The sequence below is a fragment of the Kitasatospora sp. NPDC085879 genome, assembly GCF_040686255.1.
In the GTDB taxonomy this organism is placed as follows: domain Bacteria; phylum Actinomycetota; class Actinomycetes; order Streptomycetales; family Streptomycetaceae; genus Kitasatospora.
Window position 1 is genome coordinate 57116 of sequence record NZ_JBFBJZ010000034.1, and the last position, 41433, is coordinate 98548.

Annotated in this window: 38 protein-coding genes and 2 pseudogenes; 18 read left to right on the top strand and 22 right to left on the bottom strand. The window is 74.0% G+C overall.

Going from position 1 to position 41433, the window contains the following annotated elements; all coding sequences use genetic code 11:
- Nucleotides 1-197 precede the first annotated feature (197 nt).
- From AB0P35_RS24790 to AB0P35_RS24810, 5 genes are all read right to left on the bottom strand, one after another.
- A complete protein-coding gene (locus AB0P35_RS24790; RefSeq protein WP_363514329.1) occupies nt 198-671 on the bottom strand; it encodes a DNA starvation/stationary phase protection protein in 474 nt (157 codons plus the stop codon).
- Nucleotides 672-740: 69 nt separating this feature from the next.
- Nucleotides 741-1403 carry a ThuA domain-containing protein gene (locus tag AB0P35_RS24795; RefSeq protein WP_363514332.1) on the bottom strand — a complete coding sequence of 221 codons (663 nt, stop codon included), beginning with the start codon at nt 1401-1403 and terminating at the stop codon, nt 741-743.
- Between the two features lie 172 nt (nt 1404-1575).
- A complete protein-coding gene (locus AB0P35_RS24800; protein WP_363514335.1) occupies nt 1576-1974 on the bottom strand; it encodes a hypothetical protein in 399 nt (132 codons plus the stop codon).
- Between the two features lie 45 nt (nt 1975-2019).
- Nucleotides 2020-2568 (bottom strand): carbohydrate-binding protein, encoded by a 549-nt coding sequence (locus AB0P35_RS24805; protein WP_363514338.1) that lies wholly within the window; start codon nt 2566-2568, stop codon nt 2020-2022.
- Nucleotides 2565-2924, bottom strand: coding sequence for a fibronectin type III-like domain-contianing protein (locus AB0P35_RS24810; RefSeq protein WP_363514341.1), 360 nt, complete (start codon nt 2922-2924; stop codon nt 2565-2567). Before AB0P35_RS24810 ends, AB0P35_RS24805 begins: the two co-directional genes overlap by 4 nt.
- 824 nt (nt 2925-3748) lie before the next feature.
- On the opposite strand from AB0P35_RS24810, the gene AB0P35_RS24815 reads away from it, so the two are divergent.
- The 3 genes from AB0P35_RS24815 to AB0P35_RS24825 all read left to right on the top strand — a co-directional run bounded on the left by AB0P35_RS24815 (nt 3749) and on the right by AB0P35_RS24825 (nt 9809).
- Nucleotides 3749-5695: a beta-galactosidase gene (locus tag AB0P35_RS24815; protein WP_363514344.1), complete on the top strand. Its 1947-nt coding sequence runs from the start codon at nt 3749-3751 to the stop codon at nt 5693-5695.
- A 14-nt stretch (nt 5696-5709) separates the two neighbouring features.
- Complete coding sequence (locus tag AB0P35_RS24820) at nt 5710-8064, top strand: glycoside hydrolase N-terminal domain-containing protein (protein WP_363514347.1); 2355 nt, start codon at nt 5710-5712, stop codon at nt 8062-8064.
- A 131-nt stretch (nt 8065-8195) separates the two neighbouring features.
- Complete coding sequence (locus AB0P35_RS24825) at nt 8196-9809, top strand: metallophosphoesterase family protein (RefSeq protein ID WP_363514350.1); 1614 nt, start codon at nt 8196-8198, stop codon at nt 9807-9809.
- A gap of 56 nt (nt 9810-9865) precedes the next feature.
- Here the strand turns inward: AB0P35_RS24825 and AB0P35_RS24830 are convergent, their stop codons facing one another.
- Together AB0P35_RS24830 and AB0P35_RS24835 are read right to left on the bottom strand one after the other, a co-directional pair.
- Nucleotides 9866-10348, bottom strand: a complete 483-nt coding sequence (locus AB0P35_RS24830) for a peroxiredoxin (protein WP_363514353.1) — start codon at nt 10346-10348, stop codon at nt 9866-9868.
- A gap of 111 nt (nt 10349-10459) precedes the next feature.
- Nucleotides 10460-11671, bottom strand: a complete 1212-nt coding sequence (locus AB0P35_RS24835; RefSeq protein ID WP_363514356.1) for a pyridoxal phosphate-dependent aminotransferase — start codon at nt 11669-11671, stop codon at nt 10460-10462.
- Nucleotides 11672-11756: 85 nt separating this feature from the next.
- On the opposite strand from AB0P35_RS24835, the pseudogene AB0P35_RS24840 reads away from it, so the two are divergent.
- Nucleotides 11757-12110, top strand: a pseudogene (locus tag AB0P35_RS24840) (helix-turn-helix domain-containing protein); the annotation flags it as partial.
- Nucleotides 12111-12261: 151 nt separating this feature from the next.
- Nucleotides 12262-12855 carry a dihydrofolate reductase gene (locus tag AB0P35_RS24845; RefSeq protein ID WP_363514359.1) on the top strand — a complete coding sequence of 198 codons (594 nt, stop codon included), beginning with the start codon at nt 12262-12264 and terminating at the stop codon, nt 12853-12855.
- A gap of 54 nt (nt 12856-12909) precedes the next feature.
- Here the strand turns inward: AB0P35_RS24845 and AB0P35_RS24850 are convergent, their stop codons facing one another.
- Nucleotides 12910-13425 (bottom strand): DinB family protein, encoded by a 516-nt coding sequence (locus AB0P35_RS24850; protein WP_363514362.1) that lies wholly within the window; start codon nt 13423-13425, stop codon nt 12910-12912.
- A gap of 90 nt (nt 13426-13515) precedes the next feature.
- On the opposite strand from AB0P35_RS24850, the gene AB0P35_RS24855 reads away from it, so the two are divergent.
- From AB0P35_RS24855 to AB0P35_RS24895, 9 genes are all read left to right on the top strand, one after another.
- Entirely contained in the window at nt 13516-13995 is a 480-nt protein-coding gene (locus tag AB0P35_RS24855) for a DUF3291 domain-containing protein (RefSeq protein WP_363514365.1), read from the top strand.
- A 415-nt stretch (nt 13996-14410) separates the two neighbouring features.
- Nucleotides 14411-16420: an RICIN domain-containing protein gene (locus tag AB0P35_RS24860; RefSeq protein ID WP_363514437.1), complete on the top strand. Its 2010-nt coding sequence runs from the start codon at nt 14411-14413 to the stop codon at nt 16418-16420.
- Between the two features lie 83 nt (nt 16421-16503).
- Nucleotides 16504-17157, top strand: a complete 654-nt coding sequence (locus AB0P35_RS24865; protein WP_363514368.1) for a hypothetical protein — start codon at nt 16504-16506, stop codon at nt 17155-17157.
- A 256-nt stretch (nt 17158-17413) separates the two neighbouring features.
- Nucleotides 17414-18250, top strand: a complete 837-nt coding sequence (locus AB0P35_RS24870; RefSeq protein WP_257019446.1) for a papain-like cysteine protease family protein — start codon at nt 17414-17416, stop codon at nt 18248-18250.
- Between the two features lie 14 nt (nt 18251-18264).
- Entirely contained in the window at nt 18265-19173 is a 909-nt protein-coding gene (locus AB0P35_RS24875) for a hypothetical protein (RefSeq protein ID WP_363514371.1), read from the top strand.
- A 174-nt stretch (nt 19174-19347) separates the two neighbouring features.
- On the top strand, nt 19348-19764 hold the full coding sequence (locus AB0P35_RS24880) for an avidin/streptavidin family protein (protein ID WP_363514374.1): 417 nt from the start codon (nt 19348-19350) through the stop codon (nt 19762-19764).
- A gap of 82 nt (nt 19765-19846) precedes the next feature.
- Complete coding sequence (locus tag AB0P35_RS24885; protein WP_363514377.1) at nt 19847-20638, top strand: SGNH/GDSL hydrolase family protein; 792 nt, start codon at nt 19847-19849, stop codon at nt 20636-20638.
- Nucleotides 20639-20722: 84 nt separating this feature from the next.
- A complete protein-coding gene (locus AB0P35_RS24890; RefSeq protein ID WP_363514380.1) occupies nt 20723-21268 on the top strand; it encodes a gamma carbonic anhydrase family protein in 546 nt (181 codons plus the stop codon).
- A 102-nt stretch (nt 21269-21370) separates the two neighbouring features.
- Nucleotides 21371-21640, top strand: a complete 270-nt coding sequence (locus AB0P35_RS24895) for a GlsB/YeaQ/YmgE family stress response membrane protein (protein ID WP_363514383.1) — start codon at nt 21371-21373, stop codon at nt 21638-21640.
- 64 nt (nt 21641-21704) lie between these two features.
- Here AB0P35_RS24895 and AB0P35_RS24900 read toward each other — a convergent pair whose 3' ends face one another.
- The 3 genes from AB0P35_RS24900 to AB0P35_RS24910 form a co-directional block, all read right to left on the bottom strand.
- Nucleotides 21705-22526: an alpha/beta hydrolase gene (locus AB0P35_RS24900; protein WP_363514386.1), complete on the bottom strand. Its 822-nt coding sequence runs from the start codon at nt 22524-22526 to the stop codon at nt 21705-21707.
- A 302-nt stretch (nt 22527-22828) separates the two neighbouring features.
- Nucleotides 22829-23557 carry a DUF4230 domain-containing protein gene (locus tag AB0P35_RS24905; protein WP_363514389.1) on the bottom strand — a complete coding sequence of 243 codons (729 nt, stop codon included), beginning with the start codon at nt 23555-23557 and terminating at the stop codon, nt 22829-22831.
- A 77-nt stretch (nt 23558-23634) separates the two neighbouring features.
- Nucleotides 23635-24009 carry a cupin domain-containing protein gene (locus AB0P35_RS24910; RefSeq protein WP_363514392.1) on the bottom strand — a complete coding sequence of 125 codons (375 nt, stop codon included), beginning with the start codon at nt 24007-24009 and terminating at the stop codon, nt 23635-23637.
- A gap of 118 nt (nt 24010-24127) precedes the next feature.
- Between AB0P35_RS24910 and AB0P35_RS24915 the strand changes: the two genes are divergently transcribed.
- Nucleotides 24128-24574, top strand: a complete 447-nt coding sequence (locus AB0P35_RS24915) for a MarR family transcriptional regulator (RefSeq protein ID WP_363514395.1) — start codon at nt 24128-24130, stop codon at nt 24572-24574.
- A 53-nt stretch (nt 24575-24627) separates the two neighbouring features.
- Here AB0P35_RS24915 and AB0P35_RS24920 read toward each other — a convergent pair whose 3' ends face one another.
- Nucleotides 24628-25347, bottom strand: a complete 720-nt coding sequence (locus AB0P35_RS24920; RefSeq protein WP_363514398.1) for a maleylpyruvate isomerase family mycothiol-dependent enzyme — start codon at nt 25345-25347, stop codon at nt 24628-24630.
- A 79-nt stretch (nt 25348-25426) separates the two neighbouring features.
- The gene (locus AB0P35_RS24925; RefSeq protein ID WP_363514401.1) at nt 25427-26761 is read right to left on the bottom strand and encodes a glycosyltransferase 87 family protein; all 1335 of its coding nucleotides are present in this window, start codon (nt 26759-26761) and stop codon (nt 25427-25429) included.
- Between the two features lie 193 nt (nt 26762-26954).
- On the opposite strand from AB0P35_RS24925, the gene AB0P35_RS24930 reads away from it, so the two are divergent.
- Nucleotides 26955-29288 carry a Tex family protein gene (locus AB0P35_RS24930; protein WP_363514440.1) on the top strand — a complete coding sequence of 778 codons (2334 nt, stop codon included), beginning with the start codon at nt 26955-26957 and terminating at the stop codon, nt 29286-29288.
- A gap of 87 nt (nt 29289-29375) precedes the next feature.
- On the opposite strand, the gene AB0P35_RS24935 is transcribed toward AB0P35_RS24930, so the two are convergent.
- The 5 genes from AB0P35_RS24935 to AB0P35_RS24955 form a co-directional block, all read right to left on the bottom strand.
- Nucleotides 29376-29945: an NUDIX hydrolase gene (locus tag AB0P35_RS24935; RefSeq protein WP_363514404.1), complete on the bottom strand. Its 570-nt coding sequence runs from the start codon at nt 29943-29945 to the stop codon at nt 29376-29378.
- A gap of 153 nt (nt 29946-30098) precedes the next feature.
- On the bottom strand, nt 30099-30593 hold the full coding sequence (locus AB0P35_RS24940) for a peptidylprolyl isomerase (protein ID WP_095876691.1): 495 nt from the start codon (nt 30591-30593) through the stop codon (nt 30099-30101).
- A gap of 126 nt (nt 30594-30719) precedes the next feature.
- Nucleotides 30720-32120: an SDR family oxidoreductase gene (locus tag AB0P35_RS24945; RefSeq protein WP_363514442.1), complete on the bottom strand. Its 1401-nt coding sequence runs from the start codon at nt 32118-32120 to the stop codon at nt 30720-30722.
- 179 nt (nt 32121-32299) lie between these two features.
- Complete coding sequence (locus tag AB0P35_RS24950; RefSeq protein ID WP_363514408.1) at nt 32300-33178, bottom strand: hypothetical protein; 879 nt, start codon at nt 33176-33178, stop codon at nt 32300-32302.
- Between the two features lie 146 nt (nt 33179-33324).
- On the bottom strand, nt 33325-34848 hold the full coding sequence (locus AB0P35_RS24955; RefSeq protein WP_363514411.1) for a carbohydrate binding domain-containing protein: 1524 nt from the start codon (nt 34846-34848) through the stop codon (nt 33325-33327).
- Between the two features lie 274 nt (nt 34849-35122).
- Here AB0P35_RS24955 and AB0P35_RS24960 point away from each other — a divergent pair, with 274 nt between their 5' ends.
- Nucleotides 35123-36079: an aldo/keto reductase gene (locus AB0P35_RS24960; protein WP_363514414.1), complete on the top strand. Its 957-nt coding sequence runs from the start codon at nt 35123-35125 to the stop codon at nt 36077-36079.
- Nucleotides 36080-36156: 77 nt separating this feature from the next.
- Here AB0P35_RS24960 and AB0P35_RS24965 read toward each other — a convergent pair whose 3' ends face one another.
- The 4 genes and pseudogenes from AB0P35_RS24965 to AB0P35_RS24980 all read right to left on the bottom strand — a co-directional run bounded on the left by AB0P35_RS24965 (nt 36157) and on the right by AB0P35_RS24980 (nt 39300).
- Nucleotides 36157-36756, bottom strand: coding sequence for a GNAT family N-acetyltransferase (locus AB0P35_RS24965; protein ID WP_363514417.1), 600 nt, complete (start codon nt 36754-36756; stop codon nt 36157-36159).
- A 102-nt stretch (nt 36757-36858) separates the two neighbouring features.
- A pseudogene (locus AB0P35_RS24970) lies at nt 36859-37035 on the bottom strand (nitroreductase family protein); the annotation flags it as partial.
- Between the two features lie 79 nt (nt 37036-37114).
- Nucleotides 37115-38752 carry an ABC-F family ATP-binding cassette domain-containing protein gene (locus AB0P35_RS24975; protein ID WP_363514420.1) on the bottom strand — a complete coding sequence of 546 codons (1638 nt, stop codon included), beginning with the start codon at nt 38750-38752 and terminating at the stop codon, nt 37115-37117.
- A gap of 50 nt (nt 38753-38802) precedes the next feature.
- Entirely contained in the window at nt 38803-39300 is a 498-nt protein-coding gene (locus tag AB0P35_RS24980; RefSeq protein ID WP_363514423.1) for a DUF4232 domain-containing protein, read from the bottom strand.
- Nucleotides 39301-39710: 410 nt separating this feature from the next.
- Here AB0P35_RS24980 and AB0P35_RS24985 point away from each other — a divergent pair, with 410 nt between their 5' ends.
- The gene (locus tag AB0P35_RS24985) at nt 39711-41333 is read left to right on the top strand and encodes an ATP-binding cassette domain-containing protein (protein WP_363514426.1); all 1623 of its coding nucleotides are present in this window, start codon (nt 39711-39713) and stop codon (nt 41331-41333) included.
- The last annotated feature ends 100 nt before the right edge of the window (nt 41334-41433 follow it).

Here is a 41433-nt window from a genome sequence, read left to right on the forward strand (position 1 = left end):
CGGCCGGTCGCACGACGGGGATCACGGTCGGCGGGGCGGGCGACCCGGCCGCGGACGTGCCGGCGACCACCCAGGCCGGGCAGCGGATCCTGATCGGGACCTACCGCGACGTCCACCGCTGCGACCTGGCGGCCGTGGTGACGACCGGCTCGTTCACCAAGGCTGCCGCGGCGTGCCGGTCCGCAGGCGGTCGGGGTTCAGCCGGTGTGTTCGGCCTGGGCCATCCAGGAGTACTTCTCCAGGTCGGCGGTGAGGCCGATCAGGATGTCCTGGCTGACCGGGTCGGGGTCGCCGGTGGCGTCGATCCGCTGCCGCATGCGGGCGATGACCGCGCCGAGGGCGGCGACCAGGGCGGCCACCGTGTCGTTGTCCCGGATCGGGCCGGACGCGGGGGCGGTGATGCCGCTGCTGTCGGCGACGGTGCGGGAGCGGCCGTCGGGCGGGAAGCCGATCGCGGCGGCCCGCTCGGCCACCGTGTCGGCGTGCACCCGGGCCAGCGCGACCACCTCGTCCAGCTGCAGGTGGACGGAGCGGAAGCGCGGGCCCACCACGTTCCAGTGCAGCTGCTTGGCGACCAGTGAGAGGTCGACCAGGTCGACCAGAGCGCCCTGCAGCGCCTCGCCGACCAGGGTGCGGTCGGCGTCGGGCAGCGGGCTGTTGATTGCGTACATCGGGGCTGCTCCTCGGGGTCGGATCTGCCCGTCAGCCTCTCACAGAAAATACCGCGAATCGGACATGTCTCACTTCTCGCCCAGGGCATGCCGGACGCCGCCGAGCAGGTGCGCGCGGAAGCACGCGTCCCGGTAGGCCTCCGGCGCGTGGCCGAGCGAGGTGTAGAAGGTGGGGGCGCCGTCGTGCTCGCCGGACCAGGCGATCGGGTGGCCGGGGCCCATCAGCCCGCCCTCGTAGCCGTCCTCGTCCACCGTGAGCAGCACCCGCGCGCCCTGCTCGCGCGGGTCGGTGCGGAAGTTGTACCACTCGTCGGTCCACGTCCAGGCCGGCGGCAGGTGGGAGGTGGCGGGGTGGTTGCCGTCGGCGGTGCGGACGGTGGCGGTCTGGATCGGCGGGTGGCTGTGGAAGCGGGCGCCGATCAGGCCCTCGTACCAGGGCCACTCCATCTCGGTGCCGGCGGCGCAGTGCACGCCCATCCAGCCGTTCCCGGCTCCCAGGTGGGCCCGCAGGGCGTCCCGGCCCGGCTCGTCCAGCACGTCTCCGCCGGTGGAGAGGAACACCACGGCGGCGTAGCGGCGCAGCGAGCCCGGGCGGAACTCCGACGGCTCGTCGGTGCTGTCGACCTCGAAGCCGTGGTCGGCGCCGAGCTCCTGCAGGGCGCGCACGCCGTCCACGACGGACTCGTGCGGGAAGAGCAGATTGCGGGTGTGGATGAGAATCCTGGCGGTCATGGGCGTCGATCCTGCCGCAGCGGGCGCGCCCCCGGGAGTGCTTGCGCGCTCCGTGCACCATCCGTGGGCGATCCGTGCGCGGATCGCCGAGTGGCGGCCCGGCGGCCGCGGTTGCGTGCCGCCGGGCCGGTCGTTGGGCCGGTCGTCGAGCGGTCCGGTCCGCTGCGGTCGGTCAGGCGAAGTGCGCCTTGGCCTCCGGGGAGACGTAGGCGCGGATGATGACGACGGCGATGGCGATGCCGGCCAGCGAGGTGACGTTGCCGGAGAAGAGGGTGAAGAGCGAGCCGATGACACCGAGGCCCTCGACGGCGAGGACGGTCGGCCGGGCCCAGCTCAGGCCCTTGGGGGTGCCGACCGCTCCGGCGACCAGGGCCAGCGCGATGAGCGCGGTGAACCAGCCGAGCAGTTGCAGGGTGCCGGCGCCGTCGCCGCCGTGGTCGGCCTCGTCGTTGCCGAGCGCGATCAGCAGCACCCCGGCGAAGAGGTTGAGGAGGATCTGGAGGGCGATGAAGCCGAGGGCCATCTTGAGCTGCTTGGGCAGCCCGCCGCCTGCGGTCTGAGCCTTCGTCATATGTACTTCCCCCTTGGGTGGATCAGTGATCCGCGTCGCTGCGGGTCATCCGGAGGATCGGGGCGGGGCCGGTCGGCTGTCAATGGGGCCGACCGGCCGGGGCCGGGGCGCGGCTCGGTCGAAGGAGATCGCGGCCAGCCGCAGTTCGCCCCGCAGCACGACCCGCAGGTCGTGGACGCCCTCGGCGGGTGCGGTGAGTTCGGCCCGTACGGTCGTCCAGGTGTACCGGTCGCCGGTGGCGGGCACCGGGATCCGGGAGGCCGCGCCTGCGATGTGCAGCGCGACGGCGGCCGGGCCGGCGGAGGTATGCGAGACGGTGATCTCGGCCGTCGCGGCTCCTTCGTCGAAGTCCACGGCGCGGAAGGCGGGTCGGGCCGGGCCGGCGCCCTCGGTCGCGACCGCTTCACCGTCCTCGCGGGTGCGGTCGACCAGCCGGACACCGGAGGCCTCGACGAGTCCCGGGCGGCGATCGGGGCGGTGGTGCCGGGGCGGGGCAGCGGCTCCGGGCCGGTGAGCACGAGGTCGGCGTCGGCAGGCAGGTCGGCGCTGGAGGCGCCGGCGGCCAGGGTGTGCCGGCCGGGGTCGACCGTTCACCGGCCGTGCCCGGGGTCGAAGCGGCCGAGTGCGGTGAGCGGGACGCGGAAGGCGACCCGGCGTTCCTCGCCCGCGGCGAGCCCGACGCGTTCGAAGCCGACCAGCCGGCGCAGTGGGGTGGTGACCGGCGCGTCGTGGCAGCGGGCGTACAGCTGAACGACCTCCGCTCCGGCGCGCGGGCCGGTGTTGGCGACGGTCAGCTCCGCGACGGCGTGCTCCCCGTCGACGGCGGCAGTCAGCGAGCCGTACCGGAACTCGGTGCAGGAGAGGCCGTGGCCGAAGGGGTCCGCCGGCGGGCGGGCAGCCGGGCGTCGCGGTAAGGGGCGTCGGGCATGGATGGTCCTCCGGTGCGGCACGGGGGTGGAGCTGATGCTTCACGAGGTGGTCGATCGAAGCGCTTCGAAGTCGGCAGTGGCGCTGCGGACCGTCAAGACGCCCGACCGTCGGCGGGAGCCCGCCGGCCCCGGTGTTCCCGCTGGTCCAGACCGATTTGGCGGATGCGCAGGCCACTGCCCCGAAGCGCCCGCACGGTCTGTGCCGCCGTCAAGTCCTGAACTGTGAAGCGCGTGCAAACCCTTGTGCGACGGCCCCGGCTGGCCTAGCCTCGGCGCACGTTGAAGCGCTTCGACAGTGCGGCCGGGGCCACACCACCGCACCGCCGGAGCACCGCCCGCAGCACCCCCGCACCTCCCACCCAGCCGCAGCCCGGAACGAGGACGGCCGGGCGCGGCCGAGCCGCCGGCCGCCCGGGCCCGCCCGCCCCGCCACACGACGAAGGGCTCCACCCGCCATGAGCAGCGCTGACAGAGTCGGCTCCGCCCCCGTCCCTGCCGCCGAGGCTTCCTCGGCGCCGCCCTCGCCGCGGCCGCCGCGGTCAGGAGCGGCGGCCTGCTGGCGGCCTGCTCCTCCGGCACCGGCCGCTCCAGCGCCGAGGGAGGTGTCGCCACCGGCAGCGCCCTGCAGAACGCCCTTCCCGCCTTCGTCGCCTCCACCCTCGTCACCCCGGACATCCCGGGCCGCAACGGCTCCACCCTGCGTCCCCGGCTGGAACATCACCGGCCAGATCCCCAACGCCATCGGCGCCAAGGCCGCCGACCCCGCTTCCAGAAGGGCATGCTGATCGGCGCCGTCAAGGGCTGAGCAGCGAGAGGCGGAACGTCGAGCGTCGAGAGGACCCCCCATGCCGTCCCTTGCAGACACCACCCGCGGCCGGATCCTCTTCGGCGGCGACTACAACCCCGAGCAGTGGCCCGAGGAGACCTGGGCCGAGGACGTCCGGCTGATGCGGGAGGCCGGCGTCACCACCGTCACGGTCGGCGTCTTCGCCTGGGCCGCGCTCGAACCGACGCCCGGAGCACGGGAGTTCGAGTGGCTGCGGCGCGTCCTCGACCTGCTGCACCAGGGCGGGATCGAGGTCTGCCTGGCCACCCCCACCGCCTCCCCGCCGCCCTGGCTCGGCGAACTCCACCCCGGGACCCTTCCGGTCACCGCCGAAGGCACCCGCCTGCACTGGGGCTCCCGCAACCAGTGGTGTCCCTCCTCGGCCGACTACCGGCGCCGTGCCCTCGCCCTGGTCGAGGACCTCGCCGCCGCGTTCGGGCACCACCCGGCCGTCCGGATGTGGCACGTCAACAACGAGTACGGGCCGGTCTGCCACTGCGAGGAGACCGCCGAGCGCTTCCGCGACTGGCTGCGCAAGCGGCACGGCGGCCTGGACGCGCTCAACGCCGCCTGGGGCACCGCCTTCTGGAGCCAGCGGCACGGCAGCTGGTCGACCGTCGCCCCGCCGCGCGCCGCCCCCTACCTGCCCAACCCGGCCCAGGCGCTGGACTTCCGGCGGTTCTGCTCCGACGTCCTGCTGGAGTGCTTCACCGCCGAACGCGAGGTGCTGCGCCGGCACAGCCCAGGGCTGCCGGTCACCACCAACTTCATGACGCTCTACCCGCACGTGGACTGCTGGGCCTTCGCCGCCGAGGAGGACGTCGTCTCGCTCGACGCCTACCCCGACCCGGCCGATCCGCGCGCCGCGGTGCGTGCTGCCCTCGGCCAGGACATGATCCGCTCCCAGGCGCGCGGCCCCTGGCTGCAGATGGAGATGGCCGCCTCCGCCGTCAACTGGCGCGCCGTCAACCGGGCCAAGCCCGCCGAACGGCTCCGCCTGGAGGCGCTGCAGGCCGTCGCCCGCGGCGCCGACGGCCTCTGCTTCTTCCAGTGGCGGGCTTCCAGGCAGGGCGCGGAGAAGTTCCACTCCGCCCTGCTGCCGCACGCCGGCGCCGACACTCCGCAGCACCGCGCCGTCCGCGCACCCGGCGCCGAACTCCCGCTGATCGCCGAGGCGGTGGGCACCGACGTCAAGGCCGACATCGCGGTCGTCTTCGACTGGTCGAACTGGTGGGCCCTGGAACAGCGCGGCCGTCCCTCCGACCGGGTCGACCTCGAACCGGTCGCCCTCGCCTGGCACGGCGCCCTCTGGGACGCCCACCTCACCGCCGACTACGTCCACCCCGAGGCCGACCTCACCCGCTACCGGCTGGTCGTCGTCCCCAACCTCTACCTCGCCTCCGACCGGGCCGTCGAGAACCTGACCGCCCACGTACACCGCGGCGGTACGCTGGTCGCCGGCTTCTTCACCGGTGTCGCCGACGACCAGGACACGATCCGTCCCGGCGGCATGGACGAACGGCTGCGCGACCTGCTCGGCGTCCACCCGCTCGAGTGGCGCCCACTCGATGCTCCCGCTGACCTCGACGGCGGCGGCACCGCCGACCTGTGGAGCGAGGAACTGCGCCTCGGCGAGGGCACCGAGGTGCTCGCCTCCTTCGCCGACGGCACCCCCGCCGCCACCCGCCGCGGCCGTGCCCACTACCTCGCCACCCTGCCCGAACCCGCCGTCCTGCGGCGGCTGCTCGCCGACGCCGCCGATGTCGCAGGCGTCCACCCCGAGCTGCCCGGCCTCCCCGACGGCGTGGAGGCCGTCCGGCGCGGCGGACTGCTCTTCGTGCTCAACCACACCGCCGACGCGGTGCACCTGCCCCTGCCCGGCCCTCACCGGGACCTGCTGACCGCCCGCGACAGCGCAGCACCGCACCTCGCCCCCCACGGCGTCGCGGTGCTCCGCCCGCTGTGACCGACAGGACTCCCATGCCCGACGCCCCCACCCACGGCATCCACGACACCGCGCCCGCCGCCCGCTGGGAGGACGCCTACCTCGGCGGCAACGGCCGGCACGGCGTCCTGGTGCACGGCCGCACCGCGGACGAGCACCTGGTGGTCACCCACCACGACCTGGTCCGTCCCGACCCGGCGAGCGGCGTCGAGCCGCCGCTGCTCGCGCCCCTGCTCGGCGCGGTGCAGGACGCCCTGCTGGCCGGCCGGCAACAGGAGGCGGTGGCCGCCTTCGGCGGGGACTGGGAGCCGCGGTTCGTCCAGTCCTTCCATCCCGGCTTCGCCGTGCGGATCCGCCGCCCGGCCGACGGGGCCGCCGACTACCGGCGCACCCTGGACTTCCGTACCGGCGTCGTCGCCGCCGAATGGCGGGAGGAGGACGGCTGGTGGCGCTGCGAGACCTTCGTCTCCCGCGCCGACGACGCGGTGGTGCACCTGCTGACCGCGCCCGGCGGCGGCGCCGTCGACGCCGAGGTCTGCCTGGACACCCGGCTGCCCGGCGTGCCGGACGACCTGCGGGCCGCCGTCCGCTCGGTGTACCGCCCCGCCGAGATCCCCGCCGCCGCACCGGACGCCCCCCGGGACTCGGCGCTGCTGCGGCTGCGCGTCCGCTACCCCGACAGCGAACTCGGCTACCGCGGCGCCACCCGGCTGCTCGCCCCCGGCGGCACCGTCCGCTGCGGCGGACCCCGGGTGCACGTCACCGGCGCCCGCCAGCTGCTGCTGCTCACCCGCACCGCGCGCGGCCCGGTCGCCGAGCCCGACGGCCGGCTCGGCCGGCTCGACACCGGCCTGTACGCGCTGCCGGAGGACTACGAGGTGCTGCTGCAACGCCACCTCGACCGGCACACCGAGGCGTACGACCGGGTCGCGCTCGACCTGCACGCGCCGGCCGCCGACCGCGAGCTGCCCGCCGCCGAGCTGCTGGCCCGCCAGGAGCGGGATCCGGCGACGCTGCAACTCGCCCTGCTGGAGTCGCTGTTCGCGGCGGGCCGGTACCACCTGCTGGCCTCCTCGGGCGAGCGTCCGCCGCGGCTGTGCGGCCTGTGGGCGGGCGACTGGTCGACCGCCTGGGGCGGCGCCTTCACCACCAACGCCAACCTCAACCTGCAGCTCGCCGGAGCCGCCGCCGGCGGCCTGCCGGAGGCGTCGCTGGCGCTGGCCGCCCTCGTCCGCGACCAGCTGCCGGACTGGCGGACCAACGCCCGCCGGCTGTTCGGCACCCGCGGCGCGGTCGCCCCCGCGCACACCGACGGCACCAACGGCCTGCAGTACCACTTCAACCGCAGCTGGGCGCACCACCTGTGGACGGCCGGCGCCGACTGGCTGCTGCACCCGCTGCTGGAGCACGCCGAGACCACCGGCGACACCGCCTTCCTCACCGGCGAGCTGCTGCCCGCCCTGCTGGAGACCGCCGCCTTCTACGAGGACTTCCTGACCCGCACCGGCCCGGACGGCCGGATCGCGATCGTGCCCTCGTACTCGCCGGAGAACCACCCGGTCGACCCGGCCACCGGCGAACCCGCGCCCGCCGCGGCCGCCGTCAACGCCACCATGGACATCGCCGCCGCCCGGCACGCCCTCACCACCGCCGCCGAACTCGCCGACCGGCACCGCGCCGCCCCCGCCGCCCGCACCGCCGTCTGGCGGGCACTCGCCGCCCGACTGCCCGCGTACCGGGTCAACGAGGACGGCGCGCTCGCCGAGTGGGCCTGGCCCGGCCACCGGGACGGCTACGACCACCGGCACGTCAGCCACCTCTACCCGGTGTGGCCGCTCGACGAGATCGCGCCGGACACCACCCCGGAGCTCGCCGCGGCCGCCCGCACCGCGCTGCTGCTGCGCGGCGACGAGAACCACTCCGGCCACGGCCACCTGCACCGGGCACTGGCCGCCGCCCGGCTGGACGACGCCGGGCTGCTCACCTGCCAGCTCGCCCGGCTGCTCGTCCGCGGCTTCTTCTTCCGCTCCCTGATGAGCAGCCACTACCCGGGCCGGGACGTCTTCAACGCGGACGTGGCGCACGCCCTGCCCGGCGTCCTGATCGAGATGCTGGTGCGCTCCCGCCCGGCCCGCGGCGGCCGCCCGGCCCGGCTGACGGTGCTGCCCGCGCTGCCCGCCGCGCTGCCGAGCGGCCGGCTCACCGGGGTGCGCACCCGCTTCGGCGCGGTGGTCGAGGAGCTGTCCTGGTCGCCGGAGCGGGTCACCGTCGCCCTGCGGGCCACGCGTCCCGCCACCGTCGAGCTGCGGATCGCGCCGCTGCACAAGGAGGGCGGCGAGCTGCTGGAGCTGGCCCCGGGCCGGCTGCGCTCCTGCACCGTGGAACTCTGACGTGCCGTCGGCCGCCCGCCCTGCGGTTTTGCGAACTGATGACCGATTCTTGCTCCGCCGCAGACCGGTGCGACGGTGTGCGTTCACCGGACGTCCCTCCGTGGGCCAACCACCGCTGGGAGCCTCCGGGCATGGATATCCCGAACATGGGCGTGCCCGCGGGGCTCGCCGACCGCATGAGCACGGCCGAGCAGCACGAGTACCTGCGCAGCAGGCTGTCCCGGCGCAGGATGCTGCGCTCCTCGGCGGTGACGGTGGGTCTGCTGGCAGTCGGCGGCGCGCTGGGCGGCGGCACCGCCTCGGCGGCCCCGGCCGCCGGCTCCACCACCGACGGCATCGACGGCGCGCTGGTCGCCCCGATGGGCCGTCACCTGGCCTTCGGCCCGCGGCCGGACACCCAGTTCCGGATCTCCTGGCAGGTCCCGGCGCCGGTCAAGCGGCCGTTCCTGCGCTTCGGCCGCCACCCGTGGGACCTCTCGCACAAGGTCGAGGCGGAGGTGCGTGCCCTGCACACCCCGGCGCTCACCCCGACCGGAACCCCGGTCGACCAGTACTACCTGCACGTCGCGCTTGACCACCTGCAGCCCGACACCACCTACTACTACGGTGTCGGCCACCAGGGCTTCGACCCGGCCTCCGGCCAGGCGATCTCCACCCTGTCGACCTTCCGCACCGCGCCGGCCCGGCACGGCCGCGGCGGCCGCCCGTACGAGCCGTTCACCTTCACCGCCTTCGGCGACCAGGGTGTCTCCTCGCACGCCGCCGGGAACGACCACGTGATCCTCGCCCAGAAGCCGGCCTTCCACCTGCACGCCGGCGACATCTGCTACGCCGACCCGGCCGGCTCCGGCCAGGACTCCGACAAGTCGGTGTACTCGGCGGCCACCTGGGACGCCTTCCTGGCGCAGACCGAGACGGTCGCCGCGAAGATCCCGTGGATGGTCTCCTACGGCAACCACGACATGGAGGCCTGGTACTCGCACCACGGCTACGGCGGCGAGGACGCCCGCTTCTTCCTGCCCGGCAACGGCCCGGACCCGCGCACCGCGCCCGGCGTGTACTCCTTCGTCTACGGCAACGTCGGCGTCGTCTCGCTGGACGCCAACGACGTCTCCTACGAGATCCCGGCCAACCTCGGCATCACCGCGGGCCGCCAGACCGCCTGGCTGGAGCGGACACTGCGCTCGCTGCGGGCCGACGACGGCGTCGACTTCATCGTGGTCTTCTTCCACCACTGCGCCTTCTCCACCACCCACCAGCACGCCTCCGAGGGCGGTGTCCGGGAGGCCTGGGTGCCGCTCTTCGAGAAGTTCCGGGTGGACCTGGTCGTCAACGGCCACAACCACGTGTACGAGCGCACCGACGCCATCCTCGGCAACAAGGTGGCGAAGGCGGTGCCGAGCGGCGGCACGGTGGAGCCGGCCCGGGACGGCGTGGTGTACGTGACGGCGGGCGCGGCCGGCCGCAGCCTGTACTCCTTCGACGCGCCGGACAGCTACGAGGGCCACGAGAACCGCCGCGACTCGGTGGACACCTACCACTTCGCCAAGGGCGGGGTGAAGGTGCCCGAGACGGTCGAGTGGTCGCGGGTGCGCTACACCGGCTACTCCTTCGTGCGGGTGGACGTCGCCCCGGCGCACCGCGGCCGGACGGCCACCATGAAGGTGACCGCCCTCGCCGAGGACGGCACCCGGGTCGACCACTACACGATCGCCCGCCGAGCGGGCGAGTGCGCGACGCACTGACACCACGCGCCCGCCGGGCCCGCCCTCCGGTCGGGGAAGCCGGGCCCGGCCGGGCCTTAAACCAGTTCGGCCAGCTCGGCGGCGAGTTCGTCGCTGTGGCGGAAGGTCAGGCCGGCCAGCGCCACGTGCTTCCAGCGGACCGTCAGGTCGCCGTCCAGGATGAACACCGAGCGGCGCAGGCCGAGGCCGGGCACGGCGATGCCGTACGCCTTGGCGACCGTGCGGTCGGTGTCGGCGAGCAGCGGGAAGGCGATCCGGTGCCGGCGGGCGAACTGCTCGTGGCTGTCCAGGCCCTGCGGGGAGACGCCCCAGACGGTGGCGCCGAGACCGGTGAAGCGCTCCAGGTCGGAGGTGTACTCGCAGAGCTGCTTGGTGCAGACGGGGGTGTCGTCGCCCGGGTAGAAGACCAGCACCAGCGGGCCGCCGCCCTTGGTGTCGGAGAGCCGGTACTCCTGGCGGCGGGCGGTGTCCCCGTCGAGCAGCAGGCCGGGGAGGGCGAAGTCGGGGGCCTGGGTTCCGGCCTCGGGCGGCTTGGGCATGGGTGTCCCTTCCGGGCATCGGCAGACAGACCGGTCTGTCTGCTCATGTCCCGATGCTAGCCCGGCCGGCCGGCGGGTGTCATGGCACCCGCCGGCCGGCCGGGCCGCCGGTCACTGCCGGTAGGTGGCCAGGAAGCGCCCGATCCGGTTGATCGCCGTCTCCAGGTCGTCGGCGCGCGGCAGCGTGACGAAGCGGAAGTGGTCCGGGCGCGGCCAGTTGAAGCCGGTGCCCTGGACGAGGTGGATCTTCTCGCGGAGCAGCAGGTCCAGCACGAACCTCTCGTCGTCGACGATCTCGTGCACCTCGGGGTCGAGCCGGGCGAAGGCGTACAGCGCGCCCTTCGGCTTCACGCAGCTGACGCCCGGGATCTCGTTGAGCGCCCGCCAGGCGACGTCCCGCTGCTCGGTCAGCCGGCCGTTCGGCAGGGTGAGGTCGTTGATCGACTGGTGGCCGCCGAGCGCCGCCTGTACCGCGTACTGCGCCGGCACGTTCGGGCACAGTCGCATGCCGGCCAGCATGGTCAGGCCCTCCAGGTAGTCCGCGGCCTGCTGCTTGGGGCCGGAGACGGCGAGCCAGCCGCTGCGGAAGCCGGCCACCCGGTAGGCCTTGGACAGGCCGTTGAAGGTGAGGGTGAGGACGTCGTCGGCGAGCGCCGCCAGGCAGTGGTGCTCGGCGTCGTCGTAGAGGATCTTGTCGTAGATCTCGTCGGCCAGCACCATCAGGCCGTGCCGGCGGGCGAGGTCGAGGATGCCCTCCAGCAGCTCCTTCGAGTAGACGGCGCCGGTCGGGTTGTTGGGGTTGATGACGACGATCGCCCGGGTCCGGTCGGTGATCTTCGCGGCGATGTCGTCCAGGTCCGGGAACCAGTCGGCCTGCTCGTCGCAGAGGTAGTGCACCGCGCGGCCGCCGGCGAACCGCACCACCGCCGTCCACAGCGGGTAGTCCGGCATCGGGACGAGCACCTCGTCGCCGTCGTCCACCAGCGCCTGGACGGCCATCTGGATCAGCTCGGAGGCGCCGTTGCCCAGGTACACGTCGTCGACCGTCATCCCGGCGACACCGCGCTGCTGGTAGTACTGCACCACCGCGCGGCGGGCCGGCAGGATGCCGCGGGAGTCGCTGTAGCCGTGGGCGTTCGGCAGGTTGCGGATGATGTCCTGGAGGATCTCCGGCGGCGCCTCGAAACCGAACGGCGCGGGGTTGCCGGTGTTCAGCCGCAGGATGCTGTGCCCGGCCTCCTCCAGTGCGTTCGCCTGGTCGACCACCGGGCCACGGATCTCGTAGCACACGTCCTTGAGCTTGCTGGACTGCCGAAACTCCACTGCGGCCTCCCGACCTCACCTCTGGTTGCTTTGTTCTACCAAGTAATCACTTGGAAAGTCCAACCTTTTGGCTATGCTGATCCCCATGCCACGCCGAAGCTACGACCAGTACTGCGCCGTCGCCCGCGCCCTGGACGCGGTGGGGGAGCGCTGGAGCCTCCTGATCGTCCGTGAACTCCTCGGCGGGCCCCGCCGCTACACCGACCTGCACGCGGACCTGCCCGGCGTCTCCACCGACATCCTCGCCGCCCGGCTCAAGCAGCTGGAGAGCGAGGGCCTGGTCGAACGCCGCCGCCTGGAGCGCCCCGCCAACGCCTCGGTGTACGAACTCACCGACCGCGGCCACGCGCTGCGCCCGGTCCTCGACGCACTCGCCGTCTGGGGCACCGCCGACCTCGGCGAGCCCCGGCCCACCGACGCCGTCCGCGAGCACTGGTACACCACCGCCGGCTGACGACCCCTGCCGCCCCGGGGCCGCTCCGACCGCTCCGGGGCTGCTCTGACCGCTCCGGGTGAGGGGCCGGTCGCCCCGGTGTGTCCCGCGCCCGCCCCGGCCGCCCGCCCCTACGGTGGGCGGCAGGAGGGCACACATGGCACGGGTGATCACGCAGGCCTCGATGTCCCTGGACGGATTCATCGCGGACCACTCCGACCAGGTCGGGGCACTGTTCGACTGGTACTCCAACGGGGACGTGGAGGTCACCGGTGCCGACAAGGACCGGGTGTTCCGGGTCTCCGCCGCCAGCGCGGAGTACCTGCGCTCCGCCTGGTCGACCGTCCGCGCCACGGTGATCGGCCGGCGGCTGTTCGACATCACCAACGGCTTTGACGGCCGCCCGCCGGTCGGCGAGGCCGTCTTCGTGGTCACCCACCGCCCGCCGGACGACTGGGACTTCCCCGACGCGCCGTTCACCTTCGTCACCGGCGGCCCGGCCGAGGCGGTCGCCCTGGCCAAGGAGTTCGCCGGGGACGGGGACGTCGGCCTCACCCCCGGCGACATCGGTGGCCAGGCCTTCGCGGCGGGCCTGGTGGACGAGGTCCTGGTCGACCTCGTCCCCGTGGTGTTCGGCGCCGGTGTGCACTACTTCGGCCGCTACCACGGCTCCCCGCTGATGCTGGAGGACCCGGAGATCGTCCAGGGCGACCGGGTCACCCACCTGCGGTTCCGGGTCCGCCGCGACTGAGCGCGGGAGTGGGCAGCCCGGTCCGGTCGGCCGCGGGTGCCCCCGGCGGTCCGCTCAGCCGCCGGTGACGCCGTCGGTGTGCTCGCGCAGCAGATCGGCGTGGCCGTTGTGGCGGGCGTACTCGGAGACCAGGTGGAAGAGGACCAGCCGCAGCGAGTACTCCTCGCCGTCGAGCACGAAGGTGTCGTCCAGCGAGGCGCCGGCGACGACCTCGTCGGCGAGCCGGCGCTCCTCCAGCAGCCGCGCGTAGTCCTCCTCCGCGCGGGCCGGGTCCGACTCGTCGAAGTCGGCGTCCTTGTTCGGGCTTTCGGCGTAGAGCCGCGGCACGCCCGCGCCGGCGAAGCGCTCGCGGAACCAGATCCGCTCGACCTTCGCCAGGTGGCGGATCAGCCCGAGCAGGGAGAGGTTCGAGTCCGGCAGCGGGCGCAGTGCGAGCTGTTCGCCCGTCAGGCCCTGGCACTTGAGCAGGAAGGTGTCGCGGTGCCAGCCGAGGTAGCCGGTCAGCATCTCGCGCTCGCCGGCCACGAGGGAGCCGCCGGTGCGGGTGATGTCGGGTGCGGTCCAGATCATGTCGCGATCATGCCGCCCGGCCCAAGCGCCGCGCCAGCCCCGGCGCATACGCCCCGCGGGCCCGCGCACCGCCCGCCTACAGTGACGGACATGACCGCCGATGCCGCATTCGAACTCGCCCAACTCAACATCGCCCGCCTGCTCGCCCCGCTGGACAGCCCGCAACTCGCCGACTTCGTCTCCGCGTTGGACCCGGTGAACGCGGCCGCCGACCGCGCCGACGGCTTCGTCTGGCGACTGGTCGAGGGGGACGGCAACGCCACCGACGCCCGGATCTACGGCGACGACTGGCTGATCGTCAACATGTCCGTCTGGCGTGACCCGGCCGCCCTGCAGGCGTACGTCTACGCGCCGGAGCACCGCGAGGTGCTGCGCCGCCGTCGTGAGTGGTTCGCGCACGTCGCCGAGGCGATGACGGTGCTCTGGTGGGTACCCGCCGGCCACCGCCCGACCGTGGCCGAGGCGGAGCAGCGCCTCGATCTGCTGCGCGCCGAGGGGCCGACCGCCGAGGCTTTCACCCTCCGCGCCACCTTCCCCGCGCCGGACACGGTTGCGGTGTCCGGTGCGTGACGAACCGTCACACTGCGGCCATGAGCGCGGCTGAGGCTTCTCCAAAAATACTCTTCTCGTCATGATGCAGAGTGATATTGCACCTACGCTGTGCAATTTCACTATTCGACGGACTGTCTAACGACAGATCACGAAACATAACGTTTACATAAAGTCGCATACGGAGGCGATCGCCGATCGGTCTGGACCAATCGGCGTCGCCTCCGTCAACTTTGCTGCGCCTGAATCGAGTTGGCGATCGATGCTGCGAAGTTGTGGAGTCGTTGAACCCCGTACGTCTTCGCGCGTAGAACACGTGTGGACATTTCGCTCGGACGTTCTGGCAGGATTCCCGGCACTCAACCCCTCTCAAGGAATGAGGTGTGGTTTGTCCGGTCGTAGAAGAGCGGTCCAGCGACGGAAGAGCACCCGCGTGATGCTGGTCTCCGCCGTCCTGGCCGCAACGGGGGTCTTCGTGGGCAGCGCCGCCATGGGCGGCGCCTTCACCGAGGAGCGGACGACGGCTGCGGCCGGCGTGTCCGCCGACGGGTCCGCGCCGGCGTCCGAACCAGCGCACGACAAGGCCCCGGAACCGGTGGCCTCCATACCGAGCAACGACCCGCCGCGCGGCCTGGTGTACACCGGCCTCAAGGCGGCCGCCAAGGGCGACAAGTGTGTCGGCGTCCTGAAGACCGCCGAGGGCAACTGCACCCACGGGCCGGACGCGCCCCCCAAGGGCGTGGACGTCAAGAAGGACACCGCACCGGCGGTCAAGAGCGAGGAGACCGCCACCGACCCGGGCAGCACCGCCCCGGCCGACCGGGCCGCGCAGGCGCCGACGGCCGGCACGGAGGCGGCCGTCGACGCCGCCACCGGTCAGGGCGCCGTCGCCGCCCCCGCACCGGGTGCGAGCGCCAAGCCCACCCGCACCGCCGCCGCCGGCCCGGCCGACCAGACCGTCCAGTGCGACGGCGACGGAGCCACCGGCAACCGCGTCCAGGTGGTGTACGCCCACGGCCCCGGCAAGGACCGGTACGCGCAGTACGCCGCCTCCTTCCGCAAGTGGGCCGCGGACGCCGACACCATCTACTTCGCGAGCGCCCAGGAGACCGGCGGTGTCCGGCACATCCGCTTCGTGACCGCCGCGGACTGCACGCCGTCCGTGCTCAACGTCGAGCTGTCCGACTCGGCCCTCGCCGAGTTCAGCGCGATGAACTCCGCGCTCGCCCAGAAGGGCTTCAACCGCAAGGACCGCAAGTACATGGTCTTCGCGGACGCGAACGTCTACTGCGGCATCGGCACCTTCGCCGGTGACGAGCGCCCGGGCCAGGACAACCTGTCCAACTTCGGTCCCTCGTACGGCCGCACCGACTCCGGCTGCTGGAGCGGCTCCACCGCCGCGCACGAACTCGGCCACAACCTGGGCGCGGTGAACAACAGCGCGCCCAACACCAGCCGCGGCGCGCACTGCACCGACGAGTGGGACGTCATGTGCTACTCCGACACGCCGTACTACCCGACGATGCGGACGGTCTGCCCCGAGCGCGGCCACGACGAGCGCCTCGACTGCAACCACGACGACTACTACAACACCAGTCCCAAGGCGGGCAGTTACCTCGCCACGCACTGGAACGTCGCCAACAACCAGTTCCTGATGGCCGGCGGCGGCACCGGGCCGAACCCGAACCCGAGCCCCTCGCCGACCTCCTCGCCCACCCCGTCGCCCAAGCCGAGCCCGACCGGGCCGACCGGCAGCACCGGGCCGACGCCCACCGTCGGGAGCCTCGCCTCCGACTCCGCGGTGCTCAACTGGCCCGCGGTCAACGGGGCCGACTGGTACCAGGTCCGGCTGAACGGCGCCTTCCTCACCTGGGTGCAGCAGAACTCGGTGCGCGTCTACAACCTGCGCCCCGACACCGACTACACCGTGGCGGTGGCCTACCGCGACCGCGCCGGCAAGGACTCCGCGCCCGGCCGCACCGTCTCCTTCCACACCCCGAAGGCCGGCACCACCACCACGCCCAGTGCGGCGTACACCATGGTCAACGGCGTCTCCGGCCTGGCCGCCGAGATCTGGGGCGGCAAGTCCGCGGACGGCACCGTGCTGGTCGCCTCCCAGCCCAACGGATACGCCGGCCAGCGCTGGTACTTCGACGACGCAGGCGACGGCTACGCCCGGATCCGCTCCGCGGTCTCCGGCAAGTGCCTGCAGCTCGGCGGCGCCGCGGGCGTCGGCCAGTGGGTGTACCAGCAGCCCTGCAACGGCACCTCCACCGCCCAGCAGTGGCGGCTCGCGACGGCCGGCGGCGGCGTCACCGTCACCGCCCGGGGCAGCTCGCTCGTCCTCGGCATCTCCGGCCGCCCGTACTACGGCGCCTGGCTGATGGAACTCCAGGACCCGAACGGCTCCGGCTACCACGCCTGGACGGTCCAGAAGACGTCCTGACGCTCCGCCGAGCCACCGGGGGCCCGCGCGCCGCCGCGGGCGGGCCCCCGCCGCACCACCCACTGCCCCAGGAGCGAACGCCCATGCGCACCCGCCGTACCGCGGTGGCCTGCGCCGTCCTCACCGGCCTGCTCACGCTCGGCCCGGCCGCGACGGCCCACGCCCACGGCGACACCATCGCCCTCACCGTCACCGGCAGCACCGCCGGACACCCGCAGGCCACCGCCCTGTGGGAGAACGACCGCGACCCGGTCGAGGAGCGGATCGCGGGCACCTTCTCCGCGACCGCCCCCGACGGCCGGACCGTCGGCCCCTGGCGGCTGGTGCCGGTGCCCGGCAAGCCCGGCGCCCTCACCACCGCCGAGGTGCTGCCGCCCGGCCACTGGACAGTCACCGCCGAGACCGCCTTCCCGGGGCTCGGCCGCTACCAGGGCGATCTCGACGTGCCGGTGAGCGACCCGCCGGGGTCGGCCCCGACGGCCGGACCGACCGCGCCGACCGACGGGCCCACCGCCGGTCCGACCGCCGTTCCCACCGGCGGGCGGTCCGCTTCGCCGGGCACCGTCACCGACCCCGTCCCGGCCGGCACCGCCGCCACCGGGAGCCCGGCAGCCGCACCGGCCGGCGCCGACCGCCCGGCCTGGCTGCTCGCGCTCGCGGGCCTCGGCACCGCCGTCCTCGCGCTGGGCGCCGTGGCGGTCGCCGTCCGCATCCTGCGGCGCTCCGCCCGTTCCTGACCCCGCGTCGGACGTCCCGGCCCGTTCCGCGCCGCCTCGACCCCGCGTCGGGCCGGGCGGACGTCCGGGCCCGTCCGCGCCCGGGCACACGGCGGCGACCGCGCAGCCGCGCCGTCGCGCACCCGTGCCCGCCCGTTCCCGCGCCCTGCGCACGCCCGGCCCAGGCACGCCCTGAGCCCGGCACCTCCGGTTCACCCGACCCCGGTCCGCCGGCGACCCCGGCGCACCGGGCCGGACCCTCGGATCAAGGAGCACCATGCACAGACTCCGCGCGTCCCGCCGCAGGAAGACCCTGCTGGCCGCGCTCGTCACCGCGCTCTCCGGCGCACTGCTCTTCGGCATCGGCGTCTTCGCCCAGGCCGCCTCCACCGGCACCGTGATCGGCGGCCAGGGCGGCTACCGCACCGTCAACCAGCGCACCCTGCCCTCGCTGACCTCCCGCATCACCGGCACCTCCGCGGTCGGCGACCACGTCCCCACCGCCTGCCGCACCACCGGCGACCAGGTCGAGGGCAATACCCGCTGGATCTGGTCCGGCACCTACTACATCGCCGACGCCTTCATCAAGGAGAACACCAACAGCCTGCAGGTCTGCGGCTCGACCACGAACACCGGCACCAAGACCCTCGCCATCGGCATGCAGAAGCAGGTCAGGACCCAGTGGTGCTGGGACGCCTCCGGCGTGACCATCGCCGGCTTCTGGGGGCGCAGCGTCAGCCAGGAGGACTTCTGCCGGCTCGCCGCCCGCGGCACCTGGGTGAACTGCAACAACCAGCCCGCCACGCTGGAGGACATGGCCAACGGCCTGGCCGGCGCGGGGCTGGCGAACAGCGGCACGAGCCTCTACCGCAGCGCCTCGTTCGGCGAGACCACCGCCGAGATCGCGGGCGGCCGCCCGTTCGCCGTCCGGATCGGCTGGCGCACCGGCGGCGGCCACATGAACGTCATCTACGGCTACGACAGCAGCAGCAACATGATCGCCGTCGGTGACCCGTGGCCCTCCACCCAGACCTACACCTGGTGGAACTACAGCACCTACGTCAACAACAACTCGTTCCAGTGGACCCACTCCCGCATCGGCATCCACGGCTGAGGAGACGACCGACCGTGACCACCACCCCGAAGCTCCGCCGCACGGCCGTGCTCGCCGCGTGCGCCGGCCTCGCCCTGCTCGCCTCCGCCGCCCCGGCGCACGCCGCCGACGGCCCCGACCTGGGCTCCGCCCAGCAGGTCCTGCAGTCCGGCCAGGTCCGGGACACCGTCTCCCGGTTCCTGACCGTCACCCGGCAGCAGTCCGCCGCCCCGGCCGCTCCCGCCGCCGACGGCGGCACGGTCGGCGCCCCGCGCGCCGCCGCCCCCGCCGGGCCGCCCGCCTTCGACCTGAAGAACCCGGTGGCGCTCTACGAGCTCGCCCCCGACTTCGTCACCGGCAAGGCCCGGCCGACCGCCGAGAACGCGCTGCGGCTGTCCTACCTCGCCTCCCGGGTCGCCGCCGCCGACGGCCACCGCGCCTCCGTGCTGCTCGCACCGCAGGAGCAGCAGAAGGGCGGCTGGCAGCTGGCCGGCATCCGGGACGGCGACGGCGAGGTCGCCCTCGCCGAGCAGGGCACCGCGCAGGCCCGCACCTTCACCGAGCCGCAGATCCACGCCTGGTACCGGCTCAGCGACAAGGGCCTCGTCGAGGCGCTCAACCAGGAGGCGACCAGCGGCCTCGGCGGCAAGCAGAGCATCACCCTCGCCGCCTACCAGAAGCTCGTCACCGCCCGGTACGGCGACAAGCTGCCCGGCTCGGCCTACGACCGCAAGGGCCTGGCCGGCGGCTACCCCGGCCTCGACACGTCCGCGGTGCCCGTCGACACGGTGCCCGCCGGGACCGCCCCGGTCGCGGCGGCCACCCCCGCCGCGGCGCCCGACCGCGCCGCCTGGTGGGCCGCCGCGGCCGCCGGGGCACTCGCCCTGGCCGGCGGCGCCACCGCACTGCTGCGCCGCCGCCGCACCACCGCCGGCACCGACTGAGCGGACCCGACCCGTCGGCGCCGCGGCCACCGTCCCTGTCCGGAGGCCGCGGCGCCGGCGCACCCGCATCGGCCGGGTTGCGGTGCGAAGCCCACCCCCCGGCCCGATCCTGGAGAGGCACGCGGCCGCCCGACCGGGGCGGCGCCGGAACGGGTCCGCCCAGGGAGACCATCGATGACCATCGCCGGAGACTGGTACAACGAGTTCGGCTCGCACATGCGGCTCACCGCCGACACGTCCGGCGGCCTCACCGGGACGTACGTCTCGGGCGCGGGCCGGGTGGCCGGACCGTACGAGCTCACCGGCCGCCACGACGGGCCGGCCGAGCCGGGCGGGAGCACCGCGGTCGGCTGGGCGGTCGCCTGGCGCAACCAACAGGGCGACGCCGGGTCGGTCACCAGCTGGAGCGGGCAGTACCTGGAGAACGACGACACCATCCTCGCCACCTGGCTGCTCACCCGGTCGGCCGCCGCCGACCACGTCTGGGAGTCGACCGTCGTCGGCCAGGACGTCTTCACCCGGCAGGCCCCCGCCCCCGAGGAGATCGAGCGCCACCTCCGCGGCCGCCGACCCGCCTCCCACCCGAGCTGACCGCGACGGCCGAAGGGGCGCCCCGGCTGCGGGGCGCCCCTTCGTACCGGTCGGTAGCAGGTGCGCGTACGATCGTCGGGCCATGGAGAACACAGCCACCTTCACCAGCTACGTCGCCGTCGGGGACTCCTTCACCGAGGGCATGTGCGACGACCTGCTGCCCGACGGCCACTACCGCGGCTGGGCCGACCGCCTCGCCACCGCGCTGGCCGCCGAGCACGACGACGGCGGCTTCCGCTACGCCAACCTCGCCGTCCGCGGCAAGCTGATCGGCCAGATCTGCGACGAGCAGGTCCGCCCGGCCGCCGCGATGGGCACCGACCTGGTCACCCTGGCCGGCGGGTTCAACGACGTGCTGCGGCCCGGCTGCGACATCGCGCACGTCAAGGAGCGCCTGGGCATCGCCGCCCGCACCCTGCTCGCCGGCGGCGCCACCGTGGTCATGTTCACCAGCACCGACCCCAGCCGCCGGATGCCCGGCGGCACCCGGCTGCTGCCGACCATCCTCGAACTCAAGGCCTTCGTCGAGGGAATCGCCCGCGACTCCGAGGGCCGCGCGGTCGTGGTCGACCTCTTCAGCGCCCCCTGCTTCGACGACCCGCGGATGTGGGCCGAGGACCGCCTGCACCTCTCCGCCGAGGGCCACCGCCGCGTCGCCGCCGCCGTCCTCGAAGCCCTCGGCCGCCCGGGCGACGAGGACTGGCGCGCCCCGCTGCCGGCCACCGCCCCGCGGAGCCGCACCGCGAAGCTCGGCGCCGACCTGCGCTGGCTGCGCAGCCACCTCGGCCCGTGGATCGGCCGCCGCCTCACCGGCCGCTCCTCCGGCGACGGCCGCCCGCCCAAGCGCGCCGAGCTGCTCCCGTACGAGGGCTGACCGGCCCGGAGGCCCGGCCGCGGTTTCCGCACACCCCGGTTCGCCACCGCGACCGCGTACCGCAACGAGACAGGAGTACCGAACATGGCCGAGCCGCTGATCGCCGCCGTCGCGGGCCGGGTGCCCGCCGTCGACCCCTCGGCGTTCGTCGCCCCCAACGCGGTCGTGGTCGGGGCTGTCACCGTCGCCGCCCGCGCGGGCATCTGGTACGGGGCGGTGCTGCGCGGCGACGCCGAGGCGATCTCCGTCGGCGCCGACACCAACATCCAGGACAACTGCACCCTGCATGCCGACCCGGGCTTCCCGCTGCGGCTCGGCGAGCGGATCTCGGTCGGCCACAACGCGGTGCTGCACGGCTGCACCGTCGAGGACGACGTGCTGGTCGGCATGGGCGCCACGGTGCTCAACGGGGCCCGGATCGGGTCCGGCTCGCTGATCGCCGCCGGGGCCGTGGTCACCCAGGGCACCGAGGTGCCGCCGGGCTCCCTGGTCGCGGGCGTCCCGGCGAAGGTCCGCCGCCCGCTCACCGAGGAGGAGCGGGCCGGCATCAAGGCCAACGCCGAGGGCTACCTGCTGCTCGCCGAGGCCCACCGCGGTATCACGGCCGGCCCGGGCGTGCAGCCGCTGTAGCCGTTCCGAGGTGCCGGGCCGCCCGTGAGGACGCAAGCTGGTGATCACGACCAACCAGCGGCAGTGCCGGGACGGGCGGAGGCCCGGCGGAGCGGAGGAGCCGTGTTCCAACTGCTGTGGATCCTGATCATCGGGTTCGTCCTCGGCGTCCTGGCCAAGTTGATCCTGCGCGGACCGCAGGCGATCCCGTGGTGGCTCACCATGCTGCTGGGCGCCGCCGGTGCCTGGCTGGGCAACGCCGTCGCCGGCTGGATCGGCGTCGCGCACACCGGCGGCATCGACTGGACCCGCCACCTGCTGCAGATCGGCTTCGCGGTGGCCCTGGTCGCGGTGGTCGCCCCGATGTGGGAGCGCCGGAAGCCCGTCCGATAGCGGCCGGTCCCGGCACCGCCGCACCCGCCGGCCCCGCAGGGGGACCGGCGGGTGCGGTGCCGCGTCAGCTCTTCACGAAGTCCAGCAGGTCGGGCTCGAAGGCCCGCCGGTAGGCGCCGTACAGGCCGTGCGGCGCGCCCTCGTAGATCTTGAGCGTGTTGTCCGGCACGTGCTGAGCGGTCTTCAGCGCGGCCGCCTGCAGCGGGACGATCTGGTCGTCGTCGCCGTGCGCGATCAGCGTCGGCACGTCGATCTTCGTCAGGTCCGCGGTGAAGTCGGTCTCCGAGAACTGGCGGACGCACTCGTACGCGCCGCGGATGCCGACCTGCATGCTCATCAGCCAGAAGGCCCGGCGGGCGCCCTCGGAGACCTGGGCGCCGGGGCGGTTGAAGCCGTAGAAGCTCTCCGAGAGGTCCCAGTAGAACTGCGATCGGTCGCCCTCCACACCGGCCCGGATGCCGTCGAAGGCCTCCAGCGGGGTGCCCTCCGGGTTGGCCGCGCTCTGCAGCATGACCGGCGGGACGGCGCCGAGCAGGACGGCCTTGCGGACCCGACCGGTGCCGTGCCGGCCGATGTACCGGGCGACCTCGCCGCCGCCGGTGGAGTGGCCGACCAGGACGGCGTCCCGGATGTCGAGCTGGTCCAGCAGCGCGGCCAGGTCGTCGGCGTAGGTGTCCATGTCGTTGCCCTGCCAGGGCTGGTCGGAGCGGCCGTGACCGCGCCGGTCGTGGGCGATCGCCCGGAAGCCGCTTTCGGCGAGGAGTTTGAGCTGTTCGTCCCAGGCGTCGGCGTTGAGCGGCCAGCCGTGGCTGAAGACGACGGGGCGTCCGGTGCCCCAGTCCTTGTAGAAGATCCCGGTGCCGTCGGAGGTGGTGATCCTCGGCATGTCTGCTCCCTGTCTCCGGGGCGGCCGGCCGTTCGGCGGCCGCTCCCGGTGGTCGGTGCTGGTCGGGCGGCCCCGTCCTGCCGCGCCCCGTGCCCCGCGGTGCGGTCCGGTGCGGCGGCGGTCAGCCGAACGGGTGAGCCGGCTTCGCTCCGCACCCCGGTCGGCCGGTCGGCCCGCCGGCCGCGCCGGTGGTGCCGGGCAGCCGGAGCCGGTGGTGCGGGCGGTCGGACGCGCGGGGCATGCCTCGACCGTAGGGCGGCCCGGGCCGCTCGGCAGCGCCGCCGGTGCCGGGCCGGGACACGTCAGCCGGTGGTGACGTCGACCGTGGTGAAGCCGAGCGAGCGGAGCAGCCCCTGGAGCATGGCGGTGGTGTTGGTCTCCGCGGTGGCGGTGAGCGCGGTGTCCCGGGCCGCGGTCTGGATCTTCTCGGTCGCCAGGACCTCCAGCCGCTGCTGGTCGCCGGGGTTGCCGGAGAAGAAGTCCCCGATCCGGTCGAACAGGCCGCGCTGCTGCGAGAAGACGTAGGAGCGGCGGACGTCCAGGGTGGCGTCGGCCAGCTTGGCGTGCGGGAGTCTGACGGAGGCCGTCCGGCGGTCCTCGGAGACGGTCACGGCGCCGCCCGGCAGCGCGCCCAGGTCGACGTAGGCGCCGACACTGCCCGCCGCGACGTACAGGGTGCGCTTGCCGAGCAGCTGCGAGGGCAGGAACCGGGCGTCCTGGTCGAGGTCGACGATGACCTGGAAGTCGCCGGTGGCCGCGGTGTACCGGCTCATGTTCTGGATGGACTTGAGGACGGCGGGCCCGCTGCGGTCCACCTCCCGCCTCGCGAACGGGTCGGGCAGGCCGGGGAAGAGGTCCAGCCGGGCCGTGACCAGCAGCAGGGCGAGGACGCCGGCCAGGGCGATCGGCAGCCCGAAGTACCAGGGGAGGCGGCCGCGGGCGGCGCCGGCCCGCCCGCCGCCGCCGCTGGGGTCCGTGTCGGACTCCTCGTCGTGCTCGGACGTGCGCTCGGGTGCGGACCGGCGGGCCATCGCGAACCTCCTGGCGTCGGTGCGGGCGCGGGTGTCCGGCCCGGCCCGCGGATCCTTCCCCCGATCCGGGGTTCGATTCAGACGGCCCAGGGCGGGCTGACCACCGAGCCGTCCGGGAGGGTCGCCTTCAGGCCGGCGGTGGTGGTGACCCAGGCGGCGGCCGCGCCGGGCCCGGGGTTGTCCACCTGCAGCCGGGCGCCGGCCGGGACGACCACGGTGTCCCCGGCCGTGAGGGCCGCCGTCTCGCCGTCGAGGGTGACGACCGGGGTGCCGGCGAGCACGTGCAGCACCTCCTCGCCGCTGACGGTGTGCTCGACCCCGGCGGTGCCGGCGGGGACGTCCAGCCGCCAGGCGCGGAGCCGGTCGGCCCCGGTGGCGGCGGAGGCGTACGAGGTGAAACGGGCTCCGTGCAGGTCGAACACGGTGGCGCTGTCGGGACGGACGACGGGCATGGCGGCTCCTCGACGAAGAAGAAGGTCAGTTCGCTTGCCTATATGGTCAAGTAGATTGACGATATGGTCAAGTGGCTGGACTACTTTCCGGGCCGGGCAGGCCCCTAGACTGGCCGCCATGGACGAGCCCGCCGCCCGCGCCCTGCCGCCCCTGGTCCTCGGCCTGGCCGCCGACCTGGTCCGCACCATCGACGACGGCGTACGCGCCCGCGGCTTCGACGACCTGCGGCCCGCGCACGGCTTCGCCTTCGCCCGGCTCGCCCCCGACGGCGCGACCGTCGGCGACCTCGCCGAGCACCTCGGGGTGACCAAGCAGGCGGCCAGCCAGATGGTCGAGGAACTCGTCCGCAAGGGATACGTGGAGCGCCACCCGCACCCCGGCGACGCCCGGGCCCGGCTGGTCGTCCTCACCGAGCGGGGGTGGGCGTGCACCCGCGCCGCCGACGAGGCCGCGGCCGACGCCGTCCGGCCCTGGCGGCAGACGCTCGGCGACCAGCGCCTGCGCCAGCTCGCGGCCGACCTGGCAGCGCTCGCCCCCAGCGGGCGGCTGCGTCCGGCCTGGTGAGAACGGCCTGGTGAGAACGGCCCGGTGAGGGCGGCCCCGCCGGTGGGCTGCCGTCAGTCGCGGTCGAAGGAGTTCAGGAAGGCGTCCAGCAGGGCCGCGTCGCCGAACACCTCCAGCGGTTCGGCGCCGGCCCGGCACCACAGCCAGAGCAGCAGGTCGGAGGCGGCGCCGCGGACGGCCACCGCACCCTTGCCGTGCTCTCGGGCGACCAGCCAGCGGCCGCCGGCCACCCGCACCGTCCACTCTCCGGCACCGTCGGTGGCGTGCAGGTGCACCCCGCCCGCCGGGAAGTCCGCCGGCGGGACGGCGTCGTGGAACAGCTCCAGGAACTCGTCGATGCCGTCGAGGGCGAGCTCCGTCCCGATCGGCTCCGGACGACCCGCCGCCAGCAGTGCGTCCCAGCCGTGCACCGCCGTCTCCTGCGCCATCCGGCGCTGGACGAACCCGGCGTCCTTCCGGCTCGACCAGGACCAGCGCGGCTCGTCCGGATCCAGCCGCTCCAGCACGGCGGCCAGCTCCTCGCACTGCTCGCCCAGCCAGGCCGGCAGCAGCTCGTCCCGCGGCGGCTCCGGCTCCCGGTACCCCTCCGGGTCGGCCAGCTCGCCGGAGGCGATCAGCCGCCAGAAGTAGTAGACCTCGCCGGTGTGCCGCAGGAGGTCGGCGACCGTCCACCCCGGGCAGCTGGGCACCGGCAGATCGAGGCGGCCCTCGGCGGTCTCCGCGAGGCGGGCGCCGCCCTCGCGCAGAGCTGACGCATAGTCGGTTCGGTCCATGTGCGAACGGTAGCCCGGCCGCACCGCGCCCGGCCACGAGATTCCGCGGTTCCGGGCACCCGTGTGCTTCGAAGACTCCCTAGGCCACCCGGATCGGGCCGCGGCTCACCCGCGGGGCCTCCTGCAGGGCCGCCACCGGCGAGACCGAGACCCGCCAGAGCCGGGCCGCAGACCAGAGCGAGGCGGTCAGCAGCAGGCCGTTGCGGGCCACGATCACCAGGGTGGGCTGCCAGCCGCCCTTGATCATCGCGTCGAAGAAGAGCGGGTAGTCGAGGGTGGTCACGCCCACGGCGAGCAGGATGACCACCGCCACCGGCCGCTGTGAGGAGCCCCGCACCGTCAGGCAGACCGCCGCCAGGCCGATCAGCCAGACCAGGTACTGCGGGCTGATCACCCGGCTGGTCACGGTGAACAGCAGCACCGCCGTCAGCGCCGCGTCGTACGGCAGCGCCGGGTTCCACCGGCGGGCGCGGAACCGCCACAGCAGCAGCCAGCCGAAGGCCATCGCGGTCAGCACCAGCGACACCCGGGCCACCAGGCCCACGTGCGGGCCGAGGAACTCCAGCGAGCCGTAGTGCATGTCCACCTCGCCGGGCCAGCCCAGCTCCCGGGCCACGTGCAGCACGCTGCCGCCCAGCGACTCGATCTCCACCCCGCGGCCGCGCTGCGCGGTCAGGAAGTCCAGTGAGCCGTCGAACATCGTGGCCATCACGAGCAGCAGGGCCGCCGCCGCCAGGCACATCCCCGCCCAGGCCTGCCGGGTGCCCTTGCCGCGCGGGGCGCCGAGCACCACCAGGGCGGGCCACACCTTGACCATCGCGCCGAGCCCGGCGAGCGCGCCGCCCGCGACCGGCCGGCTCGGCATCAGCAGCAGCGCGGCCATCGCCAGCGCCGTCACCGGCAGGTCGTACCGGCCGTACGGCAGGCCGAGCAGCAGTGGCAGCGACAGCGCCCACATCCACGCCCCGGCCGTCGAACGGCCCCGGTGCACGCCGCCGTTGCGGCGCAGCGAGACCCGCACCAGCGCGGCCTGGGTGACGGCGTCGGTGAGCAGCATCAGCAGCGCGAAGGCCTGCAGGTAGGTGAGGAAGGGCAGCAGGCCGGGCGCCAGCATGGCCAGTGCCGCACCGGGCGGGTACTGCCAGGTCACGTCGCCCGCCGGGAAGTGGCCCTCGCTGAGTACCAGGTACCAGTGGTGGTAGGTGCGGTGCACCTCGATCGCCTGCTCCGCCTTGCCGGATCGGAGCATCCCGATCATGACGAGCCGCGAGGCGATCCAGTACCCGGCCAGGGCGAGCGCCTCGCGGGGCCAGGTCGCCGGCCGCGTCCAGCGGAACGGCCCGCCCTGGGGCATCCCCCACTGGGTGACCGGTGTCGGGGCCTGAGCCACCATCGCCTCCACGGAGAGCTGCACGTGCCTGTGATCTATCTCTCATATCAGACAAATCGGGTCGGGTAATCGCGGTGAAACCGTGTGTCACCGACCGTCAGCACAACGCGCCACGCCGCCCGCAGGACACGGCCCGACCCGATCCGGCGGGCCGCACCTGCCAGAATGCAGGGCGTACCAGGAGGAACCCCGGGAGAAGGTGGCAGGCTCCGTGACCATGCCGGTCGAACGCAAGATCGCCGAAGAGCTGGGCGTCCGCGAAGGGCAGGTGAAGGCGGCCGTCGACCTGCTCGACGGCGGCGCAACCGTTCCCTTCGTCGCCCGCTACCGCAAGGAGGCCACCGGCGCACTCGACGACGCCCAGCTGCGCACCCTCGAAGAGCGGCTGCGCTACCTGCGCGAACTGGAGGAGCGCCGCACCGCCGTCCTCGAGTCCGTCGAGGCCCAGGGCAAGCTGGACGACGCGCTGCGCGCCCAGATCCTCGCCGCCGACTCCAAGGCGCGCCTGGAGGACATCTACCTCCCGTTCAAGCCCAAGCGGCGCACCAAGGCGCAGATCGCCCGCGAGGCCGGCCTGGAGCCGCTCGCCGACACCCTGCTCGCCGACCCCACCCAGGACCCGGCCGCCCTCGCCGCCGACCACCTGAACGAGGCCGTCCCCGACACCGCCGCCGCCCTGGACGGCGCCCGCGCCATCCTGGTCGAGCGCTTCGGCGAGGACGCCGACCTGGTCGGCTCGCTCCGCGAGCGGATGTGGACCAGGGGCCGCCTGGTCGCCACCGTCCGCGAGGGCAAGGAGCAGGACGGCGCCAAGTTCGCCGACTACTTCGACTTCGCCGAGCCCTTCACCAAGCTCCCCTCGCACCGCATCCTCGCCATGCTGCGCGGCGAGAAGGAGGAGGTCCTCGACCTCGATCTCTCCCCGTACGACGGCGAGGACGGCGACCTGCCCGGGGCGAACGACTACGAGCAGCGGATCGCCGCCCGCTTCGCCGTCGCCGACCGCGGCCGCCCCGCCGACAAGTGGCTGACCGACACCGTCCGCTGGGCCTGGCGCACCCGCATCCTCGTCCGGCTCGGCATCGACCTGCGCACCCGGCTGCGCCAGGAGGCCGAGGACGAGGCCGTCCGCGTCTTCGCCGCCAACCTGCGCGACCTGCTGCTCGCCGCCCCCGCCGGCACCCGCGCCACCATGGGCCTCGACCCGGGTTTCCGCACCGGCGTGAAGGTCGCGATCGTCGACGCCACCGGCAAGGTCGTCGCGCACGACACGATCTACCCGCACCAGCCCGCCAACAAGTGGGACGCCGCGCTCGCCACCCTCGCCGCCCTGGCGAAGAAGCACGCCGTCGACCTGGTCGCGATCGGCAACGGCACCGCCTCCCGGGAGACCGACAAGCTCGCCGAGGACCTCATCACGCGGCACCCGGACCTCGGCCTCACCAAGGTCATGGTCTCCGAGGCCGGCGCCTCCGTGTACTCCGCCTCGGCCTTCGCCTCGCAGGAACTGCCCGGCCTGGACGTGTCCATCCGCGGCGCCGTCTCCATCGCCCGCCGCCTGCAGGACCCGCTCGCCGAACTCGTCAAGATCGACCCCAAGTCGATCGGCGTCGGCCAGTACCAGCACGACCTCAGCGAGGTGAAGCTCTCCCGCTCGCTGGACGCCGTCGTCGAGGACTGCGTCAACGCCGTCGGCGTCGACGTCAACACGGCCTCCGCGCCGCTGCTCACCCGGGTCTCCGGCATCACCGGCACCCTCGCCGACAACATCGTCGCCCACCGCGACGCCAACGGGCCCTTCCGCACCCGCAAGGCGCTCAAGGACGTCGCCCGGCTCGGCCCGAAGGCCTTCGAGCAGTGCGCAGGCTTCCTGCGCATCCCCGGCGGCGACGACCCGCTGGACGCCTCCGCCGTCCACCCCGAGGCCTACCCCGTCGTCCGCCGCATCCTCGCGGCGACCGGCGGCGACCTGCCCGCCCTGATCGGCAACGGCCAGGCACTGCGCGCGCTGCGCCCCGCCGACTTCGCCGACGACACCTTCGGTGTGCCCACCGTCACCGACATCCTCGGCGAGCTCGACAAACCCGGCCGCGACCCGCGCCCCGCGTTCAAGACCGCGACCTTCAAGGAGGGCGTCGACAAGATCGGCGACCTGGAGGTCGGCATGGTGCTGGAGGGCGTCGTCACCAACGTCGCCGCCTTCGGCGCCTTCGTCGACATCGGCGTCCACCAGGACGGCCTGGTGCACGTCTCCGCGCTGTCCAAGAACTTCGTCAAGGACCCGCGCGAGGTCGTCAAGCCCGGCGACATCGTCCGCGTCAAGGTCACCTCGGTCGACGTGCCGCGCAAGCGGATCGGCCTGACCCTGCGCCTCGACGACGACACCGCCCCGCGCGGCGGCGGCGAGCGTGCCGAGCGCGGCGACCGGCGCGGCGGCGACCGCGGCTCCCGACCGCCCCGTCAGGACCGCCGCGGCGGCGGCCGCGAGCAGGCCCCCGTCGCCAACTCCGCGATGGCGGACGCCCTCCGGCGGGCCGGCCTGACCCGGTAGCACCCCGGCACCCCAGTGCGGCGCCGGGCTCCCCGCCGAGCCCGGCGCCGCCGCACACCCCGGCCCGGCCGGGGGCCCGGCGGACCGTCAGCCGCGTGCCGCGCGGGACTCCACGGCCAGTGCCACCAGCTCGCCCCACCAGGCGTCCCGGCCGCGCACCAGCAGCCGCTGCGCCTCCTCGGCGGGCATCGCCCGCACCTCGACGACCTGTTCGCCGTCGTCGGGGTTGGTCGGCAGCGAGTCCACCACCACCTCGGCCCAGCCCCAGAGCCAGGCCTTCTCCGGGTGCGGCTGCCACGGCCGGTAGGGCTCGGGGGCGTCGGTCACCGCGTGGTGGGCACCGATCCAGACCGGCGGCGACAGCAGTCGCGCGCCCGCCTCCTCGCGCAACTCCCGTACCAGGCACGACTCCACCGACTCGGCCGCCTCACGGGTGCCGCCGGGCAGGAACCAGTGCCCGCGGGCGTCCCTGCAGAGCACCACCCCGCCTTCGCTGAAGCCCACCACATGGATGTTCGTGATGAGCTCGTCGGGCGGGAGTTCGGCCGAGAACTGCGCGTCGATACCGCCCCAGGCCCAGCGCTGTGGGGCGTGCAAGTGCGGGAAACGGGCTGCCAGCGCCGCGAGTTCCCCTGCTCTGTCCGTGGTGTCCGTCATTGATCGATACTAGTCCGCCGACCGGCCCGCGGACGCGTCTTCCCGGTCGCGTCCACCGGAAGGGTGGTTCGGGGACGGTGAAGGCCCGCCGACGGCCGCCCGCGCCGAAGCGGCGGGCGGTCACCGGCGGGCCCGGAGGGGTCCGCGGGGGACTTACTCGACGATGCCGGACTTGGCGATGGTGATCTCGGCCGAGGTGCGGCCGCTCTGCGAGCCCTTGGACTCGACGAGCTTCACGACCTCCATGCCCTCGACGACCTCACCGAAGACGACGTGCTTGCCGTCCAGCCAGGCGGTCGGGACGGTGGTGATGAAGAACTGCGAGCCGTTGGTGTTGCGGCCGGCGTTCGCCATCGACAGCAGACCCGCCTGGGTGTGCTTGATCTCGAAGTTCTCGTCCTCGAACTTCGCGCCGTAGATGCTCTTGCCACCGGTGCCGTTGTGGTTGGTGAAGTCACCACCCTGCAGCATGAACTCGGGGATGACGCGGTGGAAGCCGGAGCCCTCGTAGCCGAAGCCGTTCTGGCCGGTCGCGAGTTCGCGGAAGTTGCGGGCGGTCTTGGGCACGACATCGTCGTACAGCTTGAAGACGATGCGCCCGGCCGGAGCACCGTCGATCTCGATGTCAAAGAAAACGTTCGAAGCCATGTGGGAAATCATGGCACGGACCGGGACCGGACGCAGACAGCGCCACCCGGTCGCCGCCGCCCGCTCCGGCCGGTGGCGGCCGGAGCGGGCGCCCCGATCGGGCTGTTCACGGGGCGGGGACGGCGGTCACCAGGCAGCCTCCCGGTAGTCCTTGAGAAACACGCCGGAGACCGGCGCGCCGGCCTCGCCGCGGACGATCGGGTCGTAGATCCGGGCCGCGCCGTCCACGATGTCCAGCGGCGTGCGGAACCCGGCGGCGGCCTTCCGGGCCTTGACCGGGGCGGGCGTCTCGTCGGTGATCCAGCCGGTGTCGACGGCGCACAGGTGGACGCCCTGCTTGGCGAGTTCCGCCGCGCTGGTGCGGGTCAGCATGTTGAGCGCGGCCTTGGCCATGTTGGTGTGCGGATGGTCGGGCGTCTTGTTGCGGACGGCGAACCGGCCCTCCACGGCGGTCACGTTGACGATGTAGCGGTTGGGGTGCGGCGAGGCGAGCAGCAGCGGCAGCAGCCGGTCGCAGAGCAGCGCCGGGGCGACCGCGTTGACCAGCTGCACCTCCAGCAGCTCGGCCGGGTCGAGCGAACCGAGCTTCGCCGACCAGGAGTTGTGCTCCCGGGTGTCCGGCAGCAGCCCGGCCTCGTCGGCGCGTGGCGGCAGCGCCGCCGGGAGCAGGCCGTCGGCCACGGACGCGCGGCCGGTCGGGGCGGACTCCAGTTCGGCGGTCGGCCAGGCCGGTGTGAGCGCGGGCATCGGCCGGAAGCCGGGCGCGTGCAGGATCCGGGCGCTCTCCGGGAGGGCGGCCTGCTCGCCGGCGGTGAGCAGCGCGTACGCCTCCGGGGGCCGCCGTATGGTCTGGGCGGCGTTGTTGACCAGGATGTCCAGCGGCTGCCCCTCGGCGTGCAGCCGCTCGCAGAGGCCGAGGACCTGCCGCGGGTCGCGCAGGTCGATGCCGACCACCCGGAACCGGTCCCACCACTCGGCGCTGTCCCGGACGGCCCGGAAGCGGCGCACGGTGTCGCCGGGGAAGCGGCTGGTGACGGTGAGGTCGGCGCCGTCGCGGAGCATCATCAGCGCCAGCTGGAAGCCGATCTTCACCCGGCCGCCGGTGAGCAGGACGCGGCGGCCGCGCAGGTCGGTGCTCAGCCGGCGGCGGGCGGTGTTGTCGGCCGCGCAGTCGGGGCAGAGCCGGTGGTAGAAACCGTCGAGTTGTCGATAGGACGACTTGCAGATGTAGCAGTGGTGGGAGCGCGCCAGCGTGCCGAGCGGCGCGGCGGCCCGGTCCGGGCCGGCGAGCGGCGCGTCCTCGCGCCGGTCGGGGGCGCCGGTGGCGGTACGGGCGACCAGCGCGGCGTCGGCGGCGCGGGCGGCGTCCTGGGAGTGCTGGCGGCGCCGACGGCGGCCTTCGCGGACGAGCACACTCGCGGTCTTCTCGGCCCGCACCCGCACGGGGTGGTCCACGGGCAGCCGCCGCAGGCGGGCCACGGTGTGCTCGTAGGCCGCGAGTTCGTCCTCGGAAAGCTCGGTGGTCAGCGGTGGCACGGCCCCTCCGTTCGGGCTCGGTGTCGGCGGCCCGGCGGTGGTGGCCGGGCTCGCGGGTACACCGCCGGAGCCGCCGTGAGTCCGGCCGCCCCGGCGGTGCTGGGAGCCTAGCGAGCGCCACTGTCAGGCCGGTATCGATTAACCGGCGGCGTCCGGCGGCCTGCGCTCCGTCACCAGGTGGGCGCGGGAACGGTCATGATGCCGAGGGTGCCGCCGGCCGGGAACAGCCCGGCTCTCACCACGGTGAGGAAGAGCGGGCCGAGGCCGTCCAGCAGGCGCCGGGTGCGGTCGGCGCCGAGGCTCTCCCAGGGGCCGGCGGCGAGCTGGTCGGTGAGCCGTTCGACCTCGTTGCGACCGGCCCGGCCGCGCTCGGTGGCCCGGCCGTCGGCGTCCAGCCAGCCGCGGGAGGCCAGCCGTTCGGCGGCGGCGGCCCACTCCTCGTCCGTCCAGCCGCGGCCGGCGAAGTCCGGCACGGCCACCGCGCCGGTGGCGGCGAGCGAGACCAGCGACTCGCACGGGTCGAGGCCGGCCGCCTGCAGGGCGACGAGGTGGCCGTCGCCGCGGTGCTCGCGCAGCACGGTGGCGGCCTGCCAGATCACCAGGTGCGGCTCGTCCGGCCAGTCGAGCGCGGCGTTGGCGGCGGCCAGCGGGCGTCCGGCGGTGACGGCGGACTCGGCCGCGGCGCGGGCGAGTTCGGCGGCCCCGGCGAGGTCGGGGAGGTCGGCACCGCCGAGCAGACCGCGGTAGAAGGAGTCCACGGCGCGCAGCCGGGCCGCGAGGACCTGCTCGGGCGCGGCCACCGACCAGGCGGCCGGGACGTGCCGGGCGACGGCGGCTGGGCTGAAGCCGTAGCAGAGCGCGGTGGCGAGTTCGGCGCTCGCGGCGCCGAACGGGGCCGTCCGCCAGGCGAAGTAGCTGGGCCAGCGGGTGGCGGTGTCGTAGCCGAGCGCCGCGGCCTCGGCGAAGGCCTCGGGGGCGTAATAGAGGATCGCGTGCAGCGGTTCGAGGTGGTGCCAGGCGCGGCGCGGCAGGGCGCGGTCGAGGGACATGCGCGAGGGTCCTCCTGGGTGGGTCGGCGACCTGTGGTCAAAACGCAGCCCATGATGCACCCGGAGTGTGAGTGTCCGTCAGATGTTCGATCCGGCGTGAGGGGCCGGTGCCCCCGGCGGGGCACCGGCCCGGAAGAGGAGGGGCGTCAGCCCCGGTACTGCGCGAAGATCTTCGAGAACTCGTACGGGCTCTGCGGGATGTTGGTGCACTTGTAGAGCGCGCCGGTGCAGGCGTTGGCGTCGCGGCCCATCTCCCAGAAGGACAGCATGCCGAGGTGGTGCTGCTGCGCGAAGGAGACCAACTGCCGGGCGTCGTCCTGGTTGTAGATGCCGTGGTCGTCGTTCTCGCCGAGCATCGGGGTGACGCCGGTCATCGCCCACAGCTGGGCGTCGCTCTTGCCGGGGTAGAGACCGGCGAGCTGGTCGCGGGTGGACTGGGCGGCCTGCACGGCGTCGGTGCCGTAGTCGGTCGAGGGCCGGTTGTAGTCCATCGCCATGACGTTCACCAGGTCGACGGCGACCCCGGCGTCCCGGGTCGCGCGGACCACGGCGAGTCCGTCGGCGGTGAGGCCCTCGGGCAGCACCGGCAGGGTGAAGGAGACCTTCAGGCCGGGGTGGGCCTGCTGAAGCTTGGCGAGCGCGGCGCCGCGGCGGGCGTTGGCGGCGGTGTCGGGCACGGCCGCGCCCTCGATGTCGAAGTCGACGTACCTCAGGTTGTAGGCCTTGACCACGGCGTCGTACTCGGCGAACAGCGAGTCCACGGTGGAGCAGGCCTGGGCGAGTTCGGTGCCGGAGGCGCCGCCGAAGGAGACCTTGACGTCCCCGCCGGCCGCCCGGATCGCGTCGATCTGGTCCTTGCCCCAGCCGGTGCGCGGGTCGTAGGCGTTGAACCAGCTGGCCTTGCAGCCGGTCGAGGTCACGAAGGCGAGAGTGAAGGACTTGAGGTTGCCGGCGCTCGCCATCCCGGTCAGCGAGGGGGTGGGCCAGGCGCCCATGTCGACGTACGGCGCGACCGGGACGGCCACCGCGGGACCGGTCGGCGTCGAGGTCGGGGTCGACGTGGGCGTCGAGGTGGGGGTGGCGGTCGGCGTCGTGGTCGGTGTCGTGGTCGGGGTGGCGGTGGGCGTGGTGGTCGGGTTGCCGCCGGGGCCGGAGAGGACCAGGTCGTCGGCGAGGTAGGCGCCCTGGCCGTACCAGCCGTGCAGGTAGACGGTGACGCTGGTGGTGGCGGGGCCGGTCTTGAAGCTGGTGCTCAGCTGCTGCCAGCTGCTGCCGCCGGGCGTCCAGGTGGCCGGGTCGGTGACGCCGTTGCCGGTGGCGCCGAGGTAGACGTACTGGCCCTGCACCCAGGCGGAGAGGCTGTAGGTGGTGTTCGGCTGGACGGCGACGGTCTGCGTGCACTGGGCGGTGTCGCTGTTGGACGCGGCCCCCCGCAGTGCGTAGGTGCCGCCGTGCGCACCGGTGTTGACCACGGAGCCGGTGCCGGCGGAGCAGGTCCACGGGCTGAGCGAACCGCTCTCCAGACCGGGGTTGGCGAGCAGGTTGGGGGCGGCCGCGTCGGCGCCGGACGCGAGGACGGAGAGGCCGCCCGCGGCGAGAGCGGCCGCGCAGGCGGCAGCGGCGATGCGGCCCTTGCGGCGGGCGGCATGGCGGTGGAGCGCGCGTGGCATGGGGAGTGCCTTTCGGGACGTGGCCCGCCGGCCGCGCGGATGTGGGGGAGCGCGGTCGGGGGCGGGGAGTCGGAGGGCGGCGCCGCTCACACAAAATGGACTAGACCATCTGGGCACGTCAACCCTCCGAGCGCCTCCTCGGCGAGGCTTACGGCGCCCTTAAGGTCCGGTACGGCTCCACCTGCTGACATGCCGTCGAAAGCCACTTGACCTCGAGTGCACTCCAACCGGCAGGCTTGGTCCCGCGAACCGATCACCACCCGAGGAGGAACAGATGCGTACCACCACGCTCGGCACCGGCGGCCCCGAGGTCGGAGTGGTCGGCCTGGGCTGCATGGGGATGACCTGGGCGTACGACCCCAACGGCCGGGACGACACCACCTCGGTCGAGGTCGTCCGCACCGCGCTGGACCTCGGGGTCACCCTGATCGACACCGCCGACATCTACGGCCCGTACGACAACGAGGAGCTGGTCGGCAAGGCGCTGGCCGGCCCGTACCGCGACCGGGCGGTGCTGGCCACCAAGGTCGGCCTGGTGCCCGGCACCGGCGGCGCGCGGGTCGGCAACGACGGGCGGCCCGAGCACGTACGGAAGGCGATCGACGACAGCCTGCGTCGGCTCGGCACCGACCACGTCGACCTCTACCAGCTGCACCGGGTCGACCCGAAGGTCCCGATCGAGGAGACCTGGGGCGCGCTCGCCGAGGCCGTCACGGCCGGCAAGGCGCTGCGGATCGGCCTCTCGGAGGCCTCGGTGGAGGAGATCCGGCGGGCGCAGGCCGTCCACCCGGTCGCCTCCGTGCAGTCCGAGCTCTCGCTCTGGACCCGGGACGCGCTCGCCGAGGTGCTGCCCTACACCGAGGCCAACGGGATCGCCTTCCTGCCGTTCTCCCCGCTCGGCCGGGGCTTCCTGGCCGGCCGCTTCTCCTCGACCGGCGACCTGCCGGCCGACGACTGGCGGGCCACCCTGCCGCGCTTCCAGGCCGAGGCCCTGGAAGCCAACCTGGCGCTGGTGACGAAGGTCCGGGAGATCGCCGAGCGGATCGGCGCGACGGCCGCCCAGGTGGCGCTCGCCTGGGTGCTCGCCCAGGGCCGCCTGGTGATCCCGATCCCGGGCACCAAGACGCCCGCGTACCTCGCGGACAACGCCGCCTCGGCCGAGGTGAGGCTCTCCGCCGAGGACCTCGCCGAACTGGACGCCCTGCCCGCCCCGGTCGGCGACCGCTACTGAGACAGCCGCGCCAGGGGCGCTGGGAGGTGCCCCCAGCGCCCCTGGTGGTGCACCCCGAGTGCCTCGGAGCGAGTGCCTCAGGCCGTCCCGTCCATCACCCAGATCAGCTTGCGGCCGGTCTCGGACGGCGCGGTGATCAGCGCCTCGTCGACCCGGTCCAGCCGGTAGCCGAGCCTCCGGGGGACAGCCGCGCTCGCCGTGTTGGCCTCGTCGCAGTGGATCTCCACCCGCCCGACGCCCGGCAGTGCCAGCGCGGCCTCGGTGAGCGCCCGCGCGCCCGCCGTGGCCAGGCCGCGGCCGACGTGCCCCTCGGCGACCCAGTAGCCGATCTCCAGCGCGCCCGGCCCGATCCGCCCGTGCAGGCCGAACGCACCGATCACCTCGCCCGGTTCGGTGTCCGGGGCGAGCACGTACATGAAGTCGGTGCCCGAGTCCCAGACCTCCTCACCGGCCCGGGACATCTCGATGCTGTGCTCCATGCTGGGCGCCGCCCCCGCCCACGGCATCCACGGGCGCAGATGCTCCAGATTGGCGCGGACGGCCTCGTTGAGCGCGGCCGCGTCCGCCACCCGGCGGCGCCGGAGCGACGCACCGAGCGGCAGCGGCAGCAGCTCCGGCGGACGGGCGGCGGACACCGGGCGCGGACCGGTGTCAGGAACGTCGGCAGTGTGGTTCATGACAAGGATTATCGGTGCGGGCCGGCGGCGCCTTCAACGGCTTTCCCGGCGTGCCGGATCCGGCCGCGCGCCGGTGTGCGGCCGTGCCCGCCACTCTCTTCGCAACCGCACCAGGACTTCCTCCAGCCCCTTGCGTCGCAGGTCCGGAACCCGCGCCCCGTCCGCCGGGTAGCCGACCGGGATCACGTACGCCGCCCGCTCCTCGGCAGGCCGGTCGCAGACCCCGTTCAGGAAGCGCATCGGGCTCGGCGTGTGCGTCAGCGCCGCCGGCCCCGCCTCCCGCAGCCGCCGCTTGTCCGTCGGCGCAGCACACGGCGGGCCGCTGGTACAGACCTCCGGCAGGGCGCGGTCCGCGGTCTCAGAGCTCGCGGACCCGGCCGTCCTCGACCACCAGCCGGCGGTTCACCGTGACCGCCTCCAGCATCCGCCGGTCGTGCGTCACCAGCAGCAGCGTCCCGGTGTAGGAGGCCAGCGCCGACTCCAACTGCTCGATCGCCGGCAGGTCCAGGTGGTTGGTCGGCTCGTCCAGCACCAGCAGGTTCACCCCGCGGGCCTGCAGCAGCGCCAGCGCCGCCCGGGTCCGCTCGCCCGGCGACAGCGTGCCCGCCGGACGCAGCACGTGCACCGCCTTCAGCCCGAACTTGGCCAGCAGCGTACGCACCTCCTCGTCGCTGAGCTCCGGCACCGCCGCCGCGAACGCGGCCGACAGCGGCTCCTCGCCGAGGAACAGCCCACGCGCCTGGTCGACCTCACCGACCACCACGCCCGAACCCAGCACGGCGCTGCCGCCGTCCAGTTCGAGCCGGCCCAGCAGTGCGGCCAGCATCGTCGACTTGCCGGCGCCGTTCGCCCCGGTGATCGCCACCCGGTCCGCCCAGTCGATCTGCAGGTCCACCGGACCGAAGGAGAAGTCCCCGCGCCGGGCGGAGGCACCGCGCAGGGTGGCCACGACCGCGCCGGAACGCGGCGCGGCGGCGATCTCCATCCGCAGCTCCCACTCCTTGCGCGGCTCCTCGACCACGTCCAGCCGCTCGATCATCCGCTGCGTCTGCCGGGCCTTCGAGGCCTGCTTCTCCGTCGACTCGGCACGGGTCGCCCGCGCCTTCTTGTCGTTGTCGCTGCCCTTGCGCCGGGCATTGCGGACGCCGTGCTCCATCCAGTTGCGCTGCATCTGCGCGCGGGCCTCCAGGCCGGCCTTGGTGTCCGCGTAGTCGTCGTACTGCTCGCGGGCGTGCCGGCGGGCCACCGCCCGCTCCTCCAGGTACGCCTCGTAGCCGCCGCCGTACACGTTGACCTGCTGCTGGTGCAGGTCCAGCTCCAGCACCCGGGTCACCGTCCGGGCCAGGAACTCGCGGTCGTGGCTGATCAGCACGGTGCCCGCGCGCAGCCCCTTGACGAAAGCCTCCAGCCGCTCCAGGCCTTCCAGGTCCAGGTCGTTCGTGGGCTCGTCCAGCAGGAACACGTCGTAGCGCGACAGCAGCAGCGAGGCCAGGCCGGCCCGGGCGGCCTGGCCGCCGGAGAGCGCCGTCATCGGCAGGTCCAGCGAGACCTTCAGCCCGAGCTGGTCGGCGACCTCCTCGGCCCGCTCCTCCAGGTCGGCGCCGCCCAGGTCCAGCCAGCGGTCCAGGCTCGCCGCGTAGTCGTCGTCCGCACCGGGACGGCCCTCCACCAGGCCCTCGGTGGCCTCGTCCAGGGCCGCCTGCGCGGCCGCCACACCCGTCCGCCGGGCCAGGAAGTCACGCACCGACTCGCCGGGGCGGCGCTCCGGCTCCTGCGGCAGGTGACCCACGTTCGCGGTCGGCGGGCTCAGCCGCAGCTCACCGCCCTCCGGCGTGTCCAGGCCGGCCAGCAGACGCAGCAGCGTCGACTTGCCGGCGCCGTTCACCCCGACCAGGCCGATCACGTCGCCGGGCGCGACCACCAGGTCGAGCCCGGCGAAGAGGGTGCGCTCGCCGTGACCGGCGGCAAGGTCCTTGATTACGAGAGTGGCGCTCATGATGCGCCGATTCTAGGCCGAACGGGCCGCGGCCCCGTCCGGTGCCGCGGTCAGGGGCTCTGCACCGGGCTGATCTCGAACACCCCGCACACCCGCAGGTGGAACGGGACGAGCATCTGCTGGGTGCTCGCGGGCGGATACACCCCGAGGTAGGTCGAGGTCGTCCGGCAGCTCGGGACGACACCCGGGTCGTTGGTGCGGATCGTCGCCGCCGCGGTGCCGGCCGGTGCGAGCACCACCGTGGTCACCGGGACGCCGTTGCGGGCGGCCGGCGCACCGATCATGGCGTGGCCGGTCGTGAGCACGCTGACACCGGGGTAACCGCGCAGCGCACAGGAGTGGGTGGAGGTGTTGGTGAACTCCACCGGGTAGAGGAAGGACCCCGCGGCGCCCTGCGGGCTGCCGACGGCCAGGTACAGGTCGCCGGCCTGGCAGGTGGGGGTCGCGGGTGCGGCCTGGACGCTCTGTGCGGCGGTGACCGCCCCACCCGCCGCGAGGAGGGCGGTGGCGGAACCGAGGGCCAGGGTGCGCTTGCCGATGCGAATCATGACGTCCCCCGTCCGGGAACGGGCAGGCACCATCTGCAGACCTGCCCACACCCCTGGAGACGCCGAACCGGGCAGGGACGGTTCTACCGACAGGTGCCCCCAGCGCCCCTGATGTGGCCGGCCACAATAAATCCGTTGCCGTGCTCACGGGGCCGTCCGTAGCGTGGTGGGCGTTCGCACGACAGCCCGCACGTCTGGAGAAGGCCCTTGCTCTTCTGAGGTCACGAGACACCGCTCGATGCTCCCGCCCGACCCGTAGTCGTCGGCGGTGGAGCGCGTGCGAGCGTGCGACCTCGGACGAGAGCCGGCCCCTCCTCGGTGCCCGTGCCGCCCTGTGCCGTCCCTGCCGCTCCCGCGGTGTCTCCCGTGTTGCTCCCTCTCACATCCGCAGCAACCGCAGGAGGCCATCCATGGCTCAACCCACCACGTCCGTCCTCTGCTCGGACCTCTCCTTCGAGTGGCCCGACGGCGCCTCCGTCCTGGACGGCTTCCATCTGGCCGTCGGCCCCGGCCGGACGGGCCTGATCGGCCTCAACGGCGCCGGCAAGTCCACCCTGCTCCGGCTGATCGCCGGCGAGCTGACGCCGACCTCCGGCACCGTCCGGGTCGGCGGCGAGCTCGGCTACCTGCCGCAGGGCCTCACCCTGCGGCAGGACGAGCGGGTCGACGAGGCGCTGGGCATCCGGATGACGCGCGAGGCCCTGCACGCCATCGAGTCGGGCGACACGGACGAGCGGCACTTCACCGCCGTCGGCGACGACTGGGACGTCGAGGAGCGCGCCCGGGAGACCCTCGACCGGCTCGGCCTCGACCGGCTCGACCTCGACCGCACCACCGGCGAACTCTCCGGCGGCGAGGGCGTGCTGCTGCACCTCGCGGCGCTGCTGCTGCGCCGGCCGGACGTGCTGCTGCTCGACGAGCCCACCAACAACCTCGACCGGTCCGCCCGCAGGCGGCTGTACGAGGCGGTGGCCGCCTGGCGCGGCGTCATGGTGATCGTCAGCCACGACCGCGAACTGCTGCAGCACGTCGACCAGATCGCCGACCTCAGGGACGGCTCGGTGACCTGGTACGGCGGCAACTTCGCGGACTACGAGCGGGCGCTGGCCGCCGAGCAGGAGACCGCGGAGCGGGTGGTGCGCAACGCCGCCGCCGATGTGCAGCGGCAGAAGCGCGACCTGATCGAGGCCCGCGCGCGGCTGGAGCGCAGCGCCGTGTACGGGAGGAACAAGTCCGCCCAGCGCAACGACCCGAAGATCCTCGCCGGGGCGTTCAAGAACAGGGCCGAGGCGACCTCCGGCCGGGTGCGCGGTATGCACGCGGAGCGGCTCGCCGAGGCCAGGGAGCGGCTGACGGCGGCCGAGGAGGCCGTCCGGGACGACGCCGAGATCCGGATCGACCTGCCGCGCACCGCCGTCCCGGCCGGCCGGACGGTGCTCGTGCTCGACGGGGTGCGGCCGGCCCACGGCCCGGTCGGCGCCCGGCGGATCGACCTGGAGCTGCGCGGCCCTGAGCGGGTGGCCCTGGTCGGCCGCAACGGGTCGGGCAAGTCCACGCTGCTGCGCACGATCGCGGGCGAACTCGCCCCGGCGGCGGGGGAGGTGTCGACTCCGGTGCCGATGCGGCACCTCCCGCAGCGGCTCGACCTGCTGGACGACGCGCTGAGCGTGGTCGGCAACGTCCGGGCGTTCGCGCCCGCGGCGGGGGAGAACGCGATCCGGGCGCGGCTGGCCCGCTTCCTGTTCCGCGGGGACCGGGCCGACCGGCTCGCCGGCACGCTCTCCGGCGGCGAGCGGTTCCGGGCCACGCTGGCCGCGCTGCTGCTCGCCGAGCCGCCGCCGCAGCTGCTGCTGCTGGACGAGCCGACCAACAACCTGGACCTGGCGAGTGTCCGCCAGCTCACCCAGGCGCTGGCCGGCCACCGGGGCGCGCTGGTGGTGGTCAGCCACGACGTGCCGTTCCTGCGGTCGCTCGGCATCACCCGCTGGCTGGAGCTGGACGAGGGCGTCCTGCGCACCGTCGACCCGCTGTAGGCGGGCCGGGCAGGCCCGGAAACGGCGCCGGGGAGGGCCGACCCCCTGCGGTGGACGATGTGCGGGCAGAGCGCCAAGAAGGCGGAGGCCTCGACGCAGC

Coding starts and splice junctions, on each gene's coding strand:
- AB0P35_RS24790 (WP_363514329.1), bottom strand. CDS start 671: ATGTACGCAATCAACAGCCCGCTGCCCGACGCCGACCGCACCCTGGTC.
- AB0P35_RS24795 (WP_363514332.1), bottom strand. CDS start 1,403: ATGACCGCCAGGATTCTCATCCACACCCGCAATCTGCTCTTCCCGCAC.
- AB0P35_RS24800 (WP_363514335.1), bottom strand. CDS start 1,974: ATGACGAAGGCTCAGACCGCAGGCGGCGGGCTGCCCAAGCAGCTCAAG.
- AB0P35_RS24815 (WP_363514344.1), top strand. CDS start 3,749: ATGCCGTCCCTTGCAGACACCACCCGCGGCCGGATCCTCTTCGGCGGC.
- AB0P35_RS24820 (WP_363514347.1), top strand. CDS start 5,710: ATGCCCGACGCCCCCACCCACGGCATCCACGACACCGCGCCCGCCGCC.
- AB0P35_RS24825 (WP_363514350.1), top strand. CDS start 8,196: ATGGATATCCCGAACATGGGCGTGCCCGCGGGGCTCGCCGACCGCATG.
- AB0P35_RS24830 (WP_363514353.1), bottom strand. CDS start 10,348: ATGCCCAAGCCGCCCGAGGCCGGAACCCAGGCCCCCGACTTCGCCCTC.
- AB0P35_RS24845 (WP_363514359.1), top strand. CDS start 12,262: ATGGCACGGGTGATCACGCAGGCCTCGATGTCCCTGGACGGATTCATC.
- AB0P35_RS24850 (WP_363514362.1), bottom strand. CDS start 13,425: ATGATCTGGACCGCACCCGACATCACCCGCACCGGCGGCTCCCTCGTG.
- AB0P35_RS24855 (WP_363514365.1), top strand. CDS start 13,516: ATGACCGCCGATGCCGCATTCGAACTCGCCCAACTCAACATCGCCCGC.
- AB0P35_RS24860 (WP_363514437.1), top strand. CDS start 14,411: ATGCTGGTCTCCGCCGTCCTGGCCGCAACGGGGGTCTTCGTGGGCAGC.
- AB0P35_RS24865 (WP_363514368.1), top strand. CDS start 16,504: ATGCGCACCCGCCGTACCGCGGTGGCCTGCGCCGTCCTCACCGGCCTG.
- AB0P35_RS24870 (WP_257019446.1), top strand. CDS start 17,414: ATGCACAGACTCCGCGCGTCCCGCCGCAGGAAGACCCTGCTGGCCGCG.
- AB0P35_RS24880 (WP_363514374.1), top strand. CDS start 19,348: ATGACCATCGCCGGAGACTGGTACAACGAGTTCGGCTCGCACATGCGG.
- AB0P35_RS24885 (WP_363514377.1), top strand. CDS start 19,847: ATGGAGAACACAGCCACCTTCACCAGCTACGTCGCCGTCGGGGACTCC.
- AB0P35_RS24890 (WP_363514380.1), top strand. CDS start 20,723: ATGGCCGAGCCGCTGATCGCCGCCGTCGCGGGCCGGGTGCCCGCCGTC.
- AB0P35_RS24900 (WP_363514386.1), bottom strand. CDS start 22,526: ATGCCGAGGATCACCACCTCCGACGGCACCGGGATCTTCTACAAGGAC.
- AB0P35_RS24905 (WP_363514389.1), bottom strand. CDS start 23,557: ATGGCCCGCCGGTCCGCACCCGAGCGCACGTCCGAGCACGACGAGGAG.
- AB0P35_RS24910 (WP_363514392.1), bottom strand. CDS start 24,009: ATGCCCGTCGTCCGTCCCGACAGCGCCACCGTGTTCGACCTGCACGGA.
- AB0P35_RS24915 (WP_363514395.1), top strand. CDS start 24,128: ATGGACGAGCCCGCCGCCCGCGCCCTGCCGCCCCTGGTCCTCGGCCTG.
- AB0P35_RS24920 (WP_363514398.1), bottom strand. CDS start 25,347: ATGGACCGAACCGACTATGCGTCAGCTCTGCGCGAGGGCGGCGCCCGC.
- AB0P35_RS24930 (WP_363514440.1), top strand. CDS start 26,955: ATGCCGGTCGAACGCAAGATCGCCGAAGAGCTGGGCGTCCGCGAAGGG.
- AB0P35_RS24935 (WP_363514404.1), bottom strand. CDS start 29,945: ATGACGGACACCACGGACAGAGCAGGGGAACTCGCGGCGCTGGCAGCC.
- AB0P35_RS24940 (WP_095876691.1), bottom strand. CDS start 30,593: ATGGCTTCGAACGTTTTCTTTGACATCGAGATCGACGGTGCTCCGGCC.
- AB0P35_RS24950 (WP_363514408.1), bottom strand. CDS start 33,178: ATGTCCCTCGACCGCGCCCTGCCGCGCCGCGCCTGGCACCACCTCGAA.
- AB0P35_RS24955 (WP_363514411.1), bottom strand. CDS start 34,848: ATGCCACGCGCGCTCCACCGCCATGCCGCCCGCCGCAAGGGCCGCATC.
- AB0P35_RS24960 (WP_363514414.1), top strand. CDS start 35,123: ATGCGTACCACCACGCTCGGCACCGGCGGCCCCGAGGTCGGAGTGGTC.
- AB0P35_RS24965 (WP_363514417.1), bottom strand. CDS start 36,756: ATGAACCACACTGCCGACGTTCCTGACACCGGTCCGCGCCCGGTGTCC.
- AB0P35_RS24975 (WP_363514420.1), bottom strand. CDS start 38,752: ATGAGCGCCACTCTCGTAATCAAGGACCTTGCCGCCGGTCACGGCGAG.
- AB0P35_RS24980 (WP_363514423.1), bottom strand. CDS start 39,300: ATGATTCGCATCGGCAAGCGCACCCTGGCCCTCGGTTCCGCCACCGCC.
- AB0P35_RS24985 (WP_363514426.1), top strand. CDS start 39,711: ATGGCTCAACCCACCACGTCCGTCCTCTGCTCGGACCTCTCCTTCGAG.